This is a genomic window from Protofrankia sp. CiP3, from assembly GCF_917627345.1.
Classification (GTDB): Bacteria; Actinomycetota; Actinomycetes; order Frankiales; family Frankiaceae; genus Protofrankia.
The window spans coordinates 1-52,020 of the sequence record NZ_CAKJTM010000027.1; the positions used below are offsets into that span (position 1 = coordinate 1).

General features: G+C 69.9%; 51 protein-coding genes, 2 pseudogenes and 1 riboswitch. Of the genes and pseudogenes, 25 read left to right on the forward strand and 28 right to left on the reverse strand.

The genetic code is table 11. The features are described 5' to 3' along the window. The 5 genes from pglX to MJ797_RS12145 form a co-directional block, all read right to left on the reverse strand. A partial coding sequence (pglX, locus tag MJ797_RS12125; protein WP_239334439.1) for a BREX-2 system adenine-specific DNA-methyltransferase PglX occupies window positions 1-1,636 on the reverse strand: 1,636 nt, incomplete at its 3' end. A 128-nt stretch (window positions 1,637-1,764) separates the two neighbouring features. Continuing rightward, on the reverse strand, window positions 1,765-2,004 hold the full coding sequence (locus tag MJ797_RS12130; RefSeq protein WP_239334440.1) for a hypothetical protein: 240 nt from the start codon (window positions 2,002-2,004) through the stop codon (window positions 1,765-1,767). Further along, window positions 2,001-2,273, reverse strand: coding sequence for a hypothetical protein (locus MJ797_RS12135; protein WP_239334441.1), 273 nt, complete (start codon window positions 2,271-2,273; stop codon window positions 2,001-2,003). Before MJ797_RS12135 ends, MJ797_RS12130 begins: the two co-directional genes overlap by 4 nt. 7 nt (window positions 2,274-2,280) lie before the next feature. Beyond that, entirely contained in the window at window positions 2,281-3,123 is an 843-nt protein-coding gene (locus MJ797_RS12140; protein WP_239334442.1) for an ATP-binding protein, read from the reverse strand. Between the two features lie 232 nt (window positions 3,124-3,355). Beyond that, window positions 3,356-4,531 carry a hypothetical protein gene (locus MJ797_RS12145; RefSeq protein WP_239334443.1) on the reverse strand — a complete coding sequence of 392 codons (1,176 nt, stop codon included), beginning with the start codon at window positions 4,529-4,531 and terminating at the stop codon, window positions 3,356-3,358. 115 nt (window positions 4,532-4,646) lie between these two features. Here MJ797_RS12145 and MJ797_RS12150 point away from each other — a divergent pair, with 115 nt between their 5' ends. The 7 genes from MJ797_RS12150 to MJ797_RS12180 are packed head-to-tail and all read left to right on the forward strand — an operon-like array spanning window position 4,647 to window position 11,026. Continuing rightward, a complete protein-coding gene (locus tag MJ797_RS12150; RefSeq protein WP_239334444.1) occupies window positions 4,647-5,510 on the forward strand; it encodes a sugar phosphate isomerase/epimerase in 864 nt (287 codons plus the stop codon). After that, window positions 5,507-6,442, forward strand: coding sequence for a Gfo/Idh/MocA family protein (locus MJ797_RS12155; protein WP_239334445.1), 936 nt, complete (start codon window positions 5,507-5,509; stop codon window positions 6,440-6,442). The genes MJ797_RS12150 and MJ797_RS12155 overlap by 4 nt, the downstream gene beginning before the upstream one ends. After that, window positions 6,390-7,616 carry a methionine adenosyltransferase gene (locus MJ797_RS12160; protein WP_239334446.1) on the forward strand — a complete coding sequence of 409 codons (1,227 nt, stop codon included), beginning with the start codon at window positions 6,390-6,392 and terminating at the stop codon, window positions 7,614-7,616. The genes MJ797_RS12155 and MJ797_RS12160 overlap by 53 nt, the downstream gene beginning before the upstream one ends. Continuing rightward, window positions 7,613-8,491 (forward strand): hypothetical protein, encoded by an 879-nt coding sequence (locus MJ797_RS12165; protein WP_239334447.1) that lies wholly within the window; start codon window positions 7,613-7,615, stop codon window positions 8,489-8,491. Before MJ797_RS12160 ends, MJ797_RS12165 begins: the two co-directional genes overlap by 4 nt. Then, on the forward strand, window positions 8,488-9,546 hold the full coding sequence (locus MJ797_RS12170) for a hypothetical protein (RefSeq protein WP_239334448.1): 1,059 nt from the start codon (window positions 8,488-8,490) through the stop codon (window positions 9,544-9,546). The genes MJ797_RS12165 and MJ797_RS12170 overlap by 4 nt, the downstream gene beginning before the upstream one ends. Next, window positions 9,543-10,271 carry a coenzyme F420-0:L-glutamate ligase gene (locus MJ797_RS12175; protein ID WP_239334449.1) on the forward strand — a complete coding sequence of 243 codons (729 nt, stop codon included), beginning with the start codon at window positions 9,543-9,545 and terminating at the stop codon, window positions 10,269-10,271. Before MJ797_RS12170 ends, MJ797_RS12175 begins: the two co-directional genes overlap by 4 nt. Continuing rightward, complete coding sequence (locus MJ797_RS12180; RefSeq protein ID WP_239334450.1) at window positions 10,268-11,026, forward strand: NAD(P)-dependent oxidoreductase; 759 nt, start codon at window positions 10,268-10,270, stop codon at window positions 11,024-11,026. The genes MJ797_RS12175 and MJ797_RS12180 overlap by 4 nt, the downstream gene beginning before the upstream one ends. A 10-nt stretch (window positions 11,027-11,036) precedes the next feature. Here the strand turns inward: MJ797_RS12180 and MJ797_RS12185 are convergent. Then, window positions 11,037-11,231: pseudogene (locus MJ797_RS12185) on the reverse strand (helix-turn-helix domain-containing protein); the annotation flags it as partial. A 388-nt stretch (window positions 11,232-11,619) separates the two neighbouring features. Here MJ797_RS12185 and MJ797_RS12190 point away from each other — a divergent pair. The 6 genes from MJ797_RS12190 to MJ797_RS12215 all read left to right on the forward strand — a co-directional run bounded on the left by MJ797_RS12190 (window position 11,620) and on the right by MJ797_RS12215 (window position 14,890). After that, window positions 11,620-11,775 carry a hypothetical protein gene (locus tag MJ797_RS12190; protein ID WP_239334451.1) on the forward strand — a complete coding sequence of 52 codons (156 nt, stop codon included), beginning with the start codon at window positions 11,620-11,622 and terminating at the stop codon, window positions 11,773-11,775. 5 nt (window positions 11,776-11,780) lie between these two features. Next, complete coding sequence (locus MJ797_RS12195) at window positions 11,781-12,308, forward strand: DUF6879 family protein (protein WP_374582062.1); 528 nt, start codon at window positions 11,781-11,783, stop codon at window positions 12,306-12,308. Further along, a complete protein-coding gene (locus MJ797_RS12200; RefSeq protein WP_239334453.1) occupies window positions 12,283-13,152 on the forward strand; it encodes a helix-turn-helix transcriptional regulator in 870 nt (289 codons plus the stop codon). Before MJ797_RS12195 ends, MJ797_RS12200 begins: the two co-directional genes overlap by 26 nt. A 135-nt stretch (window positions 13,153-13,287) precedes the next feature. After that, window positions 13,288-14,343 (forward strand): radical SAM protein, encoded by a 1,056-nt coding sequence (locus MJ797_RS12205; protein ID WP_239334454.1) that lies wholly within the window; start codon window positions 13,288-13,290, stop codon window positions 14,341-14,343. A gap of 119 nt (window positions 14,344-14,462) precedes the next feature. Beyond that, window positions 14,463-14,600 carry a hypothetical protein gene (locus MJ797_RS12210; protein ID WP_239334455.1) on the forward strand — a complete coding sequence of 46 codons (138 nt, stop codon included), beginning with the start codon at window positions 14,463-14,465 and terminating at the stop codon, window positions 14,598-14,600. Next, window positions 14,600-14,890: a hypothetical protein gene (locus MJ797_RS12215; RefSeq protein WP_239334456.1), complete on the forward strand. Its 291-nt coding sequence runs from the start codon at window positions 14,600-14,602 to the stop codon at window positions 14,888-14,890. The genes MJ797_RS12210 and MJ797_RS12215 overlap by 1 nt, the downstream gene beginning before the upstream one ends. Before the next feature lie 122 nt (window positions 14,891-15,012). Here the strand turns inward: MJ797_RS12215 and pglW are convergent, their stop codons facing one another. Then, on the reverse strand, window positions 15,013-19,602 hold the full coding sequence (pglW, locus tag MJ797_RS12220) for a BREX system serine/threonine kinase PglW (RefSeq protein WP_239334457.1): 4,590 nt from the start codon (window positions 19,600-19,602) through the stop codon (window positions 15,013-15,015). 206 nt (window positions 19,603-19,808) lie between these two features. Then, entirely contained in the window at window positions 19,809-20,360 is a 552-nt protein-coding gene (locus MJ797_RS12225; RefSeq protein ID WP_239334458.1) for a GNAT family N-acetyltransferase, read from the reverse strand. Between the two features lie 23 nt (window positions 20,361-20,383). Between MJ797_RS12225 and MJ797_RS12230 the strand changes: the two genes are divergently transcribed. The 8 genes and pseudogenes from MJ797_RS12230 (at window position 20,384) to MJ797_RS12265 (ending at window position 28,327) form a co-directional block, all read left to right on the forward strand. Next, complete coding sequence (locus MJ797_RS12230; RefSeq protein WP_239334459.1) at window positions 20,384-20,848, forward strand: hypothetical protein; 465 nt, start codon at window positions 20,384-20,386, stop codon at window positions 20,846-20,848. Window positions 20,849-20,851: 3 nt separating this feature from the next. Beyond that, the gene (locus MJ797_RS12235; RefSeq protein WP_239334460.1) at window positions 20,852-21,511 is read left to right on the forward strand and encodes a nucleotidyl transferase AbiEii/AbiGii toxin family protein; all 660 of its coding nucleotides are present in this window, start codon (window positions 20,852-20,854) and stop codon (window positions 21,509-21,511) included. A gap of 174 nt (window positions 21,512-21,685) precedes the next feature. Continuing rightward, window positions 21,686-21,790: pseudogene (locus MJ797_RS27475) on the forward strand (short-chain dehydrogenase); the annotation flags it as partial. Between the two features lie 48 nt (window positions 21,791-21,838). Next, entirely contained in the window at window positions 21,839-23,464 is a 1,626-nt protein-coding gene (locus tag MJ797_RS12245) for a carboxyl transferase domain-containing protein (protein ID WP_239334461.1), read from the forward strand. Beyond that, window positions 23,461-25,656 carry an acetyl-CoA carboxylase biotin carboxylase subunit gene (locus MJ797_RS12250; protein ID WP_239334462.1) on the forward strand — a complete coding sequence of 732 codons (2,196 nt, stop codon included), beginning with the start codon at window positions 23,461-23,463 and terminating at the stop codon, window positions 25,654-25,656. The genes MJ797_RS12245 and MJ797_RS12250 overlap by 4 nt, the downstream gene beginning before the upstream one ends. Next, window positions 25,649-26,815: an acyl-CoA dehydrogenase family protein gene (locus MJ797_RS12255; protein ID WP_239334463.1), complete on the forward strand. Its 1,167-nt coding sequence runs from the start codon at window positions 25,649-25,651 to the stop codon at window positions 26,813-26,815. The genes MJ797_RS12250 and MJ797_RS12255 overlap by 8 nt, the downstream gene beginning before the upstream one ends. A gap of 103 nt (window positions 26,816-26,918) precedes the next feature. Further along, window positions 26,919-27,521 (forward strand): MaoC family dehydratase, encoded by a 603-nt coding sequence (locus tag MJ797_RS12260; RefSeq protein ID WP_239334464.1) that lies wholly within the window; start codon window positions 26,919-26,921, stop codon window positions 27,519-27,521. Next, entirely contained in the window at window positions 27,518-28,327 is an 810-nt protein-coding gene (locus MJ797_RS12265) for a CoA ester lyase (protein WP_239334465.1), read from the forward strand. Before MJ797_RS12260 ends, MJ797_RS12265 begins: the two co-directional genes overlap by 4 nt. A gap of 90 nt (window positions 28,328-28,417) precedes the next feature. On the opposite strand, the gene MJ797_RS12270 is transcribed toward MJ797_RS12265, so the two are convergent. Both MJ797_RS12270 and MJ797_RS12275 read right to left on the reverse strand, forming a co-directional pair. Beyond that, window positions 28,418-29,788: a cytochrome P450 gene (locus tag MJ797_RS12270; protein ID WP_239334466.1), complete on the reverse strand. Its 1,371-nt coding sequence runs from the start codon at window positions 29,786-29,788 to the stop codon at window positions 28,418-28,420. A 253-nt stretch (window positions 29,789-30,041) separates the two neighbouring features. Then, window positions 30,042-31,151, reverse strand: coding sequence for a PEP/pyruvate-binding domain-containing protein (locus tag MJ797_RS12275; RefSeq protein WP_239334467.1), 1,110 nt, complete (start codon window positions 31,149-31,151; stop codon window positions 30,042-30,044). Between the two features lie 112 nt (window positions 31,152-31,263). Between MJ797_RS12275 and MJ797_RS12280 the strand changes: the two genes are divergently transcribed. Both MJ797_RS12280 and MJ797_RS12285 read left to right on the forward strand, forming a co-directional pair. Further along, window positions 31,264-31,986, forward strand: coding sequence for an SDR family NAD(P)-dependent oxidoreductase (locus MJ797_RS12280; RefSeq protein WP_239334468.1), 723 nt, complete (start codon window positions 31,264-31,266; stop codon window positions 31,984-31,986). A 3-nt stretch (window positions 31,987-31,989) separates the two neighbouring features. Continuing rightward, a complete protein-coding gene (locus MJ797_RS12285; protein WP_239334469.1) occupies window positions 31,990-32,763 on the forward strand; it encodes a maleylpyruvate isomerase family mycothiol-dependent enzyme in 774 nt (257 codons plus the stop codon). Window positions 32,764-32,825: 62 nt separating this feature from the next. Here the strand turns inward: MJ797_RS12285 and MJ797_RS12290 are convergent, their stop codons facing one another. Genes MJ797_RS12290 through MJ797_RS12365 form a run of 16 tightly spaced genes read right to left on the reverse strand, consistent with a single transcriptional unit; the run spans window position 32,826 to window position 49,302 of the window. Beyond that, on the reverse strand, window positions 32,826-33,479 hold the full coding sequence (locus tag MJ797_RS12290; RefSeq protein WP_239334470.1) for a hypothetical protein: 654 nt from the start codon (window positions 33,477-33,479) through the stop codon (window positions 32,826-32,828). Beyond that, the gene (locus tag MJ797_RS12295; protein ID WP_239334471.1) at window positions 33,476-34,006 is read right to left on the reverse strand and encodes a 3-isopropylmalate dehydratase; all 531 of its coding nucleotides are present in this window, start codon (window positions 34,004-34,006) and stop codon (window positions 33,476-33,478) included. The genes MJ797_RS12290 and MJ797_RS12295 overlap by 4 nt, the downstream gene beginning before the upstream one ends. Then, a complete protein-coding gene (locus tag MJ797_RS12300) occupies window positions 34,003-35,277 on the reverse strand; it encodes a 3-isopropylmalate dehydratase large subunit (RefSeq protein ID WP_239334472.1) in 1,275 nt (424 codons plus the stop codon). Before MJ797_RS12300 ends, MJ797_RS12295 begins: the two co-directional genes overlap by 4 nt. Before the next feature lies 1 nt (window position 35,278). After that, window positions 35,279-35,560 (reverse strand): acyl carrier protein, encoded by a 282-nt coding sequence (locus MJ797_RS12305; RefSeq protein ID WP_239334473.1) that lies wholly within the window; start codon window positions 35,558-35,560, stop codon window positions 35,279-35,281. Continuing rightward, window positions 35,550-37,052, reverse strand: coding sequence for a PEP-utilizing enzyme (locus MJ797_RS12310; protein ID WP_239334474.1), 1,503 nt, complete (start codon window positions 37,050-37,052; stop codon window positions 35,550-35,552). The genes MJ797_RS12305 and MJ797_RS12310 overlap by 11 nt, the downstream gene beginning before the upstream one ends. Next, complete coding sequence (locus MJ797_RS12315; protein ID WP_239334475.1) at window positions 37,049-38,053, reverse strand: SDR family oxidoreductase; 1,005 nt, start codon at window positions 38,051-38,053, stop codon at window positions 37,049-37,051. The genes MJ797_RS12310 and MJ797_RS12315 overlap by 4 nt, the downstream gene beginning before the upstream one ends. After that, window positions 38,050-39,219 carry an SDR family oxidoreductase gene (locus tag MJ797_RS12320; protein ID WP_239334476.1) on the reverse strand — a complete coding sequence of 390 codons (1,170 nt, stop codon included), beginning with the start codon at window positions 39,217-39,219 and terminating at the stop codon, window positions 38,050-38,052. The genes MJ797_RS12315 and MJ797_RS12320 overlap by 4 nt, the downstream gene beginning before the upstream one ends. Next, complete coding sequence (locus MJ797_RS12325) at window positions 39,216-40,451, reverse strand: acyl-CoA dehydrogenase family protein (RefSeq protein ID WP_239334477.1); 1,236 nt, start codon at window positions 40,449-40,451, stop codon at window positions 39,216-39,218. The genes MJ797_RS12320 and MJ797_RS12325 overlap by 4 nt, the downstream gene beginning before the upstream one ends. Beyond that, the gene (locus tag MJ797_RS12330) at window positions 40,448-41,569 is read right to left on the reverse strand and encodes a UbiA family prenyltransferase (protein WP_239334478.1); all 1,122 of its coding nucleotides are present in this window, start codon (window positions 41,567-41,569) and stop codon (window positions 40,448-40,450) included. The genes MJ797_RS12325 and MJ797_RS12330 overlap by 4 nt, the downstream gene beginning before the upstream one ends. Then, window positions 41,566-43,335: an AMP-binding protein gene (locus MJ797_RS12335; RefSeq protein ID WP_239334479.1), complete on the reverse strand. Its 1,770-nt coding sequence runs from the start codon at window positions 43,333-43,335 to the stop codon at window positions 41,566-41,568. Before MJ797_RS12335 ends, MJ797_RS12330 begins: the two co-directional genes overlap by 4 nt. Next, on the reverse strand, window positions 43,332-44,024 hold the full coding sequence (locus MJ797_RS12340) for a TenA family transcriptional regulator (RefSeq protein ID WP_239334480.1): 693 nt from the start codon (window positions 44,022-44,024) through the stop codon (window positions 43,332-43,334). The genes MJ797_RS12335 and MJ797_RS12340 overlap by 4 nt, the downstream gene beginning before the upstream one ends. Before the next feature lie 8 nt (window positions 44,025-44,032). Then, window positions 44,033-45,262 carry a cytochrome P450 gene (locus MJ797_RS12345; protein WP_239334481.1) on the reverse strand — a complete coding sequence of 410 codons (1,230 nt, stop codon included), beginning with the start codon at window positions 45,260-45,262 and terminating at the stop codon, window positions 44,033-44,035. Beyond that, entirely contained in the window at window positions 45,262-45,936 is a 675-nt protein-coding gene (locus MJ797_RS12350; RefSeq protein ID WP_239334482.1) for a carboxymuconolactone decarboxylase family protein, read from the reverse strand. Before MJ797_RS12350 ends, MJ797_RS12345 begins: the two co-directional genes overlap by 1 nt. After that, window positions 45,933-47,234: a cytochrome P450 gene (locus MJ797_RS12355; protein WP_239334483.1), complete on the reverse strand. Its 1,302-nt coding sequence runs from the start codon at window positions 47,232-47,234 to the stop codon at window positions 45,933-45,935. The genes MJ797_RS12350 and MJ797_RS12355 overlap by 4 nt, the downstream gene beginning before the upstream one ends. Before the next feature lie 44 nt (window positions 47,235-47,278). Next, window positions 47,279-48,328 carry an ABC transporter permease gene (locus MJ797_RS12360; RefSeq protein WP_239334484.1) on the reverse strand — a complete coding sequence of 350 codons (1,050 nt, stop codon included), beginning with the start codon at window positions 48,326-48,328 and terminating at the stop codon, window positions 47,279-47,281. A gap of 5 nt (window positions 48,329-48,333) precedes the next feature. Then, window positions 48,334-49,302 carry an ABC transporter ATP-binding protein gene (locus MJ797_RS12365; RefSeq protein ID WP_239334485.1) on the reverse strand — a complete coding sequence of 323 codons (969 nt, stop codon included), beginning with the start codon at window positions 49,300-49,302 and terminating at the stop codon, window positions 48,334-48,336. Between the two features lie 656 nt (window positions 49,303-49,958). Between MJ797_RS12365 and MJ797_RS12370 the strand changes: the two genes are divergently transcribed. Beyond that, window positions 49,959-50,291: a YnfA family protein gene (locus MJ797_RS12370; RefSeq protein WP_239334486.1), complete on the forward strand. Its 333-nt coding sequence runs from the start codon at window positions 49,959-49,961 to the stop codon at window positions 50,289-50,291. Window positions 50,292-50,412: 121 nt separating this feature from the next. Here the strand turns inward: MJ797_RS12370 and bluB are convergent, their stop codons facing one another. Both bluB and MJ797_RS12380 read right to left on the reverse strand, forming a co-directional pair. After that, window positions 50,413-51,090, reverse strand: coding sequence for a 5,6-dimethylbenzimidazole synthase (gene bluB, locus MJ797_RS12375; protein ID WP_239334487.1), 678 nt, complete (start codon window positions 51,088-51,090; stop codon window positions 50,413-50,415). A gap of 33 nt (window positions 51,091-51,123) precedes the next feature. Further along, a riboswitch (cobalamin riboswitch) is annotated at window positions 51,124-51,313 on the reverse strand. A gap of 3 nt (window positions 51,314-51,316) precedes the next feature. Further along, a complete protein-coding gene (locus MJ797_RS12380) occupies window positions 51,317-51,526 on the reverse strand; it encodes a hypothetical protein (protein WP_239334488.1) in 210 nt (69 codons plus the stop codon). A 42-nt stretch (window positions 51,527-51,568) separates the two neighbouring features. On the opposite strand from MJ797_RS12380, the gene MJ797_RS12385 reads away from it, so the two are divergent. Then, window positions 51,569-51,961: an SCO5389 family protein gene (locus tag MJ797_RS12385; protein ID WP_239334489.1), complete on the forward strand. Its 393-nt coding sequence runs from the start codon at window positions 51,569-51,571 to the stop codon at window positions 51,959-51,961. Window positions 51,962-52,020: the final 59 nt, after the last annotated feature.

Sequence of the window (52,020 nt, forward strand, 5' to 3'; positions counted from 1 at the left end):
GATCCTCAAGAAGCTCGCTGGCGCCGCCACCGCCCAGGCTCCATGGGTAGGAGTTGAAGATCTCCCGTGGTACATCCTCAGAGCTCACCCATGTGCTCTCGGAGCCGGGCGCGCTGATCTGCTCCTTGATGGCGTGCCACACTATCCCTTCGCGAGGGTCGGTGGGTGTTGTCGGTTCTCCTCGTATACCGAGGACAGCGCGGATGACGGCGGGACGCCGCCATCGATTGCGTCGACCGGCAAGAATCACTGTGGGCGTGCCATGCCCTGGTATGTACGCGCCAGATGTGTCGATGATGTGGGTCAGTTCGGTTCTGTCTGCGAAGAACTCCTGGATTAGCTTCTTGCCGAACTCGCGCTTCATGAAGGAGTTGGCCGTGATCTGGCCGACCCGACCGGCGCCGTGACCCTCTATGTCGGCTATCTTCGCGAGTTCGAAGAATCGCTGAGCGAACGGAACGGTAAGCGCATACTTGCCGGAGCAAGCGCTGTACAACTCCCGGTAGAGTTCGTTGAGCGTCTTGTCCTTGACCGTGATGTATGGCGGATTGCCGACGACGACGTGGTACTGGTCGTCGGTGAGGATGCCCTTATGCTCGTGTACGTCCTCGGTCGCGTACGAGAACTCGGTAAGCTCGTCGCGCTCTTCACCGAAAAGATCGAGCTGGCGCCCCTTGAGCAGCGAGTCGCCGACGGCCACGTGCAGCGGGAACGTGTAGCCGGCAGCCGCGTCCAACGTGATCAGCCCAGCGGCGCGCAGTGCGGCAATGACCAGCCGGAACTTGGCAATCGCCGCCGCGTACGGGTTGATGTCCACCCCGTAGACCGCGTCCAGCGCCAGCCGCACCCGCTCGAAGACGTCCCGGTCGGGCGCGTTCGTCTCCCACTCGGCGAGCAGGCGGTGGAAGGCGCCCAGCAGGAAGTGGCCGGAGCCACACGTCGGGTCGATCAGTTTGACGATGTCGTAGCCGAACTCCTCGATCGCCGGCGTCAGGGTCAGGTCGAGGATGAACTCCTCGACGAACTCCGGGGTCTGGAGGAGGGCGTACTTCTTGCGGACGTCCTCGGAGAGGTCCTGGTAGAGGTCGCCGAGGAAGCGGGTGTCCCAGTCCGGGTCGGTGAAGTCGTGGACGAGGACGCCGGACTGGCGCATGCGCCAGAAGGTGATCAGGTCCTTGGCCGCGTCGTGGGTCAGGGGGATCTGGAACAGCGCGTTGTGCCGCTCGTCGAACAGCCCCGCGCCGACGGGCGCCTTCGAGATCTCGCCGAAGGCGGCGAGCAGCCAGTCGCGGGCGGTCAGTTCCGGATGCTGGACGTAGAACTCGTTCAGCCGTTCCTCGGCCAGCGTGAGCCGCGCCGCCGGCCCGGCGAGGTACGGGTCGCCGATCAGCCCGTTGTCCTCGCAGAACCGGACGAACACCGTGCCGAGCACCCAGGCGGCCGCGGCCTGCGTGACCCGCTCGCCCAGCCACGCCGACCAGGTCGCAGCCGTCCGCCCGACCTTGAACGCCCGGTCGTACTCGGCCCGCAGCCGCGCCCCGACCTCGGGCACCGCGTCGACCTGAGCCCGCAGGTCCTTCTCCAGCACCTTGACCTGCTGCTTGGCGTCCTTCAGCAACGCCACCCGGTCGATCACGCTCTGCCCCCAGCCTGTTCAGCCCACCGTCAGTCCCGCCCTGTCGCCGCTCTCTGAAGGAGGGCTGTCCGATGCTACGGGGCGCTACGTCGCGCCATCGACGCGCCATGCCCGCGACAAACCACCCGCTATGACGATGCCAGGGTCTGCCGGCGGCCAGGTGGCAGGGCCAGGCGGGCGATGGTGATCGAGTGGCCGGACGGGCTGGTCTGGGTGGTCAGGGGTTCGTCGGCGGCCGGCGTGGACTGCGATCTCTGGTCGAAGATCACGATGTAGCCCGAGGACAGGCCCAGGTGGTTCAGGTAGTCCTCGAGCTGGAGGATCGCATCCTTGAGCGGGTTGGCCTTCCCGGGGCGGTGGGTTTTCACCTGGAACACCTCGCGCTGCTCGGCGCGGGTTCCCTCGCGCGTTGTGTAGCGCCAGCGCAGGTAGAGGTCAGCGCGGCCGGGCTGGGGACGACCTGCTCGGCGAGGGCCCGGGAGATTACCTCCGCGTAGATCGGGTTGGCGATCCGCGGGCCCTCCGTGCCCTCCTCGGTGATCATCCCGAGGTCGCGGACGAAGGACAGGTCGTCGGAGTATTCCAGGTCAGCGGGCTGCTCCGCGCCGGCGAGGACCGGCAGGAGGACCCTCTGCACCTCCGGCTCACGCAGGCGGCGCACCAACGAGTCCAGATGACTCGGCCGGGCCTGGATGACCCGCTCCCGGGCGGTGTCGACCTGCTCGATCGTGACCGGCTCCGTCGCCGGCACCTTCATCCGGGCGACGATCTCCGCTGCCAGCGCGTTGACCAGCCAGGGCTGACCGCCGGGTCAGCGCGTACACGTGCTCGATGGCCTCGTCGGTAAAGACGCAGCCGGTCTCCGCGGTGTGCTGGCCGTAGAGTTCCCACACCTCACCAAGCGTGAAATCCCCGAGTCGCAGCGACTCGACAATGATGTTGAACGGGCTGGGCCCGCCCGACCGCTCCGGGTTACCGCCAGTGACGATCTTATAATCGCGCACGTCCCGAAGGCCGCACAGCGCGATCGAAGCAGGGAAGGCCCCGGGGCGGTCCTCGAAACCTTCGCGGATCTGGCTGAGCACAGCGACGAGCGTCGCGCCCGTGAGCGAGTCGATCTCGTCGAGGAACAGCGCGAGTGGCCGGGGGCAGGACTCGGCCCAGGCGGCGAGCGCGCCGCCGAAGAGATCCCCGTCCGGGCCCTCGGGCCATGCCGGAGGGCGCAGCTCCGCTGGAAGGCTGAGCCGGGCCTCTCGGCTGGCCTTCGCGAGGATGGCGCGGGTGGCGCCGCCTATGTCGTCACCGAAGGCCGCGCCGCTCTGCAGCGAGAGCTTCACCGCCGCGTACTTCCCGCTGGCCGTCAGTTCGGCTGCGATTGCCCGCAGCGTAGTCGTCTTCCCCGTCTGTCTCGGTGCATGCACCACGAAGTAGTCCTCGCGCGCCACCAGACCCGGCACCTCAGGCAATCTCGCCGACGCCGCGATCATGTAATGTTTCCCCGGCACACAGGGTCCAGCGATGTTGAACCAGCGCGCCGCCACTCACCGGCCTCCTACGCCGCAAAGACCATGACCCGATCACCCACAACTCTACGGTGGCGGATGATCGTCGGGCGGCGCGCTACGACGCGGCCAGGCCGGGCTCGTCGCCTGTGGCGCGGTGCAGGTTGGCCACCCACGAGTCCGGCAGCGGCACCCAGTCGCTGCCGGTCACCAGGGGTCACCGTCCCGTGTAGCGGGCGGTGTTGTCCAGGCGGGTGGTGAAGCCGCCCGCGGTGCCGCGGGTGAGCAGCAGCAGCGGCTCGACGGCGGTCAGGTCGGGGGTGTCGGTGATGCCGCCGACTTTGCGGGTGGCGGTGACGGCGATGAGGTCGGCGCCAGGGGCGAGGTCGTCGAGGTAGGCGGTGTTGCGTCGGCCGCGTTCGCCGTTCAGCAGGCACTTGGCGGCACCCAGGACGCCGAGGGTCAGGCAGCCGCCGAGCAGGATCACGGTGGTGCCCTGGCTGAGGGTCAGGCGGGTGATGACGGTCAGGTCCGCCAGCAGTTCACCCTCGGGCGCCCACAGTGGGGCCAGACTGACCTGACCGTGGCCAGGGAAGGCGATGGCCGGGTCCGGTGGCGGGGTGAAGCGGTAGGGCAGGTGGGGGCCGAACTCGGCGAAGGCGGTGTTGCGCTCAGGGGCGCCGAGGACGATCAGGCTGTCGGGTTCGGCGTTGTAGTACTCGCCGGGGTGGAAGTCCCGGATGGTCGCGGCCGGGAAATACTGGGTGAGGTGGACACGGACGTAGAACAGGGCGTCGAGGTCGGCGAAGCCCGCGTAGCGGGCGTACAGCGGCTCGCTGGGCCGCTGCCTGGCCCGGTCCGCAGCGGGGAGGGCGGAGCAGATCACGTCCACGCGGGAGGTGGCGGTGATACCGAAGAAGCGGCCCGTCCCGTCGCCTGGGGCCGTTCCCACGATGCTGGCGGGGGCGTCGCTGCCCGGCGCGGGCGGTCCGGCGACGTAGGAGCCGTCGGCGATGAGCAGCGCGAGGGTGTCCAGTGCCTGTCCGGCGTGGCGGCGTACGGTTTTGGCCGAGCAGCCCAACACTCGGGCGAGGGATTCCTGCCGCTCGGTCAGGCTGGGCCAGGAGTGCTCACCCAGCAGGTTGAAATCCGCGGCGGCATAGCGGCGCTCGTGCGGGGTTAATGCGTCGATCGCTCTGCGCAGAGCTGCCACCAGGCGTGTCGTCTCGCTCGCCGCGTTCGACAGCGGCGGGGTCCGGACGAGCAGCAGCGCGCGGAGCGGGTCGCTGAGCGCGGTGACCGCCCCAGGATGACCGAGAGCGGACCCTTGGCGCAGCCGCAGCAGCTCAGCGCGGATGTCCTCCGGAGAGAGCCGGGCCGGGGGAATCGTCATCTGTCCAAGGGTTGTCCAATGGTCTGGATTTGTCCGGATCTTGGGGTAACTGGCGGGATGTCGCCGCTGCATGGCCCACGGGGATGGTGGTGGCTCCTCACCTCTGGAGGTGGCCATGCACGCCGCTGTCGTATCGGCGACGAACACACTGGTACTCAACCCCGACGAACTCGGCCCCGACCCGGCGCCGGGTATGGATCTGGCGGTGACGCTGAGCATCGGGCATCTGGAAATCCGCTCGGCCGGGGGCACCAACGCTGTGGCGCTGCCCATCGATCGACTACGACACATTCGCGCCCTGGCCGACGAGCGGGGCCTGAAGGTGGCGGCGCTGGCCTCACCGCTGTGGAAGTGGTGCCGACCCGAGGCCCGGCCTGGTCGGGTAGACGCCTTCGGCTTCCCGGCTCAGGTCCCGCCCGAGGAGCGGCTGGGCTGGATCCGGCGGGCATTTGAGGCCGCCGCCATTCTGGGGGCTCCGATCGTGCGGATCTTCTCTCATCTGCGCGTCGAGCCGGAGCTGACCGAGCAGATGGCCAGTGACCCGCTGCTGGTCAAGGCTCTGGGCGCGGCGGATACGGCCGGGGTAAGGCTGCTGCTGGAGAACGAGCCGGTGTGCACCGTCGCCCACGCCGAGCCGCTGCTGGCAATCCTGGACCGGTACCACGGGCAGGGCCTGGGACTCTGGCTGGATGTGGCGAACCTCCACGAGGTCGGCCAGGCCACCGGCGACGTGGTCCGCGCCTTGGCCCCGTATGTGGACTACGTGCACGTCAAAGACTACCGGCCCGACGACGACGGCCGGGTGTTCTGCCCTGCCGGTGAGGGCGTGGTGCCGTACGTCGAGGTGCTGCCACTGCTGCATGCGGCTCACCCGGCGCTGCCGTATGGGCTGGAGACCCACGTGCGCGACGCCCCCGCCGACGCGCTCACTACCGGGGCCGCGTTCCTGCGCTCGGCCATCCCGGGTGGCGTCGCGTGAAGCGGGTGCTGCTGGTCGGAGCCGGGGAGGTCGGAGCCAAGCACCTGACCGCACTCGGTGGCGCGCCTGGCCTGGTGGTCGTCGGGGTCGCCGACCCCGACCCGCACATCGAGCTGCCGTCGGACATCCCGCTTTTCGCCTCCTGGCGGGCGGCGCTGGGGGCAGTGACGCCGGATCTGGTGGTGGTCGCCTCCCCGCCGGGGACCGCGCTTGCCGCGGCTCGGGATGCCGCCCAAGCCGGAGCGATCGGTCTCGTGGAAAAGCCCGGCACCACCGACCCGGCTGCCTTGATGCCCCGGCCGGATGACGGGCGGATCTTCGTCGCGTTTCAGCCGCACTTCGCCCCCGGCCTCGATGTCCTGCTCGTCGAGCGTCCGGTTGTGGTAAAAGCCGAGGTGCTGCTGGCCGTGCGGCGGGACCCCGGCTATTTCCGCGGCTGGCGCCGTACCTACGCCGCCGCCGGCGGGGTGCTGCACCAGCAGGCCATCCACGGCCTGGCTCTCGCCCTGCGGTTGCTGCCCGGCGACATTGAGGCGGTCGAAGCAGAGGTGGTGCATCGTCGGGGCCTAGTGGAGACGGAGGATCACGTCACCGCCACCATCACTCTGTCCGGTGGGGCCACGGTGCACGTCAACGCCCGCGTCGACCACCCTGGCCCGCCCGTCCACGAACTCGTCCTCCACCTCGCCGACGGGCGCCGTCTTGAGGTACGCGGTCGGAACCTCGAAGCCGGACTCGGCGAGCCAGCCGCCGCCCCCACACACGAGAAGCTGCGGCACGCGATGTACGCCGCGGTGCTGGACGCCGCCGACAGGCGCCCGACTCACCCCTGCCTGTTCTCGCTGACGGCGTTGCGGCGCCCACTGGAGGTGATCGACCGTGTCTACCGTGACGCCCACGTTGTCCGCGCTGCGCACACCGCTGCCGCATGAGTTGCCCGTCGAGGTCGTCGAACGCAAAGGGATCGGCCACCCCGACACCCTCGCCGACGGTATCGCTGAACTCGCCTCCATCCGCTACAGCCGGCACTGCCTGGAGGTGGCGGGGGCGGTGCTGCATCACAACCTGGACAAGGTCGCTGTGCTCGGCGGCCGGGCCGCTTTCACCGATACAGACGGCATCTACGACCGGCCGCTGCGGGTCGTTTTCGGCGGCCGGATCTCCACCAGCTTCGCTGGCCGTCCGCTGCCGGTGCGGGAGATCCTCCAACAGGCGGCCGTCGATCACCTGCGTGCCGCTCTGCCAGGCTTCGACCGGGTGACGCTGGAGGTGAGACACGAGACGACCGACTCCTCCAAGTTCCCCCACTGGTTCGCCCCCCGCTCCCTGGACGATCTGCCCGAGAGGCCGACGGCGTTCTCCAACGACACCGCCTACCTCGTCGGATCGGCCCCGCGGACGGCCACGGAGACCGTGGTGCTGCTCGCCGAGGCGTGGTTCCGGCGCTTGCCGTGGGCGGGCAGCGATATCAAGGCCCTCGCCGTCCGAGACGGCGCGATCTGGACGGTGACGGTGTGCGTGCCCGCCTTGGCCGGCTATCTGACCAGCTCCGCAGAGTGCCACGATGCAGTCACCGCCGCGGCTGGCGAGCTGACCGCGGTGCTTCAGGAGCATCTGCAAAGCCGGGTGACGGTGGTGTGCAACACCCGCGGCAGCCGCACCGGCCCCTTGTCGGGGCAGTACTTCACGCTGTCGGGGTCGGCCGTCGACTACGGCGAGGACGGTTTGGTGGGCCGGGGCAACGCCCGCACTGGCGTGATCAGCGGCGCCCATCTGGCCGGGAATGAGGCGACCTTCGGGAAGAATCCGGCCTACCACGTCGGCAAGGTCGGTGGCTGGCTCGCCGATGAGGCCGCCCGCGCGGTGGCCGCCGAGTTCGGGCCGTGCCGCGTCGCGCTGCTGTGGCGCAACGGTGCCCCCTACGACGAGCCCGCTTTTATCGAGATCACCGTCGGCAGGGGAGCGCCCCCTGGGGAGGCTGAGGAACTGGTGCGGGCCACGCTGTGCCGGACGGACTGGATGGACGAGCTGCTGTCCGGCCGGTACCTGCCCGCCATCGCGCCGGTCGGGGAGCTGCTGGCTGCCCTGGAACGGACCGTCAGATGAGCATGTGCCGACTCGTCACCGGCCACGTCTCCACCCGCCTCACCCTGCCCGAGCAGCTAGACACCACGGCCGCACGGGCCGCCGACCGGGCACTGCCCGGCGGATGGACCTTAACGGCAGCCCCCGCCACGGAGGCGGTGGACGTTGAGGTCACCACGGGAGCTGCGGCCGTCACCGTCGCGAGGGGCACCGTACGCCTTCGGCTGCCCCCGTCCGTGGCCGCCTCGGACACGTTGGCGTACGTCACCTACACCGCGACTGAGCGCGTCCGCCAGCAGCAGCACAAGGTCACGGTGCACGCCACCGCCCTGATCGCACCTGACGGGCGGGCGGTCCTGCTCCTCGGCGCGAAGGGCGCGGGCAAGACGTCTACCGCGCTCGCGCTCGCGACGCGAGGCTGGACCCACGCCGGAGACGACTTGGTCGTCCTCGGCGAGAGCGACGAGGGCGTGGTGGAGGTGTGGCCGGGCAAGTCCACCGCCGCCGTCCGCGACCCGACCCGACCGCTCGCGTCGAAGCCCCAGCACGTGCTGGAGCCGTTCGCCACCGGTTCGGTTCCGCTGGCCCGGGTCGTACGCCTGGCTGTTCACCCGGGGCTGGTCACGGCGTCACTGACGCCCGCGTTGCCGCTGTCGGTAAACGAGCGGCTGCGGCTGCACGAGATGCTGGCCCGCTACATCTCCGGCCTGCCCACCCCCATCACCGGCGTTGCCGAGGTGCCGTATGGGCCGGTGTGGCCACTGGACACACCCGCTCTGGCCCGTTGGCGCAGCCGCCTGATCGCAGCCCTGACCGGCTGCCAGTTCGAGTACCTGTACGCGCCTGGCCCCGAGACAGCCGCTGACCTGCTGACCAAGGGTGCCGATACGAGGTGAACGCCGCCGTGATCCTGCCCAGCCGCAACGAGCCGGCTACCATCACCGCCGTTACCACCGCCGTCGACACCGCCCTCGGCGACCCGTCCGCGGTCATCATGCACGCCGACTCATCCGACTCCCCGGACACCGCCGAGCGCTTCACCGCCACCAACACCCGGGCTGTCAAGGTGCCACTGACCGGCCTGGTACGGGGCAAGGGCGCCCAGATCCTGGCCGCCGCCCGCCGCTTGGACCTCACCGGCGCTGATGCGGTGCTGATCGCGGATACCGATACCCGGAACCCGGACCCGACCGTCTACGCCGCGCTGCTGCAACGTGTGCGGGCCGGGGCCGCCTTCGCTATCGCCGACTACCCACGGCACTGGGACGAAGCCAACCTCACCAACCACCTTGCCCGGCCGCTGATCGCCGCCACTACCGGTCACGACGTTCCCCAGCCTCTGGCCGGAGACCTCGCCGTGTCCCGGGACGCTCTCACCGCCGTCCTCCACGCTGTCGGGACCCTGCCCCCGGCGGTCTCGGCGTGCGTGGATGGGTACGGCATCGACGCATTCCTCCTGCTGACTGCCGCCAAGCTTGGGCGCATCGCCTCCGTACGGCTCGACACACCCAAGCAGCATGCCGGCTCCTTCCCCCACCTCCCCGCCATCTACCACCAAGCCGTCCCCGTCCTGCTGCACCTGACCGCGACAGGGGTCCCGCACCCGGTCCCGCCGGGCAGCGGACCGGCGCTCTACCGGGCCGCCGACCGCGACATCGAGGCCGCCCGGCTTCAGTGCATGTGCGCAACACTGGACAGCTTCGGCCCCTGCCTCGGCGGATATGATGAACATCGGTGGCCGCAGGCCGCCGCAGATGCCTGGCACGCCGTCACCGCCGGCACGTCGGCGCCCGGCGCGGCTCGTCGTCTGTGGCCGCACTACGTGCGGCGCGTGATCGACTGGCTGATCAGCGGACAGCACGCCGCCACCCGGCAGCGGGCCGAGGCGCTCGCCGTCGCACACGCTCGCCTGCACACCGCCGTCCTCACTTTCACAGGAGCCCGACGATGACCGCCGCCCCGACCTCCGGCTTCTCTGCCTTTGCCCTGGAGCCTTTTCCTGAGCTCCAGCCGGGCGACGACCTCGCGAGCACCATCGCCGACGTCCTCACCCGCACCGGCACCGAGCTGCAAGACCGGGACGTAGTGGTGGTGGCCTCCAAGGTCGTGAGCATCGCGGAGAAGCGCTACGTCGGCCTCGCCAGCGTCACCCCCAACGCGGAGGCCCTGGAACTGTCCGCCAAGACAGGCAAACCCGCCGAGATCGTGCAACTGATCCTGGACTCCAGCGACAGCTACTTCCTGGCCACCGAGAAGGGCCCGATCATCGCCCGGCATACCCTCGGCTACCAGCTCACCTCAGCCGGGATCGACCGTGCCGGCACCGAAGGCGCCTGGCTGCTGCCGCTGGACCCCGACGCATCCGCCCGCGCTCTGCGCGACGCCCTGATCTCCTACACCGGCTCAGACGTCGCCGTGGTGATCGCGGACTCCGACGGCCGCGCCGACCGGCGCGGGGCCACCGTCATCTCGATCGGCGCGGCGGGCGTGGCGCCGCTGCGGACGACGGAGCACGGCGCCAAGAAGCAGGAGGAGACCTTCACCGACCTCATCGCCGCGGCGGCCGGGATCATCCTCGGGCAGCGCGGCCGCGGGGCACCCGTCGCCGTGCTGCGGGGCATCTCCTACCCGCGGAGCGAGGAGGGCGTGGCGTCGATGCTCCACCACCGCCCGTGACCCTGCTGATCACGGGCGCGGCCGGGACCATAGGCACCCGACTGGCCGCCGATCTGGCTGCCCACGGCGTCCCGCTGCGGCTGCTCGACCAGCAGCTTCCCGTCGGCGGGCCGCCCGCGGGTGCTGAGTTCGTCCAAGCCGACCTGCGTGACCTGGAAGCGGTCGAGAGGGCCACCACCGGGACATCCGCTGTCGTGCACCTTGCAGGGATCACCCAGGAGGGGCCGTTCACCGAGATGGTGGAGCACAACATCACCGGCACCCACCATGTCCTGGAGGCCGCCCGCCGCGGGCGGGTACCGCGCGTGGTGCTGGCCAGCAGCCACCACGTCACCGGCCTGAACCCCGTGGGCGCCCCGACCGCGCTGCTGGCCCCCGACAGCTTCTACGCCGTAACCAAGGTCACTGCCGAGGCCCTCGGCTACCTCTATGCCCACAAGACCACCATGCAGGTCGTCGCAGTACGGATAGGCAGCTACCGCAGCCACCCCGACGAACCCCGCCACTGGGCGACCTGGCTGAGCCCTCGCGATGCCACCGCCCTGCTCTACACCGCTGCCACCAGTCCCCTGACCTCCCCGTTCCTCGCTGTGTACGGCACCTCCAGCAACAGCGAGTCGTGGTGGCCGCGCACCGGCTGGGACGCCCTCGGCTACCAGCCCGCCGACAGCGCCGAACAGCACGCCGAGCCTGGCCCGCTGGCCGACCGTTTCATGGGCGGCGCCTTCGCCGACGACGAACTTCCCACGTCGTAGGAGCGTGATGAAGCAGGTCGGCACGCTGCTGTTCCGAGACGCCGTAGGTGTTGAGCAGCGCGATCATCGTGCAGCGCTGCGGCCGGGAGCTGGCCGTAGCTGTCTCGTGCCGGTAGAGCGTGGCGAGGTTGATCCCGGTCTCCGCGGAGACCTGCTCACGGGTGAGCCCGGCTGCCTCCCGCAGGCGGCGCAGCTCGGACGCCAGCCGGCCCGCGCCCGCTCGGCGATCGAACCGCTATCCACCCCCGACGCGACCCATTCCACCCCCCGTCAGTCCATGATCACAATGGCGTTGACATGGCAAAACGCCGGGTCATCTGCTATGTCACATGCGATGTTACAAGTCGCCACAGGGAGTCAAGCGTGCCGCTGGAAGGAGCGTGTCGCCAGCAATTGATCTTACTGTTGACGGCTGCTAGAAATCAGCGCCTGTGTCGGACATTGGCCCCCGCCCCTCCCCACGCCACGATGGTCGAGCAGTTTGCTCCAACTTCGAGCTAGGAGGCCTAGTGCATGCCGAATTTCTCGGCAAAGACCCCGAATCTACCGAGGGTGCATCCCCTACGCTGTTCGCCACGGACAGGGCTGACCGCGTGACCTACATCGCGCAGGGGTGGAAGGTCACCGACCCGCAAGCGCTCGCCGACATCGGTCCGGTACCCGACCACGAGACCTTGATCGAGATCCCCGAAGAAGTCCTTACGTTCTACGCTCGCCGCTACGCACAGGAGAAGGGGACGGACAACTGACCTTCATCGAGCCAGGCCCGGAGTTCGCCAAGCTCTTCGAGACCTTCGAGCACACGGCCTACCGGCTGGAGACACGAGACCGGTACAGCTCTCCCCGTGAGGTTGAACCGCTGCGCAAGTTCCTCGCCGGGGAGCCGGACGTCTCGTACCACGAGAACTGGCTGAGCATGGTCCGCCAGGCAACGGCCGAGGGACGCCGGTTCTCCCGTGTACGGGTGGTGAGTTTTCCGCTCACCGACTACATCCGCTTCGGCATGTGGGTGGCGGGCTACACCCGCGAAGCGGGTGACGATATCCGCTACATCACCCGCGACCAGGCTGTCGAGCTGCCGAAGTACGACTACTGGCTGTTCGACTCCCGCAAGGTGCTCAAGATGCGCTTCACCGACGATGACCAGTTCATCGGTGGGGAGGTCATCGAAGACCCCGCCGAGATTGTGGAACACAACTACTGGCGTGATGCGGCACAGCACCACGCTATCGACCGAGATGAGTTTGTTGCCAAGTATGAGCAGCGGGACGACCGGCATTGACGAAGCGCGCAACGCGCTAGGCAAACGACTCCGCGAGCTTCGGGTAGCCGCCAAACTATCCGGTAAAGAGCTCGCGGAGTCTTTGTCGTGGACAGGTTCCAAAGTCAGCAAGATCGAGAATGGCAAGCAGACACCGACCGATGACGACATAAAGGACTGGACAAGAGCCACTAACTCAAAGAATCAAACAGCAAGTCTTCTCGCCGCGCTACACAACCTTGAGCTTCAACATGCCGAGTGGCAGCGGGTACTCAAAGCGGGCATGAAATCCCACCAGCTCACGCTGTCGCAGCTTGACGAGAGGACCAAGTTCTATCGCGGATTCGAGAATACGGTAATTCCTGGGCTTACCCAGACGCCCGAATATGCCCGTGCACGCTTCGCCCAGGTCGTGATGGTGCACAAGGTGCCTAACGACATTAACGAGGCTGTGAAGGTCCGTATGCAGCGTCAGGAGATGTTGTACCGGCCAGATAAGCGCTTCCACTTCGTCATCACAGAAGCCGCACTTCGCTACCGCCTGGTCTCGCGGGACATCATGATCGGCCAGCTCGACCGACTGATGGCGATGACCTCTATGCGTAACGTCAAGCTCGGGATCATCGACTTCAAGACCCAGTATGTCACCGATCCCCGGCACGGCTTCTGGGTGTTGGACGACCACCTTGTTCAGTTCGAGTCGTACTCGGCGGAAATCAACCTGAGGCAGCCGCAAGAGATCGAGCTGTACTCGGGCATCTTTGAGCACCTTGCCGCCGTCGCCAGCTATGGCAGAGAGGCACGAGCCATCATCAGTTGCGCCATGCGGGATCTGGCTGACGAAGCCGAGGAACTTGGCTCCTGATTTCCTCAGGTCAGATGGGTAAAAGTTTTTCGAGAAAAACCGAGAAATTTGCTTCTTAGCTCAGCCTTTCCTCCCTACTCTCCCGTGAGAGACGCCGAACCGCGTCCGTCCTCAAGGGATTCGGGAGTTAGCCAGGTGGCCACCCGTGTTGCCCTGCTGAGCAGGGATCAGATCGACCAACTACCGGAGCGCGCCCGCGAAGTCGTGGAGTACCGCAAGAGCGGCCTCAGCCTGAACCACATCCAGGGGTGCCCGCTGGACTGCGCGTACTGGATCCGGCACACCTACAGCCTATGGGATCAGCGCGTACCGCGGGCGCTCATGAGCGACGCCCGGGCCGTCGAAGAGCTGGTGACTCACCGGTACTTCCAGCCGCACGTGACCCCGGTGCAGGTGTTCAACCGGGCAACCGACCCGTTCTTGCCGGTCGTCCGCCCGCACACCCTCGCTGTGCTGGAAGACCTCGACGAGCGCGGGCTGACCAATCACGTCCTCGTCATCACCAGGCACCAGATGAAGCCGGAAGACCGCGAGCGCCTGAACCAGCTCCGGCACATCAAGCTGACGCTGTTGTTCACGTACAGCGGCATCGACAACAAGGAGATCGAGCCCTACCCGTCGCACGTGGCGGCTGACTCGCTGAAGCTCATGAGTGGGCCGGCGCGGCGCCGGTATCGCACAGTTCTCTCCTGGCGCCCGCTGGTGCCCGGTCTCAACGACTCACCGGAACACCTGGACGCGGCCTACCGGCTTGCCCAGCACGCCGACGCCACGGTGTTCACCGGCCTGTTCTACCGGGGCGAGATCGCGGGCTACTACAAGGCCAATGGCTTGCCCGAGCCGTACGACGAGACGGCGCGGCGCAAGATCGTGCCGGAGACGCTGGAACAGCGGGTGCTCGCTGCGTTCGACAACACCACGCCGTTGTTCCGCAAGACCTCATGCGCGGTCGCTTATGCCCATGGTCTTCCCGACTACAACGGCCACTATGGCATCGGGCGCGAGTTGTGCGACATCTCTGGCGGCTCAACGCCGAGGCTGACCGGCCCGACCTGGCCGTCATCCTGGAAGCCGATCCCGAGATCATTGCCGAACGGCTCCAGGAGCGCGGCCCGCATAACCGCTTCCAGCTCAGCCCCGGCAGCAGCCACGCCGAGGCGCACTTCTACCGGCAGGCCACCGAGCGGCTGATTCAAGCGGGCTTCGATGTGTTGCGGCTGGACGTGAACCGTCAGCCTCCCGAGCAGTCCGCGGCGCTCATCCGTGACCGGCTGTTGACGTTCTTCGCTCCGACGGCGGGGTGAATGGGCATGGTCGAGACGACCACGGAAGCCGACATCGGTAGCGAGGTCGAGCACCTGTCAGGCCATCGACTGCTGTGCGGACAGATGATCGAGCGCCTGGAGTCGGACGCCAACGCGCACGTGCTCACGCCGGACGGCTCGTGATGAATCAGCGCGACCTGCGCGTGGGCATCGCTCAACAGCTCAAGAGCATCAACGACGACGCCGGGGCGTTCGTCGCGGGCCTCCTTTCCGACGATATTCCCCAGGACGAACAGATCACCTTCGCGCTCCGGCTCGTGCGGCTGGCCGAGCACAGCCTCCGCCAGCCGCGCCGCCGTGCCTACGTCAACCACCGAACCAGCCTGTGTGCCGTTCAACGAGGGTCTTTTCCGACCGAACCAGGTTCATCCCGGCCTGATCCATCCAAACCAACCCTTACACGAACCATCTGACACCCCCGGGATACCGAAGAAGCGGGAACACTCCAGAAACGAACAAGACGAAAGATCCGCTGTCTCGGCGGTCGCTGGCAACGGGTAGGGCCCGCGCATTGATCGCGGAGTATCAGGAGCCGCTACGACGCGGCCAGGCCGGGCTCGTCGCCCGCGGCGCGGTGCAGGTTGGCCACCCACGCGTCCGGCAGCGGCACCCAGTCACTGCCGGTCACCAGCTGCACGAGCGCGCCGTCCAGCCGTGGTGGCAGGCTCGGCTCGGTCGTCGGGCAGAGCAGCCACAGCGGCCGGCCGCCGGCCTGCGCTCGCGCCCGCTCGGCGAGTGTGAACAGCACGTCCAGCCCCCGGCCGTCGTACCGGCCGAAGACGCCGGCGTCGTGCAGCAGCAGCGGTGCGGGCTGCCCGCCCGGCCCGGTCCGGCCGGCGGGGGCGTCAACCAGTTCGGTGAGTAGCGGCGCGGCGCGTTCCCAGGCGAGCCGCACGTACTCGGCGAGGTTCGCGGCGGCCCGGCTGCCGGGCTCGGCGGTGTCTGCGCGCAGGATCGTCGCCCACGTCGGCTTGGGCCTCGGGTCGACCTCGGCGTGCAGCGCGTCGAGGAACACGGCGGCGACGTCGACCAGTTCGGCGGCGAACCGGTGCGGCTTCGCCAGCTCGGCACGTGCCGTCAGGTAGTGGCTGCGCCGGACCGTGAGCGCCCGGAACCCGCCGGTCTCGGCGGCAGCGGCCAGGCGCTGCTCGACGGTTGCTGCGGCGACCCGGCCGGGGCCGTCGTCGGTCAGCGCCGAGCGGCCGGTCCAGCCACCCAGGTCGGTGGGCTGGCGGACGACCGGTGTCGGCCGGGAGCCGAGGCCCATCGAGGAGAACAGGCCGTGCGGCGGCGCGTAGCCGCCGCGGGCGTGCTCCCAGTCGAGGGTGAACCCGGCGTCACGCAGCGGGCCGTCGAGCCGCGGATGCGGCGGCAGCTCGGTGTCCAGCCCCGGGAACCGGGCCAGCACCCGCTCGTGGATCGTGTCGACAAGCAGTAGAGGCCGTTCGGCGCGCTCGTCGGACCCGGCGGTCTGTACCGGGATACCGCCAGGGCGGGCCGACAGGACGCCGGCCTGGGAGAGCCGCAGCGCCCGGACGAGGCCCAGGGCGCGCGGGTAGATCTCCAGGCGGGCGTTGGTCGCGGCGGTGCGGGACGTGGCAGCGGCCAGCCGGACGAGGCGCGGTGCGTCGAGCGCCGGCATCCCGCCTGGGCTGTCCGCGGCGAGCTCGCGCAGCACGGTCGCCGGGCTGGGGAGCTCCTCGGCCCTCGCCAGCCGGTCGGCGGCCTTGCCGAGCGCCACCGCGTAGTCGAGCAGCGCCGGCGCCGACGGGGTGGCCGGGCCGTCGGCCTCGGTCACCTCCAGGGCGACCAGCATCCGCTCGTAGTACTTCCGCCGGGCGATCCGCGGCTCGGAGTCCAGGTCGACGGTCTCCAGCGCGGCCCGGACGACCGCAGCCGCCCGCGCCCGCGGCGCGCTCGTCCCCGGGGAGCTGCCCCGGCGGGCGAGCACCGCGGTGACCAGCTCGTCGAAACCCATCACCCGGCCGGCGTCGGCGAGGATCTCGACCAGCTCGTCGTGCACCGAACGGACGGCGGCGTCGGCGTGCCAGGCCTTGCGCCGCGCGATCAGCACATGGGCGATCCGGCCCGGCGTCACCCCGACCCGCCCGGCGACCAGTTGCTGTCCCGGCCAGAGGGGCAGGTCCGGCAGCGTGCCGGCGGCGTCTGGCAGGCCGAGCAGCAGGCGGGTCGCGTCGGCTTCGGTGATGGCCCGCGTAGAACGGGGCAGTAGCCGGGCGGCCACCGCCTCGACCGGCATCCGGGCGTAGTCCGTCGCCGTCGTGGGCTGGGCCGTCGGTGGCGCGTCCGCCGGCGGGGGTTGCGGAGCCGGAGTGAGCGCGCGGCGCCACTGCCGGATCCGGGTCTGTAGTTCCTGGCGGGTCTTACCGGCCAGGCCGGGCAGGCTGATGATGTCCTTCGAGCCGAGGTCGAGCAGGTCGCCGACGGTCGTCGCGTCGAGCCGGTGCGCCGCCGAGACCGCGCGCGGTGACAGGCCGGCCTGCTCGAGCGGCGTGTCCTCGGCCGCCTGGGCCGCGGCCTGGTCCGGGGTCAGCGGCTGCTTGCCGACGGCCGGGTGGACGCTTGGCACCGGCGGCGTCGAGTCGGCGGCGCGGAAGACGGCGAGCCAGGCGTCGCGCATGTCCTTCAGCGAGCCGAACCGCTTTCCCGCGTCCCGGTCGAGCGCGCGCAGGAAGAAAGAGGTGAGGCCGGCCCGGATCGCCGGGTCGAACGCCTCGGTCGCCACCGTCGGCGGGCCCTCGGTGAACCGCGCCTCGGTGGAGCCGTCGCCCCACAGCGGCAGCTCGCCGGAGGCCATCTCGTGCAGCGTGACCGCCAGGGCGTACCGCTCGGCCTGGTCGTCGTAGGTGGTGCGGGTGCCGGCGCCGAGGAACGGGTCCAGGTAGCGGGGCGTGCCAGCGGCCGTGTCGCGCACGGAGTGGTTGGCCAGCGAGAAGTCGATGAGCACCAGCTGCCAGGTCCGGTTGGGCCGGCGGCGCAGGACGATGTTGTCGGGCTTGAGGTCGCGGTGCGCGACGCCCTCGCCGTCGAGGTAGTCGACGGCGACGAACAGGTCGCCTGCGAAGATCTCCAGTTCGTCGACCGAGAGCCGGCCCTCGCGCAGCTTGCGGGCCATGGTCTGCTCGCCCGCGTGGTCGAGGACGAGCACGGTGCGCCCGCCGATGACGAGGGTGTCCTGCCGGGCCAGCCGGATCACCCGCGAGTCGCCGAGGCGGCCCAGCATGTCCGCCTCGTGCTGGAGCCGCGCCGCCCGCTCGTCGGAGAGCGCGACTTTCAGGACCTCGTCGCGGTTCGTCTTCTCGTTGCGCGCGAGGAACGCGCGGCTCGTCGAGCCGGTACCCAGCCGGCTCCTGATCCGCCACTCCCCGCCGACGAGGTCACCGCGCTCGGCCTCCAACGGGTCCAGCTCCGGCGCCGGCTCCGGCGGCAGGTCGACCGCCGGTGTGGTCGCGCTCTCCGGTGCCGCGACGGCCGGCGCCGTGAACTCCTCGACGACGAGCTCCAGCCAGTCGAGGAACTCGCCGACGGTGGCGAAGCGGTCCTCCGGCTTCGCCCGGGTGGCCAGCGCGACCAGGTCGTTCGCCGTCTCGGACAGCGAGTCGACGACCGCTGACGGGTACAGCCCGCCGGCCTCGGCGAGCCGCGCCTTCAGCGCGTTGCGGGTTGGCGCGGGGGCCTCACCGGTCAGGATCAGGTAGGCGAGCGCGCCCAGGCCGAAGACGTCGATGCCGACCGGGTCCGGGTACGGGGCGTCGACCTCGGGGGCGAGGTAGCTCTCCGCGGCCCGTTCCAGCTGTGGCAGGAACCGGTGCGCGGGCTCGATGGCGAGCGCGACCGAGGTCTTCGTCATCGAGCCGGTCAGCTGCCCCGTCGACGCGTCGATGTCGCGGGCCGCTGCCTGCCAGTCGCTGATGACCAGCCGGGGGGAGAGCCAGCGCCGCTCGCTCTCCGCCTGGTCCTCGCCGCGGCGGGTGGACGGCACGACGAGAACGCTGCGGGCCGCGAGCGCCCGGTGGTAGAGGTGGCGGCCGTGCGCGTAGTCGAGCGTCTCGGCAATCTCGCGGATCATGCGCAGCCGGGTGCCGGCGTCGAGCCGGTCGCCGTAGCGGGCGAGGTAGTGGTCGAGGCGCATCTCGTCGGGGTGGTGGCGGAAGATCAGCGCCGGGCCGGCCTCATGCTGCTCCAAGCCGTCGACCTGGACGATGCCCTGGTGGTCGATCCCGTTGAGGACGAGGAACTCACGCGTGGCCGCCGCCTCCCGGGTGCGGCGCTCGGCCTCGCCCGCTCCCGTCTCCACCAGGTAGATCCGCACGCGGCGGCGCGCGGAGGCCATCTGCGTGTGCCGGGCGTGGTAGTCCTGCCACGTCGGGCCGGACTCGAAGGCCGGGAACTCCAGCTCCCACGCGCCGACACGCCGGTGGCGCCCGCTGCGCGCGATCCCGGCGGCCGGGAGCAGCGTCGCGAGCCGCCTGGACGTCTCCGGGCTGATCCGATGGCGTTCGTCGCGCAGCGGCGCGTCCAGCAGGCCCGACCAGATCGGCGGGAGCGCGCCCGCGGTGCCCGCCCGCACCGGGGCGCCGCCGTTGTGGGGCTCCGGGCCGAAGATCCCGTGCAGCTGGAAGTCCGGCAGCTCGACCTTCAACATCCCGTTCGAGAGGAAGACCGCCGGCTGGAAGAACGGCATCCGCAGCTTGCCGAGTCCCTGCGCGCGGGCCGCGGTCTCCAGGAGGTGCTTGAGCTCCTTGGACTTCTGGTTCGCGAGGATCAACGGGTTGTCGAAGATCAGGTCGCCGCCGGACGGCCGGTGCTGGACCCAGTTCGGCCCGGAGGCCGTCAGGCGGCCCGCCCAGCTCTTGATCTCGATGAGGTACACCCCGCCGCGGGCGACAACGAGCAGGTCGACCTCGCGCAGGTGCCCGGTCGACGCGACGAAGGTGAAGTTCGACCAGGCCCGGTACGGCTCGGCGTCTGGCAGCAGCCGTTGAACATGCTCCAGCGCCTCCCGCTCATGCGGGAACTGCGACGCCGTGACCGTCGTCCAACGCCTGTCCCGCACCCCGTCTCCCCACTGCTCTCGCAGCCAGGCCCGAACGACGGCCCTCACGCTGCCGACGAACCCCGCTGATCCCAGCCCGCGACATTAGCCCACAATGCGGCATCCGTAGCAGCGCGCACCCGTCACCGGCCGCCCTACGGCCCCGCGGGTACCGGCCAGGCGACGCACGCGTCCCTCTCGACGCGCCCATCCCAGCCGCTGCCTCTTGCCGAGCCGTTCCGGCACTCTGGACGGCGCTCTGGTGGCTGTAGCCGTCACGGGACCGAGGAGCCGCCACGGTCCACGCGATACACGTAATGCAGGGGATCATCGACGGGGTTGTCCGGGGTGATCGGCCCCTCCCCGACCCGCCGCAGGCCGGCTTTCTCCAGCGCCCGCCAGGACGCCCGGTTGGCTGCCACGACCGGCACCACGACGCAGCTTGCATCCGGGTGATCGGACCAGGTTCTCGTGACCATCGAGGCGATCATCCTGGGCCCCAGGCCGCAGCCGGTCCGTGCCGGCTCGCCGATCAGATAGTCGATGCTCATCGCCCCGGCGGGGACCTCCACGACCGGCGCCAACTCGTCGTAGTACTCCGGATAGTCGGCGATGCGGCACCGCTGCACCAGCCCGAACGGCCGGCCATCGAGCAGGGCGAGGAAATCCTCGGACGGCTCCTCGCGACGGGCGGCAGGGCCGAAGTCGCGCTGGACGGCCTCGACAGTGGTCTCATGGTTCCACCATCGGGCGACGTGCGGCTGCTCCAGCCACGCCCGCAACAGATCGAAGTCGGGCTCGTCCAGATGCCGCCAGGCGATCGCCATGGATCACTGTAGGGTAATGGTAGATGGCCCTGCGCGACAGCCTGCTCCGCCTCACGATCGCCGATCTCTACCGCCCCCTGTGGTCACGGCACATACTGCGGGAACTCCAGAGCACGATCGTCCGCGGCGATAGGCTGAGGAGCATGGCCGACACGCCTCGCACGGCGACGCCCCGCTTCGAGCGGCCGTACACGGTCACGGGAGACTTGGACCTGCTGCGTGGGCCGTCGTCCGGCATCGTCCGCCTACCCACGCATCTGGACTGGTCGGGCAGCGCGGAATACGATCTCGACGCTCCTGGCAGGATCGTCGACCTCTACCGTGCTGTCCTGATCGAGGCAGCCAGCCCGCAGGACCTCTACACCTACCTGGATGGCGCGATGCTGCGGCGGCTGTGGGCGCTGCTGTGGTTGCCGGTACCGCTCAGGGCAGCCTGGGAGCAGAGGTTCCCGGTTCTCGCTGACATCAGTCGGGCTACCGCCGCGTAGACCGTGGAACCACGGCATGAGAAGATCGCGAAGATTGCCCTGGCCGCCGGGGCGCGGTACGGGCTCGCGCTCGCGGGTGGCTACGCGGTCCAGGCCCATGGAATCGGCGCCCGCCCGAGCGGCGACGTCGATCTGTTCACCAGCTGGCACCACCGCGACGAGTTCCCACAGCTCGCGTCCGCGGTCATCGCCGCGCTCGACGAGACGGGGTATACAACCACCGTCGCGATGCGGGCCGAGACCTTCGTGCGGCTGATGGTGACGGATCGTGCTGACGGCGCGGTCGAGAAGGTGGAACTCTCGGCGGACTGGCGGGCGCACGATCCGGTCCTGCTGGACATCGGGCCCGTCCTGCACGCGGACGACGCCATCGCGAACAAGATGTGCGCCCTGTTCGGACGGGCCATGCAACGCGACTTCCTTGACGTCGACGCAGCAATCATGAGCGGTCGCTACACGCGGCGGGAATCGCTCGACCTCGCCGCCGCGACCGACCCGGGCTTCGACCCGCTGGTCTTCGCGGACGCGCTCGGCGCGCTGACGCAGATCACCGATACCGCGTTCGCCGAGTACAAAGCCGATCCCGGCTCGGTCGCTGAGATGCGCCGACGGTTCGCCGACTGGCGAGCGCAGCTCTTGGCAGACACGCCCCGGCCGAGCTGATCCGCAGTGCTCATCAGCCCTCCGGGCCAGAGCGGAGCGAGGCAGTGCAAGGCAGAGTGAGACGGACAGCAACAGGATGCCGGCGGAGAACGACGTGGGGAGCCATCCGGCCCGCCGCTGGCCAGCAGCCGGGGGTCCGGAGGCCAGAAGCACGGCGGCCGGCCCGTACAGGCTGGCCAGCCGGAGGACATCGCCGCGGCCTGCGCGTTCCTGCTCTCGTCAGGAGGCCGGGCACGCACCGGACAGCTTCTGGGCGTGGACGATGGGCGGAATACCTGAACCGCATCCGCACCTTCGAGCAGGCAGGCAGGCGATGAGGGCGATCAGATGAACACTCTCCGGTCAGCCGCGTCCGGGCACACCTCGGGCGCGCCCTCCGGTACGGACGGGACCGGCAACGCGGCGGCGCACCGCGCGCTGGTCGCCCACCTGCGCTCCGCCCTGGCGACGGCCGCCCAGGGCGGGTCGCGGGAGGCCCGAGCCCGCCACGTGAGCCGGGGCAAGCTGCTGCCTCGCGAACGGATCGACACCCTGCTCGACCGTGGCAGCCCGTTCCTGGAGCTCTCACCGCTGGCCGCCTGGGGCATGTACGCCGACGAGGCGCCGGGCGCGGGGATCATCACCGGCGTCGGGCGGGTGGCTGGCCGGGAGTGCATGCTGGTGGCCAACGACGCCACCGTCAAGGGCGGCACCTACTACCCCATGACCGTGAAGAAGCATCTGCGCGCGCAGGAGGTAGCCCTGCACAACCAGCTGCCCTGCCTCTACCTCGTCGACTCCGGTGGGGCGTTCCTCCCGTTGCAGGACGAGGTGTTCCCCGACCGGGAGCACTTCGGGCGGATCTTCTACAACCAGGCGACGATGTCGGCGGCGGGTATCCCGCAGATCGCCGCGGTGCTGGGCTCGTGCACGGCCGGTGGGGCCTACGTCCCGGCTATGAGCGACGAGGCTGTGATCGTCCGAAACCAAGGAACGATCTTCCTGGGTGGGCCGCCGCTGGTGAAGGCCGCGACCGGCGAGGCCGTGTCGGCGGAGGACCTCGGCGGCGGGCTGCTGCACAGCAAGGTCTCCGGGGTCACCGACCATCTCGCCGACGATGACGCCGACGCGCTGCGTCGGGTCCGCGCGATCGTGGCCAGCCTCGCCCCCCGCGCGCCCCGCCCGTGGGACGTCGTCCCGGCCGAGGAGCCGGCAGCCGACCCGGCCGAGCTGTACGCGCTGGTGCCCACCGACAGCCGGATCCCCTACGACGTGCGCGAGGTGATCGCCCGGATCGTCGACGGCAGTCGGTTCACCGAGTTCAAGCGCGACTACGGACCGACGCTGGTGACCGGCACCGCCCGGCTGCACGGCCACCCGGTCGGCATCATCGCGAACAACGGGGTGCTGTTCAGCGAGTCCGCGGTGAAGGGGGCGCACTTCGTCGAGCTGTGCGACCAGCGCCAGATCCCGCTGGTGTTCCTGCAGAACATCACCGGGTTCATGGTCGGGCGGGAGTTCGAGGCGGGCGGGATCGCCAAGCACGGCGCCACGATGGTCACCGCCGTCGCCTGCGCACGGGTCCCGAAGTTCACCATCGTGATCGGTGGCTCGTTCGGCGCCGGTAACTACTCGATGTGCGGTCGCGCCTACTCACCCCGCTTCCTGTGGATGTGGCCGAACGCGCGGATCTCGGTGATGGGCGGCGACCAGGCCGCCGCCGTTCTCGCGACCGTCCGGCGCGAACAGCTGGAAGCCCGCGGAAACGACTGGAGCGTGGAGGCTGAGGATGGGTTCAAGGCGCCGATCCGCGAACAGTACGAGCGTCAGGGCAGCCCCTACTACTCGACGGCCCGGCTGTGGGATGACGGTGTGATCGATCCGCTGGACACCCGCACCATGCTGGGGCTGGCCCTGTCGGTGGCGGCAAACGCACCGCTGGGACCCGTCCGCTACGGCATCTTCCGGATATGACCGATACGGGCCCGCCTTTTGACGTCGTACTGGTCGCCAACCGGGGGGAGATCGCGGTCAGGGTCATCCGTACCCTGCGGGCGCTCGGCATCCGCTCCGTCGCCGTCTACAGCGACGCCGACGCCGGCGCCCGGCACGTCCGCGAGGCCGACGAGGCGGTGCGGATCGGCCCGGCCCCGGCGCGGCAGTCCTACCTGTCGGTGCGGCACCTGCTCGACGCGGCCCGGCTGACCGGGGCGCAGGCGGTCCATCCCGGGTACGGCTTCCTGGCCGAGAACGCCGCCTTCGTGCGTGCCTGCGCCGACGCGGGGCTGGTCTTCATCGGGCCGTCCGCGCACGCCGTCGAGGTGATGGGCGACAAGATCCGCGCCAAGCGGACGGTGGCCGCCGCGGGCGTCCCGGTGGTGCCCGGCCGCGCCGAGCCGGGGATGAGCGACGACGACCTCCTCGCCGCCGCGGACGAGGTCGGCTACCCCGTGCTGGTGAAACCGTCCGCCGGTGGGGGCGGCAAGGGGATGCGGCTGGTCACCGGCCCGGCCGCGCTGCGCGGCGAGCTTGCCGCCGCCCGCCGCGAGGCGGCCACGTCCTTCGGCGACGACACCTTGTTCCTCGAACGGTTCGTCACCCGGCCCCGGCACATCGAGGTGCAGATCCTCGCCGACGCCCACGGCCACGTCATCCACCTCGGCGAACGCGAGTGCAGCCTGCAGCGCCGCCATCAAAAGATCATTGAGGAGGCGCCGTCGCCGCTGCTGGACGCGGCGGCCCGGGACCGCATCGGCGCGGCCGCGGTCGACGTCGCCCGCGCTGTGGGCTACACCGGCGCGGGCACCGTGGAGTTCATCGTCGGCGCCGACGACCCGGGACGCTTCTACTTCATGGAGATGAACACCCGGCTACAGGTCGAGCACCCGGTCACCGAGATGGTCACCGGGATCGACCTGGTCGCCGAGCAGCTCCGGATCGCCGCCGGCCGGCCGCTGACGATCATCCAGGACGGTGTGCGCCTGACCGGGCACGCGATCGAGGGGCGCGTCTACGCCGAGGACCCCGCCCAGGGCTTCCTACCCACCGGCGGCACCGTCGTGGCGCTGCACGAACCGGCAGGCGACAGCATCCGCGTCGACTCCGGCCTGGCCGAAGGCATACGGGTGGGAACGGACTACGACCCCATGCTCGCCAAAGTGATCGCCTGGGGGCCGGACCGGGCGACGGCGCTCGCCCGGCTGGACGCGGCGCTCGCCCGCACCGCCGTCCTCGGGGTCAGGACCAACGTGGCGTTCCTGCGGGCGCTGCTTGCCCACCCCGGCGTGGTAGCCGGTCGTCTCGACACCGGCCTGGTCGAACGGGAGCTGACCGGGCTCGTCGACGGCGGCGTCCCAGCCGGCGCGCTCGCGGCCTACGGCCTGGCGCGGCTGGTCGAGGCACAGCCGGCCGGGCCGGTGATCGACCTGTGGGATACCCCCAGCGGCTGGCGGGCCGGCGGCTCACCGGCTCCCCTGATCTGGCGGGTGGCGCTGCCCGCGGGCGGCAGCGCCGAGGTCGCCGTGACCCCCGCCGCCACGCCCGGGGCCGCCGGGACCGGTCCACCGCCTGGAACGCCCGGCAGGCGGCCGTCCCACCGGCTGGCCGCCGGGCTGGCCGCTACCGTCAGCATCCGCCGTGAGCCCTCCGCGACCGGGACGCTCCGCCCGTTGTCCCGGTCGCTTGAGGCAGGCGCCGTTGGGGCAGGCATCGACGACGGCGAGCCCCACCCCGCCACGGTACGCACCCTCGGCGACGGCTGTGAGCTGCTGGTCACCGTGGACGGGCACAGCCGGCGCTGGTGGTACGCCCGCGACGGGCAGGTCCGCTGGCTCGGGGCCGGCGGAGCCGCGTGGGCCCTCACCGAGGCCGGCCCCGCGGCCCGCACCACCGCCGCCTCAGCCGGTGTCGCCGAGGTCCGCAGCCCGATGCCCGGCACCGTCATCGCGGTCCACGTCCGTACCGGCGAACAGGTCACCGCCAGCCAGCCGCTTATCATCGTCGAGGCGATGAAAATGGAGCACAGCCTGGCCGCACCTGTGGCTGGCCAGGTCAAGGACCTGCTCGTCAGCCCCGGCGAGCAGGTCAGGATTGACCAGTTGCTCGCCGTCGTGGACGCGGCCGAGCCGGCCACCACACCCGCAAGCGGGGAGCCGCCCGATGCCTGACACCCGCCTCACCGACGAGCAGGAGTCCCTGCGCCGCACCGTCGCCGAGTTCGCCCGCGAGGTCGTCGCCCCGGTGGCGGCCAGGCACGACGAGGACAAAACCTTCCCGTACGAGGTCGTCGCTGGGATGGCCGCCATGGGCCTGTTCGGGCTCCCCTTCCCCGAGTCCTACGGCGGGATGGGCGGTGACTTCTTCACCCTGTGCCTGGCCATCGAGGAGCTGGCCCGGGTTGACTCCTCAGTCGCGATCACGCTGGAGGCCGGCTGTTCGCTCGGGGCGATGCCGATCTACCGGTTCGGCACCGAGAAGCAGAAACGCGAATGGCTGCCGATGCTGTGTTCCGGCGCGGCCCTCGGCGCGTTCGGCCTGACCGAGCCGGCGGCCGGCAGCGATGCCGGCGGCACCCGTACCACCGCCTACCTGGACAGCGGCATGTGGGTGATCAACGGCTCCAAGGCGTTCATCACCAACTCCGGCACCACCATCACCCGCCTGGTCACCGTCACCGCCGTCACCGGCACCAGCGGCGACGACCGGAACGCGGACCGGACGAAGGAGATCAGCAGCATTGTGGTGCCGGTCCCCGCCCCCGGCTTCACGGCGGAGCCGGCGTACTCCAAGGTGGGCTGGCACGCCAGCGACACCCACCCGCTGGCCTTTGTCGACGTGCGGGTACCCGAGGCGAACCTGCTCGGCGAGCGGGGGCGCGGCTACGCGAACTTCCTGGCCATCCTCGACGAGGGCCGCATCGCCATCTCGGCGCTGGCTGTGGGCCTGGCCCAGGCCTGCGTCGACGAATCGGTGGCCTACGCCAGGACCCGCCATACGTTCGGCCGGCCGATCGCCGCCAACCAGGCGATCTCCTTCAAGATTGCCGATATGGAGGCGCGGGTCCACGTCGCCCGCACCGCCTACTACGACGCGGCCGCCCGCATGGCCGCGGGACTGCCGTTCAAGAAGGAGGCCGCGATCGCGAAACTGGTCAGCAGCGAAGCGGCGGTGACCAACGCCCGGGAGGCCACCCAGATCCACGGCGGCTATGGCTTCATGAACGAATACCCGGTCGCGCGGCACTGGCGGGACAGCAAAATCCTTGAAATCGGCGAAGGCACCAGCGAGGTACAGAAAATGATCATAGCCCACCACCTCGGCCTTTGAAGATTTTGATCGAAACCAGGCGCACGGCGTCGGTAGACCCGTCAAGCGTGCCCATCAACCAATGCCCGGCCGCTGAGCACGGCCAACCGACGGAGATGAGTCGATGCGTGACGAAAGCGACCAACGCCGTCGCGTGGAACAGCGCGGCCTGTGGTTCGACGAGCTGGAGGTCGGCGTGGTGTACGCGCACCGGCCTGGGCGGACGGTGAGTGAAGCCGACAACACGCTGTTCACGACGTTGACGATGAACGCGCAGGCGCTGCACCTCGACGAGGCATGGAGTGCCACCCAGCCCTTCGGCCGCCGCCTGGTCAACAGCCTGTTCACGCTGTCGACCCTCGTTGGTCTGTCGGTCAACCAGCTCACTCAGGGCACAACCGTCGCCAATCTCGGTTTCGCCGAGGTCCGCTTCCCGGCGCCGGTGTTCCATGGCGACACGCTCTACGCTGAAACAGTGGTCCTGGACAAGCGCCTGTCACGCAGCCGGCCGGGACAGGGCGTGGTCACCCTTGAGCACACCGCGCGCAACCAGCATGGCGAGGTGGTCGCGGTCGCCGTGCGCGGCGCGCTGATGCTGCGCTCAGACACAGCGGGCTCAAACGCAGCGAACTCAGACACAGCGGGCCCGGACGCGGGCGGCGGATCCACCGCCGCCGATCCGCCAACGGGCCCGGCCCCGGAGCTGGACCCGGACGTGGCCCGATGACCGCGCGCCTGCCCGGACCGGCGCTGCTGTTCTGTCCCGCCGACCGTCCCGACCGGTATGCGCGGGCCGCCGCGGCGGCCGACGGCGTCATCCTCGACCTGGAGGACGCCGTGGCACCTGAGGACAGACCGCGGGCGCGCCAGGCGCTGCGCGAGACCCCGCTCGACCCGGCGCGGACGATCGTGCGGGTCAACCCGGCCGGCACCGACGACCACGCTGAGGACATCGCGGCGCTGGCGGGCACCCCCTACCAGACCGTGATGCTGGCCAAGACCGAGACCGCCGAGCAGGTGGCCGCTCTCGCCCCGCGGCAGGTCGTCGCGCTGTGCGAAACTCCACGCGGCGTGCTCGCCGCACCCGCCATCGCCGCCGTCAGCAACACCGCCGGCATCATGTGGGGAGCCGAAGACCTGGTGGCCGCGCTCGGCGGACGTTCCAGCCGGGACGCCGACGGCCGCTACCACGACGTCGCCCGCCATGCCCGCGCCAGTGTCCTGCTCGCTGCCGGCGCCCACCTGCGCGTCGCCGTCGACGCGGTCTACCTCAACATCACCGATCTCGAGGGGCTCGCCCGTGAGGCGCGGAACGGGGCGGCGAGCGGGTTCACCGTGAAGGCCTGCATCCATCCCAGCCAAGTCGCCGCCATACGACAGGCTTTCCTGCCCTCACCGGAGGAGATCGACTGGGCCAGCCGGGTACTCGACGCCGCGGCCCGCTCCCCCGGTGTGTTCAGGTTCGAAGGCCGTATGGTCGACGCCCCGGTCCTGCGCCACGCCGAACGCATCCTCGCCAGCCGGGCGCGCTGATCGGAAAATGAACCGGAGCGTGGGCATGCCAGCTCAGCCCGGCGGGCCTTTCCAGCTCCTCGGCTCGGGAGAAGCCCGCGGGTTTCGGCATCAGCGTGGCGTGACCAGACTCGGCACGCTGGACGTCAGGCGCAGCGTGATGTGGTTGGTGTAGGTGGGGTCGTCGACGGGTGCGGTGAACGTGAAGTTCTGGACCAGCCCGGCCAGCGCGATCGTCGATTCGAGCATCGAAAAATGCTGGCCTATACAGGCGCGTGGCCCGCCCCCGAAGGGGAACCACGCATAGCGGTGGCGCGCCTTCTCCCGTTCCGGCGTGAACCGTTCCGGCTCGAAGCGCTCCGGCCTGTCCCAGAACAGCGGATGCCGATGGGTGACCCAGGGGACGACAAGCAGATCGCTCCCAGCCGGGATGCGGTAGCCGCACACGTCCTCATCCGTAACCGAACAGCGACTGATGATCGGTGCCGACGGGTACAACCGCATGGTTTCCTTGAGCACCATCGTGGTGTAGGGCAGCGCTGGAACGTCCTCCACGGTGGGGATGCCGGCGATCGCGTCGGCCTCGTCACGGACGCGCTCCTGGACCGCGGGATGCTGGCCGAGCAGGTGCAGGGCATAGGTCAGCGCGGTCGAGGTCGTCTCGTGCCCGGCAAGCAGGAAGATGAGCACCTGGTCGCGCACTTCAGCGTCAGTCAGGGCGTCACCGCTGTCACGGGCGTCGAGCAGCAGCCCGAGCAGGTCGCCGTACCTGGCACCGCTGGCCCGCCGCTGCGCGATTATCTGGTCGCAGACGGAATAGAGCCCGCTCCGCACCTGCGCGAGTTGGCGGTTGACCGGTGTGGGCCAGCGCAGCGGCATGCGGATCGGCGCCAGCCCTCGACGTAGTACCGCCTCCGCCAGCCTCCCGAACTCGCGACGGATCACAGGCAGCGCCTGATCAATATCGTCGCCGAACAGGACGCGACACACCACCCGCAACGTCAGCCCGGTCATCTCGCCATCCAGATCGATGGTGCCCGCGCCGCGCCGGCGCCATCCGTTCACCAGGCTCTCGACCTGTCCGCCCATGGCGGCGGCGTACTCGGCCACCCGCCGGGTGGTGAACAGCGGTTGAAGGAACCGCCGCTGACGTTGCCAGTCGGCATCCTGGCTGGTCAGGATGCCGTTGCCGAACGCGCCGCGGACCTCCCGGTAAAAAATGTTGTCCTTGCGATAGTTGGCCGAGGAGCTGGCGAGCACGCGTTGCACGGCGTCGGGATGAAATACCAGGTATATCTCGCGTAGCCCGGGTGGCCCGACACGGAAGCAAACACCGTCCCCGTACCTCTCGAAAGCTCGCAGAAAGGCCCCGAGCATGTCGCCGCGCAGCTCGGCCGCTGATCCCAGCAAGAAGGAGCCCGCCGCAACGGGCGGCGTGCGCGCGGGCGGACTACTTGGTGCCGAGGTGGATAAGCTGCTCATGCCCGTGCCCTTCGTCGACGGGACCACCCAGTACAGATCATTCAGATTCGCTCATTCAGATCAGCCCCGGCGGTATCTTATACCAACACCACCCCGCAGGATACTTACCAGCGTTTCGTCTCGCGTTCACGGTTGATCTAGTTGTCATTTTTGATCTTGTTGTTTGTTATTGCCCATTGTCAATCGCTCGCGAGATGCCGTCAACAGCGTTGACTATCTTGTGGATAGCGAAGCGCGGCCCGGCTGTTCCCACTCAGTTTTTCACGGTAACGATGCCCGCGTTGCCGTCAACGACGAGCAGGCGACCGTCAGCGATCGTCAGCACGTCCGCACCGACACCGGTCACCGCGGGCAGACCGATCTCCCGCGCGACGATCGCCGCGTGGCACAGCAGGCCTCCCGACGCTGTGACAAGACCCGCCGCCGTCGCCATCAGCGGCAGCCAGGCGGGATCGGTGGTGGGAGCGATCAGGATGCCGCCCGGCTGCCAGTTCCCGTCATGTGGGTCGAGCAGAACGGCTCCGGTGCCCCGCGCCACACCGCCAGCGGCGGCGAACCCCTGGAGCAGTTCGGCCCCGTTCGCGGCGCCCTCGGCGGCGGCACGGGTATCACGACGGCCTGAGCCGGACGGCCCCAGGGGGCGCGTCACCGGTCGTGCCTGCAACCACAGCAAGGTGTCGGTCAGCACGGCGAACTCCAGGTCCAGTGGCATGCCAGCCTCCCGTTGCAGGCTCAGACACGCCGCCCCGACAGCGCCCGTCGAGCTGGCGAGCGCTCCCGCCGGGGCCGCCGGCCCGGCCTCGCGGTCCCACTCCTCGACGACCGGGACGACCGCGCCCGAGACCAGGCGCTCGCCGGGCCCCGCGCACCACTCCAGCCGGCCCGCGGCGGCCGAACGCCCGATCCACACCCCCGCAGCGGTGGGCTCCTGGTACTCCTGCAGCACGACAGCCATCCGCGGCGGCACGCCGAGCCCGGTGCGGTCCAGGTAGGCCGTTGGGCCGCGGTCAGTGGCACTGGCGACGACCCGGCGGACCGCCTCGGGAACATCCGCGGGCGACAGATCGAGTTCAGTGCGGAACTGACCAGCGAACGAAAACCGCGCGCCGTCCTCCACGGAGGCGGAACTACGCACCGCCCACCGAGCGACCTCGGCCGGCAGCTGGACGCCCTCGGCCGCGACGCTGGCCGCCGCATCGACACTCAGCAGCCAGGTGGCCGGTATCCGGGCGCCGAGGCGGACCAGGCCAGCCAGCCCGACTGCCTTTCCACCCCACCTCGACACAAGATTTCCGGGGGCCCCGAGCTGATGCCCGGCGGACAGCTCCCGAACAAGGAACGACAAGGGAGTGGGCAGTATCATGGAACGCTCCGAAAAATGCTCGAACAAGGCGCTGGGCACTGGGGCGTGCGAGGATTCCGGCGTATCCGTTGACAACACTGACTATTTCCGCTGAAAGAGCTGAGGAGGGCGCATGGGCCGCGTCGTCGTCGTCAGCGGCGGCGGCACCGGAATCGGTGCCGCCGCCGCTGAGCTTTTTGCCGGTGACGGTGCCGAGGTATACCTGCTGGGCCGCCGCGAGAACGTCCTCGCCGCCACCGCCGAGAAACTCGGGCCCCGGGCTCACGCGGTCACCTGCGACCTGCGTTCCCCGCGCAGCGTCGAGGCCGCGGTCCGCAGGCTGCCCGGCACGGTGGACGTGTTGGTGAACAACGCCGGTGCCCGCGGCGTGGCGGCCGGCGGAGACGACCTGACCGCCGTCGCCGAGCGGTGGACGTCCGACTTCCGCAACAACGTCCTGGTCGCCGTCCTGCTGACAGCCGCGCTGACCAGGCGTCTGCGGTCGCCCGGCGGCAGGGTCGTCACCGTGAGCAGCCTTGCCGCGGTACGTGGGAACGGCTCCTACGGGGCGGCGAAGTCCGCGTTGCACGGCTGGAACCTCACGCTCGCGAGCGAACTCGGCCCGCGCGGGGTGACAGCGAACGTGGTCGTGCCGGGATTCGTCGCGGGCACCGAGTTCTTCGGTCAGGACACCACCGACGACGAACGGACGCGGCGTGCCGCGCAGACCCTGGTGAACCGTGTCGGTGAACCGGGCGACGCGGCCGCGGCGATCCATTACCTGGCCTCGCCCGACGCGGGCTACGTGACCGGGCAGTTCCTGCACGTCAACGGCGGCGCGCTGCCGGGCCGGTGAGCGGTGACGCCCGATCCCACCGGCCCGAGCGCCTCGTTCGCCGATGTGCTCGAGGGGCTGCGCCACCGCCACGCGGTCCTGCGGCGCGTCGTCCGTTCGCTCTCCGCCGGCGATTGGGACACGCCCACGCCCGCCGCCGGCTGGGCGGTCCGCGACCAGCTCGCCCACCTCGCCGACACCGAGGAGGTCGCGTTCGACACGCTCACCGACGGGCCGCGCGCCTTCGCGACCGAACTGCCGGCCTTCCCCAGCGCTGACGCCTTCACCGCGGCGGGATGCCAGCGCGGCGCGGGCATGAGCACGGCGGAGCTCGTCAGCTGGTGGGAGCGCGGCGCCACCCGGACGCGGGAACGGCTGGCCGAGCTTGCCGCGACGGAGCGTGTGGCCTGGGGCTTCGGTATGGACGCGCGGACGTTCGGACTCGCCCGGGCCATGGAGCACTGGGCACATACCCTCGACATCGCCGATGCGGTCGGGGCTGACGCCGAGCTGCTGGGAGAAGCGCCGCTCGTCGCCGAGCTCGGCTACCGCACGGCCCCCTGGGCGTTGCTGCGGGCGCATGCCACCCATCCGCGACGATCGCTGCGGGTGGAGCTGCACAGTAACGGCGGCACGGACAGCTGGGGCCCGCCCGACGCCACCGACGTCGTGTCCGCCCACCTCCTGCAGTGGTGCTGCCTGGTCACGCGGCGAACACCCCGGCCCGGGCTGCCCGCGCCGAGAGCATGGGGGCCGATGGCGCACGACGTCGTGCGCCACGCGCGGTGCTACCTGTGAGCAGGCCGCCGGTGAGCGGCTGACGCCGTGCGGCGGGCACGCGGTCACCCCGGTCACCCCGGTCACTCGTCCGCCGCGCAGCGTTCGGCCCCGCCCGACAGCAGCAGGTCACGATGCAGCTCCATCCACACCTCGTGGAAGGAACCGCACAGGACACCGGTCACCGCGCGGGCCTCACCGGCGCGGGCGCGGGCGAGCGCGCCGTCGAGCCGCGCCGGGTAGCGCGCGAACCGCTCCTCGACGACGGCCAGCGGGGCGAGCAGCTGCGCGCACCGCACCGCCAGCGGCGCGAGTTCCTCGATGATCCGGCTGTCGTAGCCGGCGTCGTCGTGCGGGTTGGGCACGCCATCGCGCAGCTGCCACCGCGTGCAGCACTCCTTGACGTCACGGTTGACCAGCCGGAACGCGTCGAGGACGACCGGCAGCAACCCACGCAGCGAAGCGGTGGCCGCCGGCAGCCAGCGGGCATGACGTTCCCGGCCGGCTGGGGTGAGGCCGTAGCGGCCGCTGGGCGGTCGGCACATCGCGAGCCCACGATCCACGCAGGCGTCCAGCTCGGCGGCTGGCCTGCCCGTCGCTTGGACGTACTGCGGGGGCGTCGCCGTGCCCATGACGGCAAGCGCGTGCAGCGCCCGGTCGACACCGGCCGCGCCGTCGATCCCGGCCGCGACGATTTCCGGCCCGGCGGTGCCGCCGGAGCTCCGTGCGTCCCTCACGCGTGCTCCCCTCGTCCGTCCGCTGTGCCCAAAGACGCCATCCGGGCGCGCAGCCGCGGCATGAGGCCGCCGTCACGCAGCAGATCCAGCAGGAACGGGTCCAGCACCGTGCCGGTGGTCACGCTCCCGTCCGCGCCCGACACGGTTCCCGCCGCGAGGTCCACCAGCAGGGGGCCCTCATCGGGGATCAGGTCGACCCGGTCGATCTCCAGGACCGGCAGCCCGATGTTGAGCGCGTTGCGGAAGAAGATCCGGGCGAACGAACGGGCCAGGATGACGCTGATGCCGAGATCCTTGAGCGCCCTCGCGGCGTACTCCCGGCTGGAGCCGCACCCGAAGTTACTGCCCGCGACGATCGCGTCGCCCGGCCGGAGCCCGTCGACGATCTCGGGCAGCAGCATCGCGAGGCCCCTGAGCGCGACCTCGGCCTTCACGCCGGTCAGGGTCATGAAACTGCCGGGGAACAGGACGTCGGTATCGATGTTGTCACCGAGCCGCCAGCGGCGGCCGGACACCGTGATGTTCACCGGACCACCTCGTCGGCGGCTAACAGGCCCCGCGGATCGGTGATCATTCCAGTCGTCGCGCTGGCCGCGACCGTTGCCGGCGACGCCAGGTAGATACTCGCCCCCGCGCTGCCCATCCGGCCGACGAAGTTCCGGCTGCTCGCGGTGATCGCTGTCTCACCGTCGGCCAGGACTCCCGCCTGCAGGCCCGCGCACGGGCCGCACCCGGGCGGCTCGACGATCGCACCGGCCGCCGCGAAGATCTCCAGCAGGCCCTCTGCGAGCATCGCGCGGTAGATGACCTTCGAGGCCGGGGTGATGATGAGCCGTACCGAGCCGGCGACGCGCCGATGGCGCAGTATCCGGGCGGCGGACCGGTAGTCGGCGAGCCGGCCACCCGTGCACGAGCCTATGTAGGCCTGCTGGATAACGACTCCGGCCACATCCGCGACCGGCCGGACGTTCGCGGGGCTGTGCGGGGCCGCGCACAGCGGCTCCAGCGCGGACAGCTCGACTGTGATCCGGCGGCTGTAGTCAGTGCCGTCGTGCAGGGTCAGGTCGAGGCCGGGCTCGGGCTCGCGCCCGACATAGCGCCATGTCGTCTCGTCGACCTCGACAAGGCCGACCTTGGCGCCGAGCTCCACCGCCATGTTCGCGAGCACGAGGCGCTCGTCCATCGGCATGGCCCGCACGCCGGGACCGCCGAACTCCAGCGAGGCGTAGGTCGCGCCGTCCGTGCCGAGGTCCCGCAGCAGGTGCAGGACGACGTCCTTCGCCGACACCCCTGTCGGTGGGCTCCCCGTCAGCCGCACCGAGATGGCGTGCGGCACCTTCAGCCACAGCTTCCCGGTCGCGAGGACCCCCGCCATCTCGGTACCGCCGATGCCGGTCGCGAAGCTGCCGAGCGCACCCGCCGTGCAGGTATGGGAATCGGTCCCGACGACGACATCGCCGGGACCTGTCAGCCCGCTCTCGGCGAGGGTCTGATGGCTCGGGCCGTCGTAGAAACCAGTGTGGGTGATGCCGTGCCGCTGGACGGCGGCGATGATGGCGCGGTTGTTCTCCGCCTGCGCGACCGTTGCCGCGGGCACGAAATGGTCAATCGTCACGTACACCCGGTCGGGATCCCAGAGCGGCACCCCCAGCGTCTCGAAGGTGCGGAATGTGGGCGGTCCGAGTACCTCGTGGGTCAGCGCCAGGTCGATCTCGAATTCGTCGATCTGGCCGGCCCGCAGGGAACGGCCCGCCTTCCGGGACAGGATGCGCTCGGCAAGCGACGGGAAGCCCGGCATGTCAGGCCGTTCTCTCGGCCGTGGGCTCGGCGCCGGAGCGGATCACGGCGACCAGCTCAAGGATGTCCCCGATGGTCGACAGACCCGCGATCCTGGGGTCGGCCACGATGCTGATGCCGAGCAGCTCCTCGACGCGGACGAGCATCTCTATCGCGCTGATCGAGTCGATACGCAGGTCCTCCACGATTCGATCGGACGCGCGCAGGTCCCGGCGCACCCCCTTGATACGGCTGTATTCCGCCGCTAACGCCTCGATGATGTCGGGCGCGGAATTATCGCTCATGAACCTGTACCTCTCCTGATGTTCCGTCCACGGTCATGAATGTGCCGGTGGGAATAGCCGCCGCGCCCTGGTGGCCGACGACGCAGGGAATCCCGTACTCCCGGGAGAGAATGGCGATGTGGGACAGTTCGCTGCCCCGTTCGGTCACCACTGCCGAGACAAAGGGCAGCAGCGGCGCGACATCCGCGTCGGCCGAGACACATGCGAGCACCACGGGCTCGGCGGGGATAGCGGAGATATCGGAGATGTCTGGATGGATCACCAGGCCGGTCGCCCGCCCGGGTGAGACGCCCTTGGCCGGCCGTACGCCGCGGCCGAGCCATGGGCGCGGGCTCGCCTGGTCCCGCAGGTCGAGGTGCTCGGGCATCTCGGTGGCCAGCGCCTTCTCGCACGCCTCGCGCCGGTCGTCCCAGCGCCGTTCGAGCACGTCCAGCCGGCCCGTCCCACAGATCTCCGCCACGGTGAGGTACGGCCAGGCGTGGTCGGGCACCCCGCGCACCACCGCCCACCGGGGGAGGGCCCGCCGGAAGACGTGCAGGGTGCGCATCACCAGCGACTTGCTGTGTTCCCGGGCGGCCATGGTCTCGCCGACGGTGGACGAGAGCGCCGTGACGATCCGGCGGTTGTGCGCGCCGAGCATCTCCACCGCGGCGACACCGGGATCGAGCACGTCCACCCGGTCGCCGGCCGTCCCGGTCACGACCTGCTGGCGCACGGCGTAGCCGGCCCAGGGCGCGTGGCCGTCCGCGACCTCGTAGAACGACGACGCGAGGAACTCACCCGAGCCAGCTGGCCCGGCGAGGGCGGCCGCGTGCAGACGCCGCCAGACCAGCTCGCGCGGGCGCGACAGCCACAGCTCGACCTCGTCACCGTGGCGGACCAGCCGCCGCAGCGCCCGGCGCAGCGCGACCCGCGCCGGAACGAGCCCGGCGGTGCTCAGGATGTGGACCGACCAGGCGTCGACCAGCACCGCGCGGGCTCGTTCGAGCACGAGGGCGAGCAGGCCGGCCGTGTCCGCCCCGCCGCCCGCGGTCCGCCGGGCATCGCGCTCGAGCTCGGCGACGCGGGCTTCCAGCAGCCGCAGCCGGGGGCCGGTGCCGGCGAGCTCGCACAGCACCCGGCCGGGCGCCCGGGCCCGCGCCCACCAGGGAACGGTCACGCCCGCGATGCCCGGTGGCGGTTCGATGTCCTCGAAGTAGGCCGCGGTGACATCGGACGCTTCGACGCCGGGGATGCTGTCGGCGAGCGCGCAGTACGACGACAGGTTGTGGTAGGGCCGACAGCCGAAGTACCCGACGAACACGTAGCAGCTTCCCTCCGCCCAGGCGCACCGTCCCCACACCTGGCGGCTGAAGACCCGGGTTGCCCGCTCCATCGGTTCGCCCACGAGGGACCATGACATCGGGGAGAGCCGCTGTGGCGCGACCTCGCCGAAGTTGCCCGCCGAGTAGAACCGGAAGAACGGGTGGACATCGGTGTCGACGCCGCTCACCGCGTCGCCCCTGCCATGACGCGGCCCCGGTCGCGCAGGTGCCGCCCGGTCGTCGTGACGTAGTCGCCGCCGCTGACGGGCCGGTCGCCGGGCAGGTCGGACAGGACGTCTGGAGCCAGCTCGAACCACGGCCGGCTGTAGTCGAGCAGTTCAGGGATCACTCCGAGGCGGCGGCTGGCCAGGCGGAGCACGGGCCGCAGCGCGGGCACGTCCACCAGGCGGGGAATCCGCCCCCAGGCCGCGCACAGGTCGGTGTAGACCTGCGCGAGCGTCGGGAGATCCGGGTCGTACCAGCTCCAGGTCTGACCGGTCGAGGGGGCGTCGAGCGCATTCATGATCACTTGTGCGGCTGATCCGACCTCGCTGACGTAACAGGGGTAGTGGCCGCGCCGATCCAGGTGCACCGGGCCGCCGGTCAGCAGGTACGGCAGCGCCGCCAGCAGGCCGTGGGAGGTGTCGAGGGCAGCCCCCGCCGGAGGTGGCCCCAGCACCGGCCCGAGCCGCACGATGTTGACCGGGAGATCGCCCGCGTCGCGGACCCGCCGCTCAGCGCAGTACTTCCCGTACTCGTACCAGTTCCGGAACCGCTGACCGACGAACAGCTCGCGGTTACCGACCAGCCCCTCGGCGCGGCCGAGCACCAGCAGGGAGGAGACGTGGACGACCCGGGTGAGCGCTCGCAGCCGTCGCAGGCTCGCCAGCACGGTGCGCATACCCGTGTCGTGGACGGCAAGTGCCTCGCTCGGCGCGCAGTCCCAGCGCACCGAGCCGAAGGCGAGCACCACATGGGTGACCTCCTCGCGCACCTCGTCCAGGGCCGCGCCGGACAGCCCGAAGCCCGGCCGGGTGGCGTCACCCACCAGCCCGGTCCCGGCCGCACCTGGGCCGGCCGGGCGGTACCCGGACCTTGACAACGACAGCGTCTGGGCACCGGCCCGGTCAGCGGCCACCGCCACAGCGCGGCCGAGATAGCCGCTGCCACCGACTACCAGGAGCTTCACTCGAACCTCGCCATCGCGGGATCGCCGGGCAGCTCAGCTGCCACGGGGCTGGCCGGCAGGCCGAACAGGATCCGGGCGAGCAGGGCCGGTTCGACCTGGGGGACATCTGTGGCGGGCAGCAGGGAACGCAGCCGCGTCGTTTCGTAGACCCGGTCGAGCGCCACATACCGCAGCCCGGTGAGCGAGTTCGTCCACGCCTCGTCGGGCCGATAGAAGCGGCCGGGATTCTGCGACAGCCAGAGAATCCTCTCGGCCGATGTCGGTACCAGCCGCAGCATGTGCCGGAACCGGTGCGGCCCCTGCGACCTGGCGAGCTCCAGCAACGCCCGCAGAGTCGGCGCGCTCTGTCCGCCCGCGACGTGCACGACGGCCGGGCCGTCGTCGTACGCGTCGGTACCGCCGGCCGCGATGCGCCGGGCCGCGGCGAGCAGCGCGCGGGCCGCGACGTCGCGGGGAAGGGCGTCCACCCGCGCGTCGCGCATGGCGGGAAGCATCCGCAGCGGCAGCTCCTCCCAGCGTGCGGCGAGCAGGTAGAGCGAGTTGCGGCGTCGGGTGGTACCGGTGACGGAGTCGCCGACAAGCGCGGCGAACCGCGCGATCAGTACTGGTGGGTCGCCTGGCCGCCACTGCTCCACGAGCGCCTGCTCGCCGAGCCACTTGCTCTCCTCGTAGACGGTCCGGTGCCGGCACGGCCCCAGCGGTGTTTCGGGCACGACACCGAGCCGGCCGCCCGCGACGTAGACGGTGGACGCGTAGATGTAGGCCACCCGCCGGCCGTGCGCCTCCTGGAGCCGGCGGGCGAGGTTGAGCCCCTCGACGGCGCCGACCGTGTTCGCGGTGAAAAGCGCCTGCTGGGCAGCTGCCCAGTTCGTCTCGGCGGCAAGATTCACCACCACGCCGACGTCGGACAGATCGGCGAGAGCGTCGGCACCGAGGCCCCAGCCGGGCTGGCGGACGTCACCCGGTACCACCCGCCCGCCGCCGTCGGGACCACCGCCGTCGGGACCACCGCCGGCCGGGCCACGACCGGCCGGGTGCGCGCGGGCAACGACGCGCGTGAGCCGGACCAAGCCAGCCGCATCGGCCGCATCAGCCGCATCGGCGAGGACGCCGGCCAGGCCGTGGCCGAGCTGGCCGGACATGCCCGCCACCAGCAGCCGGATCACCGGAGGCTCACCGCCGCGCGATAGGTCTCGCCGTCACCGCCGAGGCCGCCCGCGACGAGCTCCCACATCATCTCGTCCGTGCCGCCGCCGATGCGGGCAAGGCGCGAGTCCCGCCACATCCGGCTGAGCGGCGTCTCGTCCTCGAGATAGCCGGCACCGCCGAAGACGTGCATGCACTCGCTCGTGCACTCCTCCGCGAACCGGGCCGCGGTGACCTTGAGCGCGGCGGCCTCGCGGACACCGGGACCGCCCGGCGCGAACAGCCCCGCGGCCATCGCGAGCACCGCGTACCGCAGGACCGTGAGCCGGGATGCCAGCTCCGCGATCCGGATGCGCAGCGCCTGGCACTCGAACAGCGGGCGGCCGAACTGCCGGCGGTTGTGCAGATGGGAGACGGCAAGGTCGATCGCGTACTCGCAGCAGCCGACGACCTGCCCGGCCACGGACAGCCGCTCATGGGTCAGCCCGTAGGTCACCGCCAGCAGCCCCAGCCCAGGCCGGGCGACGACGGCGTCCTCACCGACCGTGCAGGCGACATCCATCCACGTGGTGTCGAGCGACTGCGTGCCGGTCTTCACCAGCCGCTTGCGTACGGTCAGCGCGGCCGCCGGCACGGCGACGACACCCAGTCCCCCGGCCCCGTCACCGTCCATGCGGCAGAGCAGCAGGGCGAAGTCGGCCACCCGGCCGAGAGAGAGGAACTTCTTCTCCCCGCGCACCTGCCAGCCGTCCGGGATCCTCGTCGCGGTGGTGGTGACGCTCATGAGGTCCGAGCCGCCGCCGGCCTCGCTCGCGCCCAGACAGCCGACGAGCCTGCCGTCCCGGACCCCGTCGAGATACCCGCGCAGCAGCTCGGTGCGCCCGTAGCGGTGCAGGATGCTCGCGACGGTCTCCACCTGAAGACTGATGCCGACGCTGAGCCCGGCGAAACCGAGCCGGCCGCTCTCGATGGCGAGCAGCGCGCCCCAGCCCGTGTCGCCGTCGCGCCCGACCGGCCAGCGCCGCGCGATGACACCCGCCGCCGCCAGGCCCGCGAGGACCTGCCGGGGAAAGCGCCCCGCTCGTTCGGCCTCGTGCGCCCATGGACGCACGACGTCGGTCAGGACCGCTCGGATCCCGTCCGCCGCGTCGGTCAGGTGTTCGCCGAACAGGCCCTGGCCGAACAGTGGCTGCCCGGCCCGCGTCGGGGCGGCCGCGCGTTGCTCGATGACGCCGGCGGTGTCCGAGTTCATGATCTCACGGCCTTCGAGGAGTCAGACGGTGCCGCCGGGAGCGGCGCCACCGGAAGCGGCGCCGACGAGAGCGGCGCCGGCGGGCCATGGCCGGCGGGGCTGTCGGTGGCCCCGCCGGCCATGGCAAGATCCCGGCGGATGCCGCCGCGGATGACCCGTAACGCGTAGACGAAGCCGCCGAAATAGAGCGTCGCCTGCATCACGACGCCCGCGGACAGCGCGACCGGTACCGAGAACACGGCGGCGAGCGCGGTGTGACGGACGTATTCGCCGAATTTGAACAGGCGCATGTCCGCCATCCGCCGCAGCCGCCCCCGGCCGGGTTCGCCGAACGCGGCCAGCGTGCGGCGGTAGCAGAACGACATCATCAGCGCCGCTGGCGCCGCGACGGCAAGGCCCCACCATCCGCCCGGGACGACCGCGGCGAGTATCACTATCGGGACGAACGCCAGGGTGGCCACCCGGGCGGCGAGCTGGAAGGCCCGCGTGGCGCCGATGCGGACCGGCACGGTCATGTTCCCCACGACGGGATCAAGGTCGACGTCGCGCAGCGCGGCGAGGATATTGTTGGAGACGCAGGCGATCAGCAGGTAGGCGAGCACCCCGGCCAGCCACCACGGGTGCTGGCCGCCGGCGAGGTACCAGCCCACCACCGCCGGGATCGTCTGCGGCACGCTCACGACGAAGCTCGCGACGACGCCCTCGTCCTTCACCTTCGAGTACGCCATGGAGAAGACGACCGCGGCAATCGTGAGCGCGAGCGCCAGCCCCGCACGAGCGGCACCGCCGCACGCGATGAACAGCGCACCGAGCGCGACGGCGAAGTAGCCGGCGGCCGCGGCCCATGCCTCGCGCACGGTGAGCAGCCCCGACGGGAGCGGCAGGTAGGGCGCGGTGATCTGGTCGCCGTCCGCGTCGAGGATGTCGTTGACGATGAACAGCGCGCCGCCGGCCGCGGCGACGTAGCCGGCAAGCCAGACCAGCGGCCACGGGTCCGGGGACGGGTCCGCGACGGCCCAGCCCATGAAGACCGGCCAGATGTTCATGTTGGACAGATGGATCCGGGTCATCCACCAGGCGGCCTCGGTCTTGAGGGCCGCCAGGCGCAGGGCGCTCATCGGTCCGCGCCCGCGGGCACAGGCATGGGTACGGGTGCGGGTGCGGGTGCGGGTGCCAGCTCCTCGCCTGGCCCGATCCGCACCAGCTCAGACCCGAGCGCGCCGTCGCGGTAGAGCCGCCAGGCTTCCCGCCGCCGCGGCTTCCCGCTGCTGGTGAACAGGCGCCCGACAGCCTTGGTGGTGACGACCTCGACCGCCACCTCATCGCCGGCAAGCAGCACCACCACGTCGCGTACGAGCGGTGCGAACGTCTCCGCCGGGGACGCGGTGACAACCACGACGACGGGCGCCGTGGCCAGCAGGCCGCCGACGGCCAGGAGCAGCACACCCGGTGCGCGTCGCCGGATCTCCAGTTCGACGTCCTCCATGAAGATGGTGCGGCCACGCAGTTTGAAACTGTCACCGAGGCGTCCCAGGACGTAGAGCTGGCCGTCGTGCAGGAAGCCGGCGTCTCCGGTACGGAACCATCCGTCGGCGCCGAACCGTTCGGCGTCCTGCGGCGATGCGACGCTGTAACCGTCGGCGATGGACGGGCCGCGCACCGACAGCTCGCCGAGACAGCCCTCGGGCAGGGGCTTGCCATCAGCGCCGACAGCCCGTATCTCCAGCCCCGGCAGCGGCGGCCCACAGCTGACCAGACGCAACACGGCGGCGTCGGCGGCGCCCTCCTCCCCCTCGCCCTCGCCCTCGAGCGCGGAGCCGAGCACGGTGACCGGGGCGTCCATGCGGGCGGCGTCCTGGTCGATACGCACGATCGTCGGAGCGACGCCGAGCGGCACCCCGCAGATCGCGAGCGTCGCCTCCGCCATCCCGTATGCCGGCTGGAAGGCCCGCCGGTCGAACCCGGCCGGGGCGAGCCGGTCCGCGAACGCCGCGAGCGTGGCCGGGTCGACCCGCTCGGCCCCGCTCACCACGGAGTGCACGCTGGACAGGTCCAGCCCCTCGACGCGCGCGGCCGGGACCATCCGGACGATGTACTCGAAGCCGAAGTTGGGCATGAACATGTGGCTGTACCGATGCTCGTCGTACTGCTGGAGCCACCGCAGCGGGTTCCGGAGGAACTGGGTGGGCGGCATGTACGCGTGCTCGGCCTGCCTGGTGACCGCGGCCAGCGAACCGCCGACGAGACCCATGTCATGGTAGAGCGGCAGCCAGCACACCCCGCCGTGGGAGCGGACGTCCACCCACGTGTGGATCGCACGGATGTTCGCCGCGAGATTCGCCCGGGTGATACGCACCCCGCGCGGGACGCCGCGGGAACCGGACGAGAACTGCAGGACCGCGAGATGCCCTGGCCGCCGGGGGGGATGCGGCCCGGTCCCGGCCATCCGCGGCGTCACGACGCGGACCGCGAGGCCCGTCTCGCGCAGCGCGTCGGCGAGTCCCCCCGCACCGGCTGGCCCGGCGAGCGCGAACCGCGGCCGGACCTGCGCGGCGATCCCCCGCAGCTGCTCAAGCCACCCGGCCCGCTGGTTGACGGCCTCGGGCAACGGGACGTTGGACGGGGTCGCCCCGATCCACAGGAGGGCGAAGAAGCAGGCGAGAAACTCCGGGCCGGTGGGCAGGATCAGGGGAACGATGTCGCCCGGCTCCACCCCCTCCTCCAGCAACGCGACGGCCGTGCCCAGCACGGCGGCGGCGAACTGGCCGTAGTCGATACGGGTCCAGGTGCCGTCGATGAGAAACCGCAGCCCCCGGTCGGCACGCGGCTCGGTGATCCAGCCGAACAGCAGCTCCTCGGGCGTGCCGGTCGCCAGCGCGTTCACGGGCACACCACGGAGTAGTAGAAGTCCTGGAGTTTCAGCCACTCGGCGCACCCGCGCCGGACGAACTGAGGCGCCTCGGCGTCGAACTCGGGCACCTCGTGCGCGTATTTCTCGATCAGCAGCCGCGCGCCCAGCGCGTGGCCGCCGTCCAGCTGGCTGTGCACCGTGAACCACTCGGCGTCCACATCGTTGATGTGCCACGACGAGGTGAGGAACACCCGCATCTTCTCGACCGCGGCCGGGGTCTGCCGCTCGTTCACGTAGAAAGCGAGCAGCCCCCAGACGAAATGCTTCTCCCGGCAGGTCCGCAGCAGGTAGTCCAGAAAATCTGTCACCGGCGTCGCCGGCTCCTTCTCGAACATTTCCGGACCGGCACCGAGTACTTCCGCGAAGCGCCGCATAAGATTGTAGTGTGCGTCGCTCCCGTCGGCGAGATCGGTCTCTTCGGCGATGAGCTGCAGCATCTCGTAGCGACGGACGTCCGCATAGCGCGTATTGGCATGGATGGCGCTGAATCCGCAGTTCTGGCCGTATGTCTGATGGTATTTCTGTACCGCCCAGTCGCGCATCCGGTCACGCGGCACCTTGCCAGCGGTCAGCGCGGAGATGAAGGAGTGCCGCGAGTAGCTCTCCCGGTCGATGATCTCGTCGAGCAGATCGAGTGTGGTTTGGGTGGCTCGGGTGGACACATGGTCTCCTATGACAGGGTGACCGGTAGCTCGGCGTAGCCGCGCATCGCGAAAAGCGGGCTCCTGACCACCTGGGCGCCCAGTGACATTCTCGGAAAACGCTCGACCACTGCTCGGAAAACCGTCTCGCACTCCAGGCGCGCCAGCGCGGAACCAACGCAGAAATGGATGCCGGCGCCGAAGGACAGCGGTTGGTTACGCGGCCGGAAAATGTCGAAACGGCCAGGCTCGGCGAAACGCTCCGGGTCCCGGTTGGCGGCGCCGATCACGCCCATCAGCAGATCCCCCTCGGCGATCCGTGTACCGCCCAGGACCAGCGATCCCATCGCCCGCCGGCCGATGTACTGCACCGGCGAGTCCCAGCGGAGCGCCTCGGTGGTGACGTTGCCGGCGAGGCCGGGGTCGGCGCGCAGGGCAGCCCATTGATCAGGGAACCGCAACAGCGCGTACATACCGTTGCCGATGAGGTTGCTCGTCGTCTCATGGCCCGCGCCGAACAGGAACAGGCTGTTGTTCACCAGCTCCATCGGACTGATCGTTGCCGCTGTCTCCGCGACGGTGATGAATGCCGACAGCAGATCTCCGCCCCGCTCGGTCCGCCTGCGTTCGACGAGCCGGCCGAAATAGTCGAGGAAGAATGCGCTCGCGTCCTCGGCGGCGACCTGCTGCTCGTCAGTGATGATCGGGTCCAATAGTCTGATCAACGCCGATGAGTTCTTCTTGCACTCCTCATGGTCAGCCGCTGGAATGCCCAGGAGCTCACAGATGACCGCGACGGGCAGGTGGCCGGCCAGGCCGTCCATCAGGTCACCGCCGCCGGCCGCGGCGAAACCGTCGAGCAGTTCGTCCACCTTCGTCGCTATATAACCACGCAGGCCTTCCAGCCGGCGTTGGGTGAATTCTTTCGCAAACAGCAGCCGCAGCCTGGTGTGCTCGGGCGGATCCATCCCGAAAATCCAGCCACGGCTTGCGCGGTCAATTGCGGAATCGGGCTCGAAGTGCCCGAAGAAGCGGGTAGCCTCGCCCCGGCCCACCCGTGGTTCACGCAAGATCCTGTCAAGATCGGCATAACGGGTGATCAGCCACTGCCCAAGCACCGCGTGAAAATACGGGGACTGAGTCTCCCGTAACCGGTCATAGTGGCTGTACGGGTTCTCCAGGAATCCCTCGGTGAACGGATTGAACAGCGCGAGGGAGGCCTCCTTGGGGTCATCCTGGTTCATGGGGAGAGTTGTCATCAGGCCTCCTGTGAGGTCAGGTCGGCCGGCCGTAGCGCCCACACTTCGGCCGGCACGCGCAGCGCGTTCGCGGTCTGTGCGACAAGGCGGTAGAAACCCGCGATCGTCAGCAGCTCAAGGATCTCGTCGGTCGTCCACAGCGCGGTGAGCCGGCCCCAGAGGCTCGGGGGGACGCTGGCGTGGTCGTGCAGCTCGTCGGCAAGTTCGATGACGGCACGGGTCGCTTCGTCCGTGTCGGTGAGGTCCGGCGCGGCCACGAGGGTACCGGCGATCCGGACTGGTGACAGACCGGTCCGGCCCTGCGCCACCGCCGCGTGAATGCCCCACTCCGACCAACAGCCCGCCCGCGCGCAGACGCGCAGGACGAGCGTCTCCCGCACCGCGGGGTCATGCTCGATCAGCCGCAGCATCTCGTCCATTGCGGGTGCGAGCGCACCCGCGACCGTGGGATGGGCCGCATACGCGCGAACGAGCGCGAGCGGCGGGCGCGGACCGTCCGGCGGCTGCCCGATACGGGTGAGCAGGGCCTCGGCCTCAGCCGTGTAGGGCGGGCCGATGAGCGGGATCCGTGGTGTATCCGCCGGTAGCGATCCATCGGGCCGGGCCGCCGCGGGAGCCGGCGGCGCGCCGTCGATGCCGGGCACGGGGCCCGGCCGCCCGCTCCGGGTACTCACGAAGCGGCTCTCCCGGCCGCGCCGCGCCGGACCGGCAGGCTGTTCAGACCGCGAAGGAACATGTTGACACCCCAGTCCGGCTCGGTTGTGGCCAGTTCGAGATTTGGCAGCCGCCGGGCCAGTTCACGGAAGGCGACATCGCCCTCCAGGCGCGCCAGCGACGCGCCGAGACAGAAGTGGATCCCCGATCCGAACGCCAGGTGCGAACGGCCGTCGGTCCGGTCCGGGTCGAAGGCTGCCGGCTCGGCGACCACCGCCGGGTCCGCGTTCGCCGCCTGCGGCAGCACCACGACAAGCTGCCCGCCACGCACGTCGGTGCCGTGCAGGTGGATGTCCTCGCGCGCGAACCGCGATGTGGTCCGCAACGGGCCCTCGTAACGCAGCACCTCCTCAACGATCCCGGGGGCGACGGCGGGGCACGCGACGAGCCGCTCGTAGCGCTCACGCCGCCGTAGCAGCGTGAACAGGCCGTTACCAAGCAGGTTCATCGTTGTCTCGTGGCCCGCCCACACCAGCAGGGTCAGGTTGGCGGTCAGCTCTTCCCGGGTGATCGCATGCTCCTCCTCGCATGCGCGGATCAAGCTGGTGAGCAGGTCGTCGCCGGACCGGTCGCTGCGCGCGACACGGTCGGCGAAGTACTCCCGGAACCTCTTCACCGCGTCCTCACTCCGGCGCAGCGACTCGCTGTCGACCGTCACGTCGAAGATCCGGGCAAGGTCCGCCGACCACGACCTGAATACCTCCCGGTCCTGCGGCGGGATGCCGAGAACCTCACAGATGACAATCGCGGGCAGCGGGAAGGCAAACCGGCGCATGAAATCAAACTCGGGTTCACCGGCGGCGACGATCTCGTCGAGAAGATCCCTGACAACACGTTCGACCCGCGGGCGCATCACCTCCACCCGGCGCGGCAGGAAGGTACGCCCAAAGGCGCCGCGGACCCTCGTGTGATCCGGCCCGTCGAGTTGCGACATCCACAGCCGGATGACGGCGAAAGCGCTGTTCTCACCACCCCGATCGGCGGCGATCTGATCCCAGTAGCCAGCTTTACCGAATCTCGGGTCGCGCAGCACGTCGTTTGCTGCCGCGTGCGACGTGACGATCCAGCAGCCGGGTGCCGGCAGCTCTGACCAGATCAGTGGCGACGCGGAGCGCAGCATGTCGTAGGCGGGTCGTGGGTTGTCCAGATAGGTGGGCAGGAAGATCTCAAATGGCGATATCAGGCGGTCTGGCCCAGCCGCGGGGAGAGCCACGCCAACCAGACTGTCGTTTTCGGTTGGCGCCTTGTCGGCACACACGTTCGGTTCACCTCTCGAAAAACTGGCCGCGCCAGAGAATGCAGTCAGGCGTGCCTAAACCGCTCCCAGCGCATACATCTGAATCCGATCCCGAAGATGACGGTTATAAAAACCGCAAGAATCCCCGTGTCAAGCAGCAGTTTTTCCATCGATGCGCTGCGGGTCATGGTGTCCTTCAACATCTGCATCGCCCAGTACTGCGGGAAGACCGGGGCGATCGTCTGTGCCCATCCCGGCAGCGCGACGGACGGAACCATTGCGCCGCCGACCGCGCCGCCGAGCAGCACCAGAAGATTATTGAACTGCGGGACCTGAAGATCATTCGATGCGATCGCCGCGACGGCCGCACCGACCGCTCCGAGGCACAGCCCGATAAGAACGTTCGCGACGATGAACATACCAGGATTGTTGATGGGAACGCCGAGAATCAGCGACCCCAGGCCGATCAGCAGCAGGCCCTGCGCCATGGCCATGAGCGCGATCGGCAGCAGCTTGCCCACCAGCAGCGAGAACCTTCCGATCGGGAGCGAGAGGAGCCGGTTCCAGGTGCCCCAGTTCCGTTCCCGGTGCAACGCCTGGGCGGCATGCGCCGCGCCGAAGAAGGCATGGAACATGACGAAGCCGGGAAGGGTCTGCGCATACGGGCTGGAATTCGACAGGTAGGACGCGCCACTGGGCGTTATGACAGCCGGCGGCTGGCTGTCGAGCGCCGCGAGGAACGGGGACAGCACGATCGGCGTGGCCGGGTCCGCGATCACCGTCCGATGGCCCGCGCCGTCGGTGACGAGCGCGACGGCGATATCGCCGTTCGCCACCTCCTGGCGGGCCTCGTCCGCACTGACCAGACGTTGTGGCGCACCCAGCCGATGGGCCAGGGCGGGGTCCACCGGCCCGGCGCTCACGTACGCGGGTGGATGGCTGCTGCCGAACGCGCCGCCCACCGCGCCGCCGAGGAAGGCGATCAGGACAACCGGAACGGCGAACATCATGATGAGCAGCAACGGATCACGCCGGTTGATGAGCAGTTCCTTGCGGAACACCGCGTCGAATGCCGTCAGCTTCCTGATGGCGCTGCTGGACCGTTCAGCGGCCATCGAGCTCAATCCCGAACCTCCCGCCCGGTGATGTTGAGAAAGACACTCTCAAGATTTGGTTCCAGGCTTTCAATGTCCACGACACGCGATGCGGTGAAGGCCGCGGCGGAAAGAATCCGCCCCACCGCGTGCGCACGGTCCGCGCTGGTGGTGACCCGCACCCGCTCGACGCCGGCCATGCGCGGCGCCGCTGTCACGGTTGTGTCGGGCTCCAGCCGCAGGACCGCGCACAACGGCGCGGCATCACCGTCAACCGTCACGAAAATAGTTCGCCGCGCGTAGGAGCGCAGGAGGTCCGGAACGTTCTCGTGGGCAAGAACCGAGCCCTTGTGCAGAACATATAAATCATCCGCGTACGACTCGATCTCCGCCAGGAGATGCGTGCTGTAGAGGACGGCCTTCCCGCTCTCCACCTGGGCGCGCACCAGGTCGAGAAGCAACGCGCGGGCCTGCGGGTCGACACCGGCGGTCGGTTCGTCCAGGAGCAGCACCGTGGGGTCCCCGATAAGCGCCGCGGCAAATCCGAGACGTCGCCGCATACCACCCGAGAAAGTGCTCGCCCGCTCATCCGCCCGGTCGTGCAGATGCACACCTGCCAAGGCCTCGTCCACAGCCGGCCCGATTCCGCGGCGCGGCAGCCCCTGCGCTCGGGCCACAAAACGCAGGTTCTCCCGGGCGGTCAGCATGGGGTATACGTTGTCCTGCTGCGGAAGATAACCCACCGACAGCCCCGGCGCTTTCGCAACGTCCCCCGACGTGCTCTCCAGAACTCCCGCCGCGATCGCCATGAGCGTGGTTTTTCCCGCGCCGTTGGGACCGAGGAGACCGGTCATACGCCCGCTGACGACCGCTACGTCGACGCCAGCCAGGGCCGATATCTCGCCGTACCTCTTTGTAACGTTATGTAATATGAGCGAAGCCGGCTGGGTAATGCTCTCGTCAGCGCGCCGGACACCGACGATGTCAGAGATCATTGCTTCGAAACCTCCACGTGATACGAGGCGGCGGCTCAACCGCGGCGTTGGTTGATTGGAGCACGAAGCACAACAGGCCGGCAACTACTCGCGTAAACATGCATGTCAGCGATGGGTCGGCCCTTCTGAACGGACGTCGAGCCGTCCTGGGGGACGGAGATTTCGCCGCAAAAAAATGATCATTTATCCTGGACGCCGCATCGTGTACACCTGCCTGGCGCCTGGTTTGAACACGAAAAATGCCCGCCGACCTGGGAGGATGGGAGTTCTCGCCGCTTCCGTCCGCCAACTCGGCAGGAACGCTTCGCAAGCACGATTATTGCCGGCGGTGCCGCATACTTGGACGTATGCATGGTTTGACAATCCCGCTGGCCCGCCCTGACGGACCTGGCTGGTAGCCAGGGCAGGCGCGATGACGGACACGACGTTGTCATACACCCCGAACGCGTTTGACGCCGCTCGGTTTGGTGCTTCTTCGGCCGTGGACGTCGCGCCGGCACCGAATTGCTCCGCTCCGCTGAGGCCAGTTAAGAGCGCCCGAGGATAGGACTGTCCGGCTCGCGGCGGAGCGGAGCCCACCACCGGCTCGGCTCAAAGATCGAGACAGCACGCCACCCGGTGGCCGGCGGAAGCCGCCGGTAAGCGACGATCCTGGCGTGACCGCGGCTCGGGCTCTCGCGCTGTTCGCCGTCGCCGGCCTCGCCGAGATCGGCGGCGGCTACCTGGTGTGGCGATGGCTCCGGGAGGGCGCGTCCATCATCACCGGTGTCGTCGGCGCCCTTGTCCTTGTCGTCTACGGTGTCATCCCGACCTTGCAGCACAGCGCGAACTTCGGCCGGATCTATGCCGCCTACGGCGGAGTGTTCGTCGTCGCGTCGCTGCTCTGGGGCTGGGGCGTCGACGGCCTGCGCCCGGACCGCTACGACTGGATCGGCGCGGCCGTCGTCCTCGCGGGCGTCACAGTGATCTATTTCGCGCCACGTCCCTGAGAGCGCCCGACCGGCCACGGCATCCACATCCAGGTACACCCGAACCTCGACGATCAGCGACCGAGCCCCAGCCCCGGCTCTGGCCGAAAGAGCCGAAGAGCCGAAGAGCCGATACGCACCGTCATCGCGGCATTGCCGGCCCGCCGTCCGCCGGCTCGCCATCCACCGGCCCGGCCGGTTGCCACCTCTCATGATGGATCGCCTGCCGCAGGACGCGGCGGTATGCCCAGTTGTGCCGTTCCAGGTCGGGGACAACCTCGTGATGTGTCACCGGCCCCAGGCACAGCCACGCGACCGGCCGGATACCGGCAGGGATACCGAGCAGCCCGCGCACGACCTGTTCACGGTAGAACGACACCCAGCCGACGCCGAGGCCTTCGGCTGTCGCGGCCAGCCACAGATTCTCGATCGCCAGGCACACCGAGTACAGCCCGGTGTCCGCGATGGCGTGGCGCCCCAGGACCGCCGGCGCGCCACGCCGCGGGTCATAGGTCACCACGACGGACAGCGTGGACTCCAACACTCCATCGATCTTGATCGGGGTGAAGCGGGCAGCCTGGTCCGCGGTCAGGGTTGCGGCGAAAATCGCCCGCTCCGCCTCAACGTGATCATGAAATGCCCGCCGGGTCCGGATGCTCTCGATCACGATGAAGTCCCATGGCTGGCTCAGGCCGACGCTGGGTGCGGCATGCGCCGCCGCAAGCACCCGCTCCAGGACGCCCGGCGGCATCGGCGCCCCGGTGAACTGGGCACGTACATCCCGACGCCGACTGATCACGTCGTAGAGATCTACCAGCATGGCAGGACTCCCACCGACCGACCACCCGACCGGCGGGTGGCACACACGCGAGACCGGTCTTCAGACTCTCGGATCAACCTCTACCGCCCGGCCTTCCCCGCGCATGGGGTCCAGCGACGGCGCCCGCACGCGTGGACGGCGGCTCCTCGACGACCGCGGCGGACCCGCACCGGCTTCCCGATCCTCCCCGATTCCCCAGGACACCTCGCGAACGATGCCGTCTCGATCATATCCGCCACCCAAAAAACTGATCATGCTCCTCAACGGAAAAAGTAATCTTCATCAACGTGGCCAGAACAATCACGATGACCTTCCAGGCCCCCTCGGCAGCCTTCTTCTCGCCCTCCGCTGTCCTCCGTCGCCGCCGCGCCGCCGCGCGCACAGATCGTCCCGGTGCGCATCGGTAACTTGTATTGACAACGATTGTCACATCCATGAGGCTGGCATGTGTCCTGATCGCCTCTGCCCAGGAGGTCCCGTGTCTCTGACCGTCTCCCCGGAACTGCTTGCGCAGGCTGAACACGGCAGCGTTGACGACGATGCCTTCCTCGCCTGCGTCCGCGCGTCCCTGCCGTACGCCTACGGCCTGGTCGAACGGCTCGCTGGCGAGCTGCCGACCACGGACCGTGACTTTGCCGACAACCAGGTGCCACCGGCGGATGACGCCGAGCAGGGGCAGCTGCTGCGGGCGCTGGCAAGCACCGCGATCCGCGGCGCGCTGGAACGCCACTTCGGGGTGGCCCTGGCATTCCAGAACTGCCATCGGCTGGCCGCCTTCCGCCCACCGGCGGTGACCGGCGAGCAGTACCGACGGTTCATCTCGGCGGAAAGCCAGGTCCTCAACCAGCAGCCGGGATTCGTCAACTGCTGATCGATGCCGCCCGAGGACAGGACTGTCCGGCTCACGGCTCCCCGCGTCCCGCCCGGCCA

Excerpts from the sequence above, each read along its gene's own strand:
- MJ797_RS12140 (WP_239334442.1), bottom strand. The coding sequence starts at position 3,123 with ATGATCGCGGCGTCGGCGAGATTGCCTGAGGTGCCGGGTCTGGTGGCG.
- MJ797_RS12145 (WP_239334443.1), bottom strand. The coding sequence starts at position 4,531 with ATGACGATTCCCCCGGCCCGGCTCTCTCCGGAGGACATCCGCGCTGAG.
- MJ797_RS12150 (WP_239334444.1), top strand. The coding sequence starts at position 4,647 with ATGCACGCCGCTGTCGTATCGGCGACGAACACACTGGTACTCAACCCC.
- MJ797_RS12165 (WP_239334447.1), top strand. The coding sequence starts at position 7,613 with ATGAGCATGTGCCGACTCGTCACCGGCCACGTCTCCACCCGCCTCACC.
- MJ797_RS12175 (WP_239334449.1), top strand. The coding sequence starts at position 9,543 with ATGACCGCCGCCCCGACCTCCGGCTTCTCTGCCTTTGCCCTGGAGCCT.
- MJ797_RS12200 (WP_239334453.1), top strand. The coding sequence starts at position 12,283 with ATGAGCAGCGGGACGACCGGCATTGACGAAGCGCGCAACGCGCTAGGC.
- MJ797_RS12210 (WP_239334455.1), top strand. The coding sequence starts at position 14,463 with ATGGTCGAGACGACCACGGAAGCCGACATCGGTAGCGAGGTCGAGCAC.
- MJ797_RS12215 (WP_239334456.1), top strand. The coding sequence starts at position 14,600 with ATGAATCAGCGCGACCTGCGCGTGGGCATCGCTCAACAGCTCAAGAGC.
- MJ797_RS12225 (WP_239334458.1), bottom strand. The coding sequence starts at position 20,360 with ATGGCGATCGCCTGGCGGCATCTGGACGAGCCCGACTTCGATCTGTTG.
- MJ797_RS12230 (WP_239334459.1), top strand. The coding sequence starts at position 20,384 with ATGGCCCTGCGCGACAGCCTGCTCCGCCTCACGATCGCCGATCTCTAC.
- MJ797_RS12245 (WP_239334461.1), top strand. The coding sequence starts at position 21,839 with ATGAACACTCTCCGGTCAGCCGCGTCCGGGCACACCTCGGGCGCGCCC.
- MJ797_RS12250 (WP_239334462.1), top strand. The coding sequence starts at position 23,461 with ATGACCGATACGGGCCCGCCTTTTGACGTCGTACTGGTCGCCAACCGG.
- MJ797_RS12255 (WP_239334463.1), top strand. The coding sequence starts at position 25,649 with ATGCCTGACACCCGCCTCACCGACGAGCAGGAGTCCCTGCGCCGCACC.
- MJ797_RS12260 (WP_239334464.1), top strand. The coding sequence starts at position 26,919 with ATGCGTGACGAAAGCGACCAACGCCGTCGCGTGGAACAGCGCGGCCTG.
- MJ797_RS12265 (WP_239334465.1), top strand. The coding sequence starts at position 27,518 with ATGACCGCGCGCCTGCCCGGACCGGCGCTGCTGTTCTGTCCCGCCGAC.
- MJ797_RS12270 (WP_239334466.1), bottom strand. The coding sequence starts at position 29,788 with ATGAGCAGCTTATCCACCTCGGCACCAAGTAGTCCGCCCGCGCGCACG.
- MJ797_RS12275 (WP_239334467.1), bottom strand. The coding sequence starts at position 31,151 with ATGATACTGCCCACTCCCTTGTCGTTCCTTGTTCGGGAGCTGTCCGCC.
- MJ797_RS12280 (WP_239334468.1), top strand. The coding sequence starts at position 31,264 with ATGGGCCGCGTCGTCGTCGTCAGCGGCGGCGGCACCGGAATCGGTGCC.
- MJ797_RS12300 (WP_239334472.1), bottom strand. The coding sequence starts at position 35,277 with ATGCCGGGCTTCCCGTCGCTTGCCGAGCGCATCCTGTCCCGGAAGGCG.
- MJ797_RS12305 (WP_239334473.1), bottom strand. The coding sequence starts at position 35,560 with ATGAGCGATAATTCCGCGCCCGACATCATCGAGGCGTTAGCGGCGGAA.
- MJ797_RS12325 (WP_239334477.1), bottom strand. The coding sequence starts at position 40,451 with ATGAACTCGGACACCGCCGGCGTCATCGAGCAACGCGCGGCCGCCCCG.
- MJ797_RS12330 (WP_239334478.1), bottom strand. The coding sequence starts at position 41,569 with ATGAGCGCCCTGCGCCTGGCGGCCCTCAAGACCGAGGCCGCCTGGTGG.
- MJ797_RS12345 (WP_239334481.1), bottom strand. The coding sequence starts at position 45,262 with ATGACAACTCTCCCCATGAACCAGGATGACCCCAAGGAGGCCTCCCTC.
- MJ797_RS12360 (WP_239334484.1), bottom strand. The coding sequence starts at position 48,328 with ATGGCCGCTGAACGGTCCAGCAGCGCCATCAGGAAGCTGACGGCATTC.
- MJ797_RS12365 (WP_239334485.1), bottom strand. The coding sequence starts at position 49,302 with ATGATCTCTGACATCGTCGGTGTCCGGCGCGCTGACGAGAGCATTACC.
- bluB (WP_239334487.1), bottom strand. The coding sequence starts at position 51,090 with ATGCTGGTAGATCTCTACGACGTGATCAGTCGGCGTCGGGATGTACGT.
- MJ797_RS12380 (WP_239334488.1), bottom strand. The coding sequence starts at position 51,526 with ATGGATGTGACAATCGTTGTCAATACAAGTTACCGATGCGCACCGGGA.